Annotated in this window: 49 protein-coding genes (2 of these 49 running past the window's edge); 31 read left to right on the forward strand and 18 right to left on the reverse strand. The window is 63.1% G+C overall.

From position 1 onward, the window contains the following. From F8237_RS32815 to F8237_RS32845, 7 genes are all read left to right on the forward strand, one after another. Positions 1 to 670 carry the 3' end of a tyrosinase family protein gene (locus tag F8237_RS32815; RefSeq protein ID WP_151650212.1) on the forward strand. The gene continues 1,439 nt to the left of window position 1, outside the view, so the window shows 670 of its 2,109 coding nt (coding positions 1,440-2,109); its start codon lies off the left edge, out of view; the stop codon is at positions 668 to 670. A gap of 33 nt (positions 671 to 703) precedes the next feature. Further along, positions 704 to 2,980: a LodA/GoxA family CTQ-dependent oxidase gene (locus F8237_RS32820; protein ID WP_151650213.1), complete on the forward strand. Its 2,277-nt coding sequence runs from the start codon at positions 704 to 706 to the stop codon at positions 2,978 to 2,980. Next, positions 2,977 to 3,393, forward strand: coding sequence for a hypothetical protein (locus F8237_RS32825; protein WP_151650214.1), 417 nt, complete (start codon positions 2,977 to 2,979; stop codon positions 3,391 to 3,393). Before F8237_RS32820 ends, F8237_RS32825 begins: the two co-directional genes overlap by 4 nt. A 2-nt stretch (positions 3,394 to 3,395) precedes the next feature. Next, complete coding sequence (locus tag F8237_RS32830) at positions 3,396 to 4,511, forward strand: NAD(P)/FAD-dependent oxidoreductase (RefSeq protein ID WP_259172382.1); 1,116 nt, start codon at positions 3,396 to 3,398, stop codon at positions 4,509 to 4,511. A 10-nt stretch (positions 4,512 to 4,521) separates the two neighbouring features. Next, complete coding sequence (locus F8237_RS32835; protein ID WP_151650215.1) at positions 4,522 to 6,714, forward strand: multicopper oxidase family protein; 2,193 nt, start codon at positions 4,522 to 4,524, stop codon at positions 6,712 to 6,714. A 32-nt stretch (positions 6,715 to 6,746) separates the two neighbouring features. Next, complete coding sequence (locus F8237_RS32840) at positions 6,747 to 7,394, forward strand: DJ-1/PfpI family protein (RefSeq protein WP_151650216.1); 648 nt, start codon at positions 6,747 to 6,749, stop codon at positions 7,392 to 7,394. Between the two features lie 90 nt (positions 7,395 to 7,484). Beyond that, positions 7,485 to 7,685, forward strand: coding sequence for a hypothetical protein (locus tag F8237_RS32845; protein WP_151650217.1), 201 nt, complete (start codon positions 7,485 to 7,487; stop codon positions 7,683 to 7,685). Positions 7,686 to 7,737: 52 nt separating this feature from the next. On the opposite strand, the gene F8237_RS32850 is transcribed toward F8237_RS32845, so the two are convergent. After that, on the reverse strand, positions 7,738 to 7,965 hold the full coding sequence (locus F8237_RS32850; RefSeq protein WP_151650218.1) for a hypothetical protein: 228 nt from the start codon (positions 7,963 to 7,965) through the stop codon (positions 7,738 to 7,740). Between the two features lie 252 nt (positions 7,966 to 8,217). Here F8237_RS32850 and F8237_RS32855 point away from each other — a divergent pair, with 252 nt between their 5' ends. Further along, positions 8,218 to 8,535, forward strand: coding sequence for a DUF1476 domain-containing protein (locus tag F8237_RS32855; RefSeq protein ID WP_162006315.1), 318 nt, complete (start codon positions 8,218 to 8,220; stop codon positions 8,533 to 8,535). An 18-nt stretch (positions 8,536 to 8,553) separates the two neighbouring features. Here the strand turns inward: F8237_RS32855 and F8237_RS32860 are convergent, their stop codons facing one another. Next, positions 8,554 to 9,024: a GNAT family N-acetyltransferase gene (locus tag F8237_RS32860; protein ID WP_151650220.1), complete on the reverse strand. Its 471-nt coding sequence runs from the start codon at positions 9,022 to 9,024 to the stop codon at positions 8,554 to 8,556. Further along, on the reverse strand, positions 9,014 to 9,604 hold the full coding sequence (locus tag F8237_RS32865) for a TIGR00645 family protein (RefSeq protein ID WP_151650221.1): 591 nt from the start codon (positions 9,602 to 9,604) through the stop codon (positions 9,014 to 9,016). Before F8237_RS32865 ends, F8237_RS32860 begins: the two co-directional genes overlap by 11 nt. A 154-nt stretch (positions 9,605 to 9,758) precedes the next feature. Between F8237_RS32865 and F8237_RS32870 the strand changes: the two genes are divergently transcribed. After that, positions 9,759 to 10,052, forward strand: coding sequence for a hypothetical protein (locus F8237_RS32870; protein WP_151650222.1), 294 nt, complete (start codon positions 9,759 to 9,761; stop codon positions 10,050 to 10,052). Positions 10,053 to 10,085: 33 nt separating this feature from the next. On the opposite strand, the gene F8237_RS37290 is transcribed toward F8237_RS32870, so the two are convergent. Next, positions 10,086 to 10,214, reverse strand: coding sequence for a hypothetical protein (locus F8237_RS37290; protein WP_259172381.1), 129 nt, complete (start codon positions 10,212 to 10,214; stop codon positions 10,086 to 10,088). An 806-nt stretch (positions 10,215 to 11,020) separates the two neighbouring features. On the opposite strand from F8237_RS37290, the gene F8237_RS32880 reads away from it, so the two are divergent. Next, positions 11,021 to 11,947 (forward strand): septal ring lytic transglycosylase RlpA family protein, encoded by a 927-nt coding sequence (locus F8237_RS32880; protein ID WP_151650223.1) that lies wholly within the window; start codon positions 11,021 to 11,023, stop codon positions 11,945 to 11,947. Positions 11,948 to 11,998: 51 nt separating this feature from the next. On the opposite strand, the gene F8237_RS32885 is transcribed toward F8237_RS32880, so the two are convergent. Then, entirely contained in the window at positions 11,999 to 16,480 is a 4,482-nt protein-coding gene (locus F8237_RS32885) for a putative Ig domain-containing protein (protein ID WP_244626035.1), read from the reverse strand. 1,257 nt (positions 16,481 to 17,737) lie between these two features. Between F8237_RS32885 and F8237_RS32890 the strand changes: the two genes are divergently transcribed. The 4 genes from F8237_RS32890 to F8237_RS32905 all read left to right on the forward strand — a co-directional run bounded on the left by F8237_RS32890 (position 17,738) and on the right by F8237_RS32905 (position 20,073). Continuing rightward, complete coding sequence (locus F8237_RS32890) at positions 17,738 to 18,283, forward strand: phage tail protein (protein ID WP_151650225.1); 546 nt, start codon at positions 17,738 to 17,740, stop codon at positions 18,281 to 18,283. Between the two features lie 116 nt (positions 18,284 to 18,399). Next, positions 18,400 to 18,927 carry a phage tail protein gene (locus F8237_RS32895; protein WP_151650226.1) on the forward strand — a complete coding sequence of 176 codons (528 nt, stop codon included), beginning with the start codon at positions 18,400 to 18,402 and terminating at the stop codon, positions 18,925 to 18,927. A 63-nt stretch (positions 18,928 to 18,990) separates the two neighbouring features. Beyond that, a complete protein-coding gene (locus tag F8237_RS32900) occupies positions 18,991 to 19,536 on the forward strand; it encodes a phage tail protein (RefSeq protein WP_151650227.1) in 546 nt (181 codons plus the stop codon). Positions 19,537 to 19,569: 33 nt separating this feature from the next. Continuing rightward, entirely contained in the window at positions 19,570 to 20,073 is a 504-nt protein-coding gene (locus tag F8237_RS32905) for a GNAT family N-acetyltransferase (protein WP_244626036.1), read from the forward strand. Here F8237_RS32905 and F8237_RS32910 read toward each other — a convergent pair. Further along, positions 20,070 to 21,026: an alpha/beta fold hydrolase gene (locus F8237_RS32910; RefSeq protein WP_151650229.1), complete on the reverse strand. Its 957-nt coding sequence runs from the start codon at positions 21,024 to 21,026 to the stop codon at positions 20,070 to 20,072. The two genes, F8237_RS32905 and F8237_RS32910, sit on opposite strands and share 4 nt — an antisense overlap. Before the next feature lie 153 nt (positions 21,027 to 21,179). Here F8237_RS32910 and F8237_RS32915 point away from each other — a divergent pair, with 153 nt between their 5' ends. The 6 genes from F8237_RS32915 to F8237_RS32940 all read left to right on the forward strand — a co-directional run bounded on the left by F8237_RS32915 (position 21,180) and on the right by F8237_RS32940 (position 27,851). Continuing rightward, positions 21,180 to 22,442, forward strand: coding sequence for a D-alanyl-D-alanine carboxypeptidase family protein (locus F8237_RS32915; RefSeq protein WP_151650230.1), 1,263 nt, complete (start codon positions 21,180 to 21,182; stop codon positions 22,440 to 22,442). Between the two features lie 2 nt (positions 22,443 to 22,444). Next, entirely contained in the window at positions 22,445 to 23,131 is a 687-nt protein-coding gene (tmk, locus tag F8237_RS32920) for a dTMP kinase (protein WP_151650231.1), read from the forward strand. After that, a complete protein-coding gene (locus F8237_RS32925; RefSeq protein ID WP_151650232.1) occupies positions 23,128 to 24,174 on the forward strand; it encodes a DNA polymerase III subunit delta' in 1,047 nt (348 codons plus the stop codon). The genes tmk and F8237_RS32925 overlap by 4 nt, the downstream gene beginning before the upstream one ends. 109 nt (positions 24,175 to 24,283) lie before the next feature. Next, entirely contained in the window at positions 24,284 to 26,251 is a 1,968-nt protein-coding gene (metG, locus tag F8237_RS32930) for a methionine--tRNA ligase (protein WP_151650233.1), read from the forward strand. 12 nt (positions 26,252 to 26,263) lie between these two features. Further along, positions 26,264 to 27,040 carry a TatD family hydrolase gene (locus F8237_RS32935; RefSeq protein WP_151650234.1) on the forward strand — a complete coding sequence of 259 codons (777 nt, stop codon included), beginning with the start codon at positions 26,264 to 26,266 and terminating at the stop codon, positions 27,038 to 27,040. A gap of 13 nt (positions 27,041 to 27,053) precedes the next feature. Further along, positions 27,054 to 27,851, forward strand: coding sequence for an MBL fold metallo-hydrolase (locus F8237_RS32940; protein WP_151650235.1), 798 nt, complete (start codon positions 27,054 to 27,056; stop codon positions 27,849 to 27,851). A gap of 6 nt (positions 27,852 to 27,857) precedes the next feature. On the opposite strand, the gene F8237_RS32945 is transcribed toward F8237_RS32940, so the two are convergent. The 6 genes from F8237_RS32945 to F8237_RS32970 all read right to left on the reverse strand — a co-directional run bounded on the left by F8237_RS32945 (position 27,858) and on the right by F8237_RS32970 (position 36,216). Beyond that, positions 27,858 to 28,970: an autotransporter outer membrane beta-barrel domain-containing protein gene (locus F8237_RS32945; RefSeq protein ID WP_162006316.1), complete on the reverse strand. Its 1,113-nt coding sequence runs from the start codon at positions 28,968 to 28,970 to the stop codon at positions 27,858 to 27,860. 488 nt (positions 28,971 to 29,458) lie between these two features. Next, on the reverse strand, positions 29,459 to 31,108 hold the full coding sequence (locus F8237_RS32950) for an acyl-CoA synthetase (protein ID WP_151650237.1): 1,650 nt from the start codon (positions 31,106 to 31,108) through the stop codon (positions 29,459 to 29,461). A 25-nt stretch (positions 31,109 to 31,133) separates the two neighbouring features. After that, positions 31,134 to 33,029 (reverse strand): TRAP transporter large permease, encoded by a 1,896-nt coding sequence (locus tag F8237_RS32955; RefSeq protein ID WP_151650238.1) that lies wholly within the window; start codon positions 33,027 to 33,029, stop codon positions 31,134 to 31,136. Between the two features lie 39 nt (positions 33,030 to 33,068). Next, entirely contained in the window at positions 33,069 to 34,100 is a 1,032-nt protein-coding gene (locus tag F8237_RS32960) for a TRAP transporter substrate-binding protein (RefSeq protein WP_151650239.1), read from the reverse strand. Between the two features lie 698 nt (positions 34,101 to 34,798). Next, positions 34,799 to 35,230 (reverse strand): hypothetical protein, encoded by a 432-nt coding sequence (locus F8237_RS32965; protein WP_028136419.1) that lies wholly within the window; start codon positions 35,228 to 35,230, stop codon positions 34,799 to 34,801. A gap of 482 nt (positions 35,231 to 35,712) precedes the next feature. Continuing rightward, positions 35,713 to 36,216 carry a DUF29 domain-containing protein gene (locus tag F8237_RS32970; protein ID WP_049820108.1) on the reverse strand — a complete coding sequence of 168 codons (504 nt, stop codon included), beginning with the start codon at positions 36,214 to 36,216 and terminating at the stop codon, positions 35,713 to 35,715. Between the two features lie 292 nt (positions 36,217 to 36,508). On the opposite strand from F8237_RS32970, the gene F8237_RS32975 reads away from it, so the two are divergent. The 4 genes from F8237_RS32975 (at position 36,509) to F8237_RS32990 (ending at position 41,016) form a co-directional block, all read left to right on the forward strand. Beyond that, positions 36,509 to 36,811: a helix-turn-helix domain-containing protein gene (locus tag F8237_RS32975; protein ID WP_028136420.1), complete on the forward strand. Its 303-nt coding sequence runs from the start codon at positions 36,509 to 36,511 to the stop codon at positions 36,809 to 36,811. A 133-nt stretch (positions 36,812 to 36,944) separates the two neighbouring features. Further along, the gene (locus F8237_RS32980; RefSeq protein ID WP_049820109.1) at positions 36,945 to 38,228 is read left to right on the forward strand and encodes a type II toxin-antitoxin system HipA family toxin; all 1,284 of its coding nucleotides are present in this window, start codon (positions 36,945 to 36,947) and stop codon (positions 38,226 to 38,228) included. Positions 38,229 to 38,280: 52 nt separating this feature from the next. Then, on the forward strand, positions 38,281 to 39,372 hold the full coding sequence (locus tag F8237_RS32985) for a ComEC/Rec2 family competence protein (protein WP_151650240.1): 1,092 nt from the start codon (positions 38,281 to 38,283) through the stop codon (positions 39,370 to 39,372). A 264-nt stretch (positions 39,373 to 39,636) separates the two neighbouring features. After that, positions 39,637 to 41,016 carry a transposase gene (locus F8237_RS32990; protein WP_151650241.1) on the forward strand — a complete coding sequence of 460 codons (1,380 nt, stop codon included), beginning with the start codon at positions 39,637 to 39,639 and terminating at the stop codon, positions 41,014 to 41,016. Between the two features lie 65 nt (positions 41,017 to 41,081). Here the strand turns inward: F8237_RS32990 and F8237_RS32995 are convergent, their stop codons facing one another. From F8237_RS32995 to F8237_RS33010, 4 genes are all read right to left on the reverse strand, one after another. Further along, positions 41,082 to 42,716, reverse strand: coding sequence for a hypothetical protein (locus F8237_RS32995; RefSeq protein ID WP_151650242.1), 1,635 nt, complete (start codon positions 42,714 to 42,716; stop codon positions 41,082 to 41,084). A gap of 75 nt (positions 42,717 to 42,791) precedes the next feature. Further along, positions 42,792 to 43,685, reverse strand: a complete 894-nt coding sequence (locus F8237_RS33000) for a hypothetical protein (RefSeq protein ID WP_028136423.1) — start codon at positions 43,683 to 43,685, stop codon at positions 42,792 to 42,794. 61 nt (positions 43,686 to 43,746) lie between these two features. Continuing rightward, positions 43,747 to 46,059, reverse strand: a complete 2,313-nt coding sequence (locus F8237_RS33005) for a Mov34/MPN/PAD-1 family protein (protein ID WP_049820115.1) — start codon at positions 46,057 to 46,059, stop codon at positions 43,747 to 43,749. A 6-nt stretch (positions 46,060 to 46,065) separates the two neighbouring features. Then, a complete protein-coding gene (locus F8237_RS33010) occupies positions 46,066 to 47,217 on the reverse strand; it encodes a ComEC/Rec2 family competence protein (RefSeq protein WP_028136425.1) in 1,152 nt (383 codons plus the stop codon). Between the two features lie 284 nt (positions 47,218 to 47,501). On the opposite strand from F8237_RS33010, the gene F8237_RS33015 reads away from it, so the two are divergent. Together F8237_RS33015 and F8237_RS33020 are read left to right on the forward strand one after the other, a co-directional pair. Further along, a complete protein-coding gene (locus F8237_RS33015) occupies positions 47,502 to 49,076 on the forward strand; it encodes a phospholipase effector Tle1 domain-containing protein (RefSeq protein ID WP_028136426.1) in 1,575 nt (524 codons plus the stop codon). Between the two features lie 18 nt (positions 49,077 to 49,094). Then, positions 49,095 to 49,640 carry a hypothetical protein gene (locus tag F8237_RS33020; RefSeq protein WP_028136427.1) on the forward strand — a complete coding sequence of 182 codons (546 nt, stop codon included), beginning with the start codon at positions 49,095 to 49,097 and terminating at the stop codon, positions 49,638 to 49,640. Between the two features lie 622 nt (positions 49,641 to 50,262). Here the strand turns inward: F8237_RS33020 and F8237_RS33025 are convergent. Both F8237_RS33025 and F8237_RS33030 read right to left on the reverse strand, forming a co-directional pair. Beyond that, complete coding sequence (locus F8237_RS33025; RefSeq protein WP_049820117.1) at positions 50,263 to 50,889, reverse strand: DUF6036 family nucleotidyltransferase; 627 nt, start codon at positions 50,887 to 50,889, stop codon at positions 50,263 to 50,265. After that, the gene (locus F8237_RS33030) at positions 50,889 to 51,275 is read right to left on the reverse strand and encodes a hypothetical protein (RefSeq protein ID WP_028136429.1); all 387 of its coding nucleotides are present in this window, start codon (positions 51,273 to 51,275) and stop codon (positions 50,889 to 50,891) included. Before F8237_RS33030 ends, F8237_RS33025 begins: the two co-directional genes overlap by 1 nt. A 395-nt stretch (positions 51,276 to 51,670) precedes the next feature. Between F8237_RS33030 and F8237_RS33035 the strand changes: the two genes are divergently transcribed. The 5 genes from F8237_RS33035 to F8237_RS33055 form a co-directional block, all read left to right on the forward strand. Continuing rightward, positions 51,671 to 53,551, forward strand: coding sequence for a KAP family P-loop NTPase fold protein (locus F8237_RS33035; RefSeq protein ID WP_028136430.1), 1,881 nt, complete (start codon positions 51,671 to 51,673; stop codon positions 53,549 to 53,551). A gap of 217 nt (positions 53,552 to 53,768) precedes the next feature. Further along, positions 53,769 to 54,401, forward strand: coding sequence for a Qat anti-phage system associated protein QatB (qatB, locus tag F8237_RS33040; RefSeq protein WP_244626175.1), 633 nt, complete (start codon positions 53,769 to 53,771; stop codon positions 54,399 to 54,401). Further along, positions 54,398 to 55,672: a Qat anti-phage system QueC-like protein QatC gene (qatC, locus tag F8237_RS33045; protein WP_028136432.1), complete on the forward strand. Its 1,275-nt coding sequence runs from the start codon at positions 54,398 to 54,400 to the stop codon at positions 55,670 to 55,672. The genes qatB and qatC overlap by 4 nt, the downstream gene beginning before the upstream one ends. Then, positions 55,669 to 56,457, forward strand: coding sequence for a Qat anti-phage system TatD family nuclease QatD (gene qatD, locus F8237_RS33050; protein ID WP_049820119.1), 789 nt, complete (start codon positions 55,669 to 55,671; stop codon positions 56,455 to 56,457). The genes qatC and qatD overlap by 4 nt, the downstream gene beginning before the upstream one ends. Positions 56,458 to 57,124: 667 nt before the next feature. Next, positions 57,125 to 57,671 carry the start of a carbohydrate porin gene (locus F8237_RS33055; protein WP_244626037.1) on the forward strand. 1,700 nt of this gene lie beyond the right edge of the window, so only the first 547 of its 2,247 coding nucleotides appear in the window; the start codon lies at positions 57,125 to 57,127; its stop codon lies beyond the right edge, outside the window.

The raw sequence follows: 57,671 nt of genomic DNA on the forward strand, positions 1-57,671 counted from the left end.
CAGCAACCTCACCGCGTCCTACGACCCGGTGTTCTGGCCGATCCACGTCAATATCGATCGCATCTGGTCGGAGTGGCAGAAGCTCAATCCGAACGCGCTGCCGGCCGATCTGGATTCCGTGCTGTCGCCGTGGAACTACACCATCCGCGACACCCTCGACATCGCCCCGTTCGGCTATGAATATGTGCGCAACTCGCATTTCATGCCGGTCGGGCTCGAGGCGCCGGTCAGCCGCTTCGTTTCGCAGCCGATCACCGTGCCGCAGGCCGCGCGCAGCTTCAAGCGCGCGGAAATCCGTCTGCACCAGGTGCCGCAACTGATGCGCTCCTGCTTCGTGCGCGCCTTCCTCAACGAGCCCGGTGCCGACGCGTCGACCCCGATCAGGGGCAACCCGAGCTACGCCGGCTACATCTCGATCTTCGGACACGGCGCCTGCTACGGCGGTCCCGGCCATTGCGATATCCCGCCGGCCCAGCCGCGACATTTCGACCTGCGCGGACGCAGTCACAATGCGCCGCGCAACCACCGGATCGACGTCACGGCCGCCGCGAAGCAGGCGCTCAAGAAGAAAGGCCCCCTGCAGATCACGCTGGTGGTGATCGGCGGCGATTACCAGGAGGAGAGGGAGCTTCTGAAGCTCGAGGGCGTGTCGATCAATTTCCTGGATTGAGCAATTCCGGATTGAGAAGGTGGCGGGGAAGTCATGGCGACGTATCGAATCCATCCGGGCATCGGCATCGCACGCCTGGGCAACAGCGACACCGAATTCTATCTCGCGCCGGAGACGCCCGCGGCGATGCCTCTGGCCTGCGACAGTTTCGGCAATCCGCTGTATGGCGCCGACGGCGTTACGCCGGTCCCGGTCAAGACGTTCAAGGACGCGCAAGGTCGCGTGAAGCGCCAGGCCGCGCGCTTCCAGATCTTCGTCTATGACGACGAGTCTCCCGAGGGCCGCCCGCTTGCGCTCGGCGATGCCGTCGAGGGCGGTGGCAATCACGGCGTTCTGGTCGACATCCAGTGGCGCGCCTATGTCGCCAACAAGAAGTCCTCCTGGTATCCGTTCACCGAGCTGAAGGGCGAGCACGGCTACGCCCCCGGCAGTGCGCGCCGCAATGCCGACATCACCGGCCAGGACCGCGACCTCCTCATCATCGATCCCGGTCCGCGCAGCGTGAACGCAACCACCAACAGGCGCGCGCATTTCGATCGCTCGGGCGGCCCCGGCAGCTATGCGACCACGTTTCCCCCCAAGGGTCTGCAGCCCTTCGATATCGACACGCTGGGCGAGATGATGACCGACAACAAGGGGCGCCTGATCGTGCTCGGCGGTCACGGCAATTCGGGCATGGACGTCAGCGGTAGCTTCGGTCCGAAGATCGAAGACTACGCCAACACCGACGGCTGGTACGACGACATCTCCGACGGTCCGGTGATGGCGCGGCTGATCATGTATTCGAAGCAGGTCGGCCAGACCCGCTACGTCGACGTCGAGTTTCCGGCGTGGGTCGTGGTCGGCTACCCGCGCTTCGTGCCGCAGATCCTCGACATGATCACGATGGACGAGGTGCTGTTCGATCTCTATGTGCGCGAGTTCGCCACCGACACCGAAATCTACGGCACCCTCGGCACCTACGACAATCCGCAGCAGATCCCGTTTCGCGATCAGGCGGCGCTGCGCCACTGGCAGGCCGGTCGCCTCGCGTGGAATCGCAACTACCGGCCGTGGTTCTATCGCGATATCTGGCCGATCCTGTTCCGGCCGGATGAGTTCCGATATCTGAACGACATCCTTCAGCAATCGAACTATCCGCACGACCAGGCGCAGCGCGGCACGTTCGATCCCGACAAGCTCTCGCAGACGCCAAAGCGTACAGCGCGGCCGCTGGAGGCGGAAACGCCGTCCGACGCGCCGCTGCGCGATGCCAGCCAGGGCGAGGCGGTGATGGCCGTGGCGGCGGTTGCCGGTCCGACGCGCCATGCCAAGGCCGATGACCCCTACGGACCGATGCGCCGCTTCCTGTTCGACCTGTTGCGCCGCGCCGGCGAAGCCAATTCCTTCCAGGTGCAGGACCGGGCGTCGTCGCGCGTCCATTCGCTGCCGCTGATGCCGCTGCTCTGCGGCGACAATCCGCTGACCAACGAGACGCCGTCGAAGTTTCTTCATCTTACCGAGTACCAGCTCTTCATCCTGGGCCAATGGGCGCGCGGCTGGTTCATCAACGAGAAGGAGGAGGGCTGGTTGCCCAAGGGCTATTCACCCTTCGAGCCTTACCCGAAGACGCCGCCGAAGACCGGCCGCGAACTCGACCGCGGCGTGCTCAGCAACGTGCTCGGCGGCGCTTTCTGTCCGGGCGGTGAGCTCGGCTGGGTGATGCGCAACCCCTCGATCTACTGGGCGCCTTACCGCATCAACGCCGACCGCAGCGTCTCCGATTTTCTCCAGAGCGCCGCCCAGGCCAACCAGGACCAGGGCAGCGTTATCGCCGACCCGACCTTCAACGTGGAGTCGCCGCTCGCCCAGGACAATGATTTTGAAACCGGTCTTCAGCCGGGCGATCTGACGAAATACATGGGCCTGCCCTGGCAGTCCGACTTCAACGAATGCACCACGCAGCCGATCAACATCACCTACGCCGACTGGAACAATCTCTGGCCAGCCAGCGACAACGACGATCGCTTGCAGCGCGACGAGAAGACCTGGACCACGCTCTGGTGGCCGGCGCATCGGCCCCTGCAGTCGTTCGAAATCGCATCCATCCAAAACGGCCGGCCCGCTTATGTCTGGACCACCTGGAGCCGCGGTGTTCCGCAGACGCCGGTCGGTGACCTCAAGATGGTGACCGAGTGGTGCAAGCTCGGCTTCATCGTGCGCAACCCCTACGAGCCGGCCGTCCAGCCCGCCGACAATTACAGAGCCAAGTACATCAGCGTCGAGCGAACAGCAGGATCGAATCCCGGTCCCAAAAGCGAGGCATCATGAGCGACAATCCGTTCGTCGGACATTGGACCTACCGCAGCCTGCTCAACGATCCCGACGTCAATACGGCCTTCAACAATCTCGAGTTCGGCCGTGGCACGATCGAGATCGTGGAGGGGCCGATGCAGCTGCTGGCCGGCACGATCGGTGGCCCCGGCTGGTCACTCGCACTGAAGGGATCGCGCGCCTACGGCTCGCCGATGCAGGCGCGCTTCCAGGGCACCGGCGTCGTCGGCGGCGAGGAATGGATCTACGATTATTGGGGCTCGCTGGTGCCGGCCTGGCCCAACGGCGTCGACCAGCGTCCTTCCATCGTCGGTTCGGTGATCCGGACCATCCCGCACAGTGGCGGCTCGCCGGGCACGGTGGCGCCGGCCGGTGTGGTCGCGTCGTTTTACGCTGTCCGGGCCGACTGACCTTGGCCGCGTTCGACATCATCATTGCGGGCGCAGGGCCAGCCGGCGCTGCCGCTTCCCGTGCGCTTGCAATGTGCGCGCCGGAGCTTCGGGTGGCCGTGATCGCGCCGGACCAGCGGCGCGGGCGGGGTCAAGGACGAGGCGAGGTGTTGTCGCCGCTGGTTCAGCCGATGCTGCGCCAGCTCGGTCTGTGGTCGTCCTTTCTGGCGCAGGAGTTTGCGCCATCACATCGCACGCTGACGTCATGGGACGAGCCCGGCCTGACATCGAGCGAATTGCTGCTCGAGGCGCGCGGGCCGTCATGGCGCGTTGACCGCGCCGGGTTCGACGATTGGATCGCAACGGAAGGCTGCCGAGCCGCCGTGCGCGTCGATGCGAAGGTCGCTCATCTTGCGCGTGAGGCGGACGGCTGGTCCGTCGCTTGCGACGACGGCGATCGCCATTCGGCCCGGCTGATCGTCGATGCGACCGGCCGCACCCGTGCACTCGCCCATCGCCAGGGTCTGCGGGCGAAAGCGCAGGACCGTCTCATCGCAGCCTACGCCGAGGCGACGATGTCGGGGCAAGGCGCACCGGAATTGCTCGTCGAGGCGTTTGAAGATGGCTGGTGGTACACGCTGGCACTGGACGGGGGCAGGCGCGCGTTCGCCTGCATGACGGACGCCGATCTTGCTCGCGGCCTCAGGCTGAGCACGCCGGACGGCTGGCGCGCGGCGCTCGCCGGGACGCAATTCGTCTCGGCGCTCGCGAGCAAGATCATTCAGCTCGATGAGCCGCGCCTGGTCCCGGCGGGCAGCCGATGTGCGGCAACGGCGGCCGGCTTCCGTTTCCTCTGCGCGGGCGATGCCGCAAGCGCTTTCGATCCGATCTCCGGCCACGGCGTGGTCAAGGCGATGCGCTCCGGCGTGTTCGCCGCCTACGCGGCGTCTGATTGCCTGGTCCGCGGTGATGTCGCTGCCCTCGACCGTTACGGCGCATGGGTCGCGCGCGAAGCCGCAGTCTATGCGACGACGTTGAGTGAGCACTACGGAAGCGTATCGCGCTGGGCCGCGCGGCCGTTTTGGCAGCGCCGGCGCGCATCTTCGAGCAATTCCTTGAACGGTCTTTCGGAACAATAGGGCGGATAAAATGATGAAGAGCTTCGCGCGAATTGGTCTTGTCATTGCCGCGCTCGGATCGAGTATTCCGGCATTTGCGGCACCGGTTCCCCGGGCTTTCGAGCCGCCGCCGACGTTGCCCGGACAGGGCAGCGTGGTGCAACTGGAGGCCGCCGTGGCGCCGGCCGTCGGCGGCTGCCGGCCGCAAGGGTCGATCTCGCGCAGCGGCTCGATCGTCTCGGTGGTGCTCAACTTCGTGCGCGGTCGCTTCTTCATCAACAATCCCGATCCGACGGATCCGCACCCGGACGGTCTCGACCCGGTCGAGCTGCGCTCCTATGGCGGTTGCAAGTCGGGCCCCGCGATCTTCGTCAAGCCGGGCGATACGCTGCGCGTCGACCTGATCAATCAGCTTACGAAGGACGATCCGAGCTGTCTGCCGAATCCTCCGGCCGGGCTGGGCTTGCCGGCGCTGGTCGGCTGCTTCAACACCACCAATCTCCACACGCACGGCCTGCACGTCTCGCCCGCCGGCAACAGCGACAACGTGCTGCTCAACATCGCGCCGCAGTCGAAGTTTCCGTACGAGATCAACATCCCGAACGACCATCCCGCAGGGACGTTCTGGTATCACGCACACCGTCATGGCTCGACGGCGGTGCAGGTGGCCAGCGGTGCGTCAGGCGTCCTCGTCGTCAAGGGCGAGCGCCCCTATACGCCACCGTCGCCGCAGAACCCGCGGCCCATCGCCGATATCGACACGGTGCTGCATGACGACAACGGGACGCCGCTGAAGGAACAGCTGTTCCTGTTCCAGCAGATTGCCTATGCCTGCTTCGCCAACCTGCCGAACCAGGCAGGCGGCCCGTGGCAGCAGATCTACACCACCCAAGGGCTCTACAACGTCAACAGCCCGCCGAATATCGCCAACGCACCATGGACGTGCCCGCTCGCGACATCAGGCAATCCGGTCAGCCCCGGCGTCGTCGAGAACTTCGGCCTGCAACTGGACTCCGCGACGATCTGGGACACCAATGGCCGCTTCACCAGCGTCAACGGCATCGTGCAACCGACGCTCACTGTGCCGGCTGGCGAGATCCAGCGCTGGCGCTTCGTTCATGCCGGCATTCACGACACGGTCAACGTCCAGCTCGTGCGCGCAACAGCTGTCGGCGCAACGAACCTGATCACGACTTCGGCGCTGAGCGGCAACCGCCAGCAGCAGAAGGACGATCTTCTGGCGTCCTGCAACGCATCGCCCTCGACGCTCATCCCGCAGTTCGAGATTGCAACCGACGGTCTGACCCGGGTCAAAATGCGCACCGTGCACGCCTCGCAAGTCGGCGGCGTGCTGGAATCGAACTACATGCAGCCCGGCTATCGCAGCGACGTCCTCGTCGTCTTCCCCTCGGACGGCGACTATTGCCTGCTCAACCAGGCGGCGCCGCCAGCCGAGCGCGTGTCCAACGGCAACGGCGGCGGGCAGGGGCCATCGACGCCGCAATTGCTGGCCTACATCCATGTCCGTGGCGGACAGCCCGTGACCGGCGACCTCCAGGCCTATGTCGGCAAGGCTCTGTACGATGCCAATCCGGCGCTGCCGGACCCCGTCCGCACCGGATTGCGTGACGGCGACCTGCGGCCGTGGGCACCGTTCGAGAACCTTGCTTCGCCCGCGGCCGGCAGCCAGGAGCAGCAGGCTGCTTTCGCGATCAATTTCCCGGCGTTCACGGTCAACAGCAAGTCCTACGATCCCGACGTGGTGAACTTCACGCGCGAGGTCAACACCACGGATGACTGGCTGCTCAGCGCGCAGGGCGAGCCGCACATCTTCCACATCCACGTCAATCCGTTCCAGGTGATCGACGTCGTCACGACCAACGCCAACGGTCAGCAGATCTCGATCTACAATCCCGACGGCAGCTGCAAGGCGGACATCGTGTATGCCGACAAGCAGCAACTGGCCAACCAGTATTGCGGCATGTGGCACACATTCCGCGACACCATCATCGTCGAGAACAACTACCAGATCCGCGTCAGGACGCGGTACGACCGCTACATCGGCGAGTACGTCCTGCATTGCCACATCCTCGACCACGAGGACGCCGGCATGATGGCGAACATCGAGATCGTGCCGGACCTCAACGCGCCGGGCGGCGGCCTCGGGATGGCCGGCATGCGTCACGCCAAGCCGGCCGGGATGCCGGGAGGCCATCGACATTGAGCGCGGCTGCCGGCGAGGGAGGATCGAGCGCGATGAAAATCGGAATTCCCGTCTATGAAGGCGTCGACATGCTCGACGTCGCCGGCCCCTTCGAGATGTTCGACTGGGCCGAATTCGATGTCGAACTGGTCGCGGCCGAGCCGGGATTGAAACGGTTTCGCGGGGGATTTCGATTTGAGGTCACGAAATCCTTCGCGGAATGCACCCAGTACGACGCCGTCTGGGTTCCCGGCGGCGATCCCCCCGCGCTGGCCGGGATCATCAACGATCCGCACCGGGCCTACTTCAATTTTCTGACCAAGCAGGCAGCCGGCGCGAAGTACATGTGCTCGGTCTGCGAAGGAGCGATGTTGCTGGCGGCGTCAGGTCTTCTCGACGGCTACTCTGCGACGACGCACTGGGCCTTCCTTGGATGCTTTGCGTCGATCGCTCCGAAGGTGAAGGTTGCCGAAGGACACCCGCGTTTCGTGCTGGATCGCAACCGTCTGACGGGAGGCGGCATCTCGGCAGGTCTCGACGAGGCGCTGATGCTGATCACGCTGCTCGGCGGCACCGAATTGGCACGTGAGGTTCAGCAGAATACCCAATATTATCCGGACCCACCGGTCCGCAGTCCGATCCCGCCAACGCCAAAGCAATGTCCCATCCCTGGCGTAAAGTCATCGGGGGCGAAACAATAGGGCAGCACCCAGGGCCGGTTCAGCCTCGGAAGGCCCGGTTCCGTCACGACGGCCGGCGGAACTTTTGCCCATGGTCCGCGTTACCTTGCCATGGCTGAAGATATTTCCTTTCGACGCAAACCCCTGACCCCCGAACAGCGACAGGCGCGCGATGCGGTACGCCGCGTCGAGGCTGAAAAGGCCATGCGCGACCATGAGCAGGCGCAAAAGGCATTCTACGCCAACAAGGAACGACTGAGGGAAGAGCGGCTCGCGCGAGAAGCTAGAGAAGCGAACACGCCGAAGACCTGATCGACCGCGGTTGTCGCCGCAATATCTCGTGCGTTCTGTCCTCTGTGCCGGCTTAGTAGCGCCGGTCAGACGCGCGCGCCGCGCCGAGGGCGAGCTTGAGTGCCTGGACGGCGCCTGCGAACGGGCCGCGCGGGGATTGCGCCTCGATTGCTTCGGCTGCAATCCGGCAATCGTCCGCGACCTTGAGCAATCCGCTTCGCGCGAGATCCAAGGTGGATAGGGCTGCCTGCTCCAGGCAGACCCTTTCAAGCCGTCGAAACTCCCGCAACTCTTTGTTCATGCGTCAGCTCTCGATGTCCCGGGCCATGCGGCGCTGAGTCTGTTTAACGATTGGTAAACACCCCTGACTAGCCGACGTGGCTAGCGCGGAGCTGGTGTGTGCCGTGCACGCTCCGGCCCCGCCTGCATCGGCGGGCTTGACGGGGTTTGCCTTCCACCGGAAGCTTCGACTGATCCTGAACTGACATGAACCACGGAGACGTTCGCTCTCACCCAGTCCGATCCGCATCAAGCGAAAGCATTGGAGCTGACCATGACCACGTTCGACAAGCGCGAGCAGGGCTTTGAGGCCAAATTCGCCCACGACGAGGAGCTCGTGTTCAAGGCCACGGCCCGGTCCAACAAGCTGCTCGGCCACTGGGCTGCAGCGCAGCTCGAGCTCAGCGGCGCAGCCGCGGCGAGCTATGTGACCGCGCTGGTGACGGACAATCTGGAGAGCCAGACGATCGACGGCGTCGTGGGCAAGGTGTCAGACGATCTCGCCGGCAAGGGCGTGACGCGTGAGCAGGTCGCGCAAAAGCTTCAGGATTGCCTGCACCAGGCCGTTCAGCAGATCGAGGCAAAAGCCTGAGCGGCGCGCCGTCGGCGCTCACAGTTCCATGTAGACGATCTCGATGGGCTCGCCGCCAAGGCCGTGCGAGAACAGCCCTCTGCCCGTGCTTCTGAAGCCGTATCGTTGGTAGAAGGCTTCGGCGTTAATGGTGGCCTCGAGTCGGATTGGCCCGCTATGGCCTTGGCGTGCCTGGGCGACGCCGATGTCGAGCAGTCGTTGACCGAGCCCGGAGCCGGCCGCCTCGGGCAGGACGAACAATCGGGTGACCTCGCCGGGCTCGGCATCGACGAACCCGACGACCACGCCGTTGCGAAGGCAGACGGTCATCTGCCCTTTGGCGATGAGCTCTTCGTAGAACCGGGGCGACCGCTCGCCCATCCAGTTCTCGATCTGCGCCGGCGAATAGCATCCGTTCGCCAGACCGGCGATCGAAGCTTTGGTGATGTTGAACACCGTTTCCGCGTCGTCCGGATGGGCCGCTCTGAAAGACACCTCGTCATTCGGCATATTTGCGCATTCCGGACTCGCTGAGCTTGTCGACATAGGCGATGCCGAGTGCCGAGACGATGAAGGTGATGTGGATTAGCACCTGCCACATCACGCCGGTCTCGGTGAAGCTGGCGCGGTCCGAGCCGAGATTGCCGGCTTCGATGAAGGTGCGCAAAAGCGCGATCGAGGAGATGCCGATGATGGCCATGGCGAGCTTGATCTTCAGGACGCTCGCATTGACGTGGCCAAGCCATTCAGGCTCGTCGGGATGCCCCTGCAGGTCGAGCCGCGAAACGAACGTTTCGTAGCCGCCGACGATGACCATCACGAGCAGATTGGAGATCATCACGACGTCGATCAGCGCCAGAACGCTCATCATGATCTGCTGTTCGGTGAGGTCGATCGCATGCCAGGAGAGATGCCAGAGCTCCTTGAGGAACAGCACGATGTAGACGCATTGGGCCGCGATCAGCCCGAGATAGAGCGGCAGTTGCAGCCAGCGGGAGCCGAAGATGATCATCGGCAGCACGCCCAGGCGCGGAGAGGCCGGGTGGGGGCCGGTCTCGGGCTTGGTCCTGGGCTCAGGCTCAACCGACATTCAGGCAGCATCCTCGCAGCGAGATGATCTTGGTTTCATCTAACCCGGCAAGATGGCCGGTGGAAGACGCGAAGCGCAGTTGCGGCCTTTCACAGCGCGATGGCGTCTCGTGTTAGCCTGCCAGTCGGCCGTCGCGGGATCGGGAGGTGAGGGAATGTCTTGGACTGGGTTCGGCAAGCGGTCCGGCGCGCTCGCCGTCGCTGTCGCCATCCTCATTGGCGCAGGCGGCGACACAGGGGCCTTGGCAACGCCGCTGACGCCGTTTCGCGACCAGGCGCAGGCGCAGCGCCATTGCCCGCAGGACCAGGTGGTCTGGCTCGACTTCAGGAAAGGCGTCTATTACGGCAAGAGGCAGAAGCGATATGGTAAGGGTTTTGACGGCAGCTTCGTTTGCCTGAGCGAGGCTCGCGACAGCTTCTATCGCCGCTCGCTGTTGGGCCTGCGTTGAGGGGCGCGATCCAAGGCCGAGGAACGGAGGTTTCTATGTCCGGCCCGGCAGCTTCACCGGCACGTGCGGGGAGGTGCTGATCACGCGCGGGCTTCCGTCGGCATAGGTGCGGTCGCCGCGGATCAGCGATTCCAGAACCAGGAAAAATTTCTCAGCAAGCATTTGCGTCACCCTCGTTGGTGATGGCCTCTTGAAATGAGTCGAGGCGCCGAATGCAAAAATTCAATCAACTAAACGGGAGCAGGGCAATAGCGGACCAGGCCGCATGCCGCGTCGCGGTGTAGTTGTGGTTAGAAACAAGGAAAGTTGTGGTGGTGCTCAGCCAAAGGCCAGCGCCACGAGGCTCGAGCAGAGCAGAACCAAACCGCTGGCAGTCAATGCCAGGAAGCCATCGGATACGAGGTCATGGTTGCGCATGGGACACCTGCCGCTCTTGTCTTCGATGCTCGGCCGGATTGCTTAAAATTGTCCGAACGTGCCGTCTTGAAAGAGGTGATGCTTGCCGTCCGCGCGACTGCCGTCAGGCCCTCGTGCGGTAACCTTCAAACGCATGGGCCAGGAAGATCCCCGCGCTTACCAGACCCATCAGTGCCGAAACTGTCTCGATCATCGTTAAATTCCAAATCCCGCCCTTGCACGCGAGAGAACGCGGGCGGCCTTGCACAGTCAAAAGAATTCCAGGGAAGTTCGCGACAATGGGGGTGGAGTGAGGATTTGGCGCAACAGAATGTCCAGGAGTGGCACAGAGCGGGGGGGCCGCGCTCCGTAGATCAACGGGGAGAAGCGAACGCCCCGTTTACCATCCCGGCGTGATGGCTGTGGGCTCCCCATTTCCGCCGTGTTCGGGTTGCGTTATCCTTACTGCTTCCGACGCGGTGGTGGGCCGCCTCGGAGCAAGGGACCGGACAGTGCTTCCCCGTAGCCAAAGCGGGTTGGGTACGTCTTCGGTAAAGTGGTATTTGGGGCACATGGGGATCCGACGGTCAGATTCGGTTTTGCGGGTCGCGCGCGGCGTCGCGGCGGTCGCAACCTGCCTTGCGCTCGCCAATTGCGCCTCCTCCAACAAGTTCGCCGGCCGGGTCGATCCGAAATACGGCGTGTCCTCGAGCCCCCGCGTCGTGGCTCTGGGCGATCCCGTGCCGAAGGGCGGCGGGACCTACCGCGTCGGCAAACCGTATGTGGTGGCGGGCCGGACCTATGTGCCCGAGGAGGACGTGAACTATCGCGCCGAGGGCATGGCATCCTGGTACGGTGATGATTTCCACGGCCGCCTGACCGCCAATGGCGAGGTGTTCGACATGGGCTCGCTGACGGCGGCGCATCCGACCCTGCCGATGCCGTCCTACGCGCGGGTGACCAATGTCTCGAACGGCAAGTCGCTGATCGTCCGCGTCAATGACCGCGGGCCCTATCATGGCAACCGGCTCATCGACGTCTCGAACAAGGCCGCCGAACTGCTTGAATTCAAAGGCAACGGCGTCGCCAAGGTCCGTGTCGAATATGTCGGCCGGGCGCCGCTCGAAGGCTCAGACGACCGCCAGTTGATGGCAACCTTACGCACCGGCGTTCCGGCGCCGACTCCCTCGATGATTCGCGTCGCCTCGGCCAGACCCTTCGTGCCGGAGCTTGCGTCTTCAGGTCGGGGAGCGATCCGCGGCGACGTTCCGATGCCGGAGGGGCGGCCCTACAATCTCGGCAACACGTCCGCCGATGTCGCCTCCATCAATGCGACCTCCGAGATGTCGGCGTCGAGCCGCAGCCGGGGCCGGGCGCTTCAGAATGCCCGCGCCGTGTCCTACGATCAGGACGGCGGCTACGCGAACGAGAGCGTTCCGTCGTCGGTCGATGGTGCTGCCGAGGCCCGCAGCATCCTGAGCGGCCGCGGTCTCTACTGATCAAGCAGACCTACCGACTTGGATCGTCAGTTGGATCCTGCGGCTCCGCTGTCAGAACGGCATCTGCGCGCGCGCCTTGAAGGTCCAGACCTGCGTGTTGGAGCCAATTCCGCCGAGCTCGGCGCCGAGGCCGATCGTGGCGCCGCCGGCAAGCTTTGCGCCGACCCCACCGGTGACGCGCGCCGACCAGCCCTGGAGCAGTGGGGTCGACGCCAGCGGCACGCCGCCCGCGGCTATGATCGCGGCGGCATCGTCTTGGGTGAAGTAGTAGTCGGCATAGACGCCGACATAGGGCGCCAGCAGGACGCTATCGAGCCAGGCGAAGGGGTAGGTCATCTTGTTGCCGGCTGAGGCCCGGCCCGTCGAGAATGTGCGGGCGGACTGCTGAGTGCCGAGCGAGTCGACATAGGCGTCTTCCCGCTCCCATAGCGTGTAGACCTTGGCCGAGGGCTCCAGATAGAGGCCGGCCCATTTATAGGTTCCGGTGAAGCCGGTCGAGAACATCCAGCGGTTGCCGTTGAAATTGCCCTGCGCCGCGCCGGCGGTGCCGTCATAGCCAATGCCGGAATAGGTCAGGGCGGCATCGTAGCGCAGTGTCGGCACGATCTTCCAGCCGAGATAGGCACCGACGGTCCAGCCGTCGCCCTTCAGCTTTCCGTTGACGGTGTCGTCGGTGTAGCTGAAGTTCTCGTAGCCGCCGAGCACGCCGACCAGGAGGTTGGGTCTTGCGCGATAGGTCAGCCCCATCAGCGCGTTCACCTGCTGGCCGCGAAGAGAGGCTTGGTTGACCTGGCCGACACCGAGCGCATTCGACGAGTTCCAGCGATCGACGCCGCTCCCGCGTACGTCGGCCCACAGCAGCCATTCCTTCTCCTGATGCCATTTCGGCACCGCCTTCTTCGGCATTTGCTGGTCGATGGCCGCGAACGCGTCATCGACACGGGAGCCGTTGCGGCGCGCGCGTCCTACGCCGCGCATATTCGCATTGCGTTCCGCATCGTAGGAATTCCGTCCGGCGTTGCCAGTGCCCGTTGCCGCGTCGTCGTCATCGCGCGGATCGGCCGAGAAATTGATCCGCATGCCGGTACTGCCGGGCGTGAGCAGCGTGCCGCCGTCCGGGTTGAACCCATCGGCAATGGCGTCGTCGATAGCCCCCGAGATGACCTGCCCGGAATTTTGGGCCACCACCTTGGTGACGTTGGCTTGAAGGGCGCGCAGTTTGAGACTGTCGGCGGGAACGTTCACGCTCTGGGCCAACGCCGCCGACGTGCTCGGCGTGAACAGCGGGCTGCCCGAATAGCTTGCCATAATGGTGTGGCTGCCGACAGCAAGGGTCGAAATCGTCAAGGTGGCAATGCCACCGCTCAGAGTGCTGGTGCCGATCGCGCTACCACCGTCGTTGAAGGTCACGGTCCCCGCCGGCGTTCCTCCCGCACCGGTGACGGTTGCATTGAACGTCACGGCTTGCCCGAACTGGGTCGGGTTGGCCGACGAGGTGAGCGCGACCGTACTTGCGACCTGACCGACGGACAGGGTGAATGTCGAAGTGGCCGAGGCGTTGTTCGTGTCCGTGACCGAGACCGTATACGTGACGGTCGGCGATGGCGTGGTCGGCGTTCCGCTGATCGATCCCGTGGCGGTGTTGTAGACGAGGCCAGCGGGCAGCGCCGGCGAGATCGCATAGGTTAGCGCGCCGGTGCCGCCCGAACCGGTCACCGGCGTGAACGGCGTCACGATCTGATTGATCGGCAGCGACGTCGACGGGACGGAGGTCGTTGCGACAACGGCGCCATTCACCGTCAGGCTGAACGTGTTCGAGGCGGTCGCATTGTTGGCATCGGTGACCGTGACCGTGAAGGTCGTGGCGCCGATCGTCGCGGTCGGGGTGCCGGAGATGCTGCCAGTCGACGCGCTGTAGGTGAGGCCGGCAGGCAAAGCGGGCGCCACGCTGAAATTGAGAGGCGCGGTGCCACCGCCGCCGGTGACGGGCGTGAAAGCCGTGACGGCGTGGTTGGCGGTGATCACGGTGGAGGCGACAGCCTGGGTCGCGGTCACGCCACCGTTGATGGTCAGGCTGAACGTATTGCTTGCGGTTGCGGCATTGGCGTCCGTCACGGTCACCGTGAAGGTCGTGGCGCCCAGCGCAGCCGTCGGCGTCCCCGAAATCGCGCCGGTCGAGGTGTTCAAGGTCAGGCCGGCGGGCAGGCCCGGTGCGATGCCATAGCCGAGCGGCGAGGTACCGCCGCTGCCGGTGACCGGAGTGAACGGTGTTGCGGCGGTGTTCTGCGTCAAGCTCTTCGAGGCGATCGATTGCGTCGCGGTGACCGCGCCGTTGACGGCGAGGCTGAAGGTGCTGGTAGCGGTGGCATTGTTCGTATCGGTCACCGTGACCGTATAGGTGGTGACTCCGCTAGTTGCCGTCGGCGTCCCTGTGACGGCTCCGGTCGTAGCGTTCATGCTCAATCCGGCCGGCAATGTCGGCGAGACGCCGTAGCTCAGAGAACCGGTTCCACCGGAGCCCGTGACCGGCGTGAACGACGCGGCCGCGATGTTGACCGTCAGCGACTTCGACGGGATGGCCTGGGTCGCCGTGACTGCGGCATTCACGGTCAGGCTGAACGTGTTGCTGGCGGTCGCATTGTTGGCGTCACTGACGGTGACCGTATAGGTGGTCGCGGCGCTGGCTGAGCTCGGCGTGCCGGTGACAGCGCCGGTTGATGAGTTGAGGATCAGCCCCGTGGGAAGGCTTGGCGAGACGATGTAGGACAGCGGAGAGGTTCCGCCACCTCCGGTCACCGGCGTGAAGGCGGTGACGACGTGCCCGGCGGTCAGGGTCGCCGAGGCGACAGACTGGGTCGCGCTCACCGCACTGTTGACGGTCAGGCTGAACGTGGTGCTGGCGGGGGTCGCGTTGGCGTCTGTCACGGTCACGGTGTAGGTCGTGGTCGCGCTGGTCACCGTTGGTGTACCCGTGATCTGCCCAGTGCCTGTGTTGAAGCTCAGTCCGGTGGGCAGCGACGGGGAGATCCCGTAAGATAGGGGAGATGTTCCTCCCGCGCCCGTGACCGGGGTTACCGGTGTTGCGGCGTGGTTTTGCGTGAGCGTGACGGAGGCGACCGCCTGGACCGCGGTCACGGGGCCGTTGACGGCAAGGCTGAACGAGCTGTTTGCGGAGGCGCCGAGCGTGTCCGTCACGGTGACGGTGTAGGAGGCAGTTGTGGTCGTCGCCGTGGGCGTGCCGGTGATCTGGCCGGTTCCGGTATTGAAGCTCAATCCAGCGGGAAGCGAAGGCGAGATGCCGAAGGTCAGGCCGCCGGTGCCGCCGGCTCCGGTCACCGGGGTGAACGCTGTCACCACGTGATTGACGGTGAGGGTGGCCGATGCGATCGACTGGGTCGCGGTGACCGCGGCATTGACGGTGAGGCTGAACGTGCTGCTCGCGGACACACCATTCGCGTCGGTGACCGTGATCGTGAACGAGGACGTCGCATGCGTCACCGTCGGCGTGCCGGTGATGGCGCCGGTCGTGGTGTTCAGCGTCAGGCCGGCCGGGAGTGACGGGGAGAGGCTATAGCCGAGCGGAGCCGTGCCGCCGCTGCCCGTGACCGGCGTCGTCGACGTCATGGCGTTGTTCTGCGTCAGTGTGATCGAGGGCACCGCCTGCACCGCCAGGACGGGGCCGCTGACGGCCAGCGAGAAGGTGCTCGACGCGGTGGCGCTGTTCGTATCAGTGACGGTGACGGTGTAGGTCTGCGCGCCGCTCGCGACCGTCGGCGTCCCCGTGACGGCACCGGTCGAGGTGCTGAAGCTCAACCCCGTCGGCAGCGTCGGCGAAACGCTGTAGGTCAGCGCGCCCTTGCCGCCACTGCCGGTCACGGGGGTGAAGTTGGTCGAGGCCTGGTTCTGCGTGAGCGTCTTCGATGCCACCGATTGCGTCGCAGTCACAGCCGCGTTGACAGCGAGGTTGAAGGTGTTGGTGGCGGTCGCACTGTTGGCGTCGGTGATGGTGACGGTATAGGGCGTATTCAAACTTGTGACAGTCGGTGACCCCGTGATCGCCCCGGTAGAGGAGCTCAAGCTGAGGCCGCTCGGCAGCGTCGGTGAGACGGAGTAGGTCAGTGCGCCGGTGCCGCCCGAACCAGTGACGGGCGTGAAGTTGGTCGAGGGCTGGCCTTGTGTGAGGATCGTCGATGGGACCGACAAGGTCGCCGTCGGTCCGGTGACGGTCAGCGGTGTCGGTGCCGCGGCGGTCCCGCCGGTGGCAGAGCTTGGACCGGTGACTGAAACGGCTCCGCTCGTGTAGGGGTACGTGTTGGCGATCGACGAAGATACGGTCAGCGTCACCGTGCAGCTCGCGCTACCATTGAGCGTCGCGCCGCTCAGGCTGAGGTTGCCGCCGCTACCTCCGGAATAGGAGGCTGTCCCGCTGCTACAGGTCGTCGCTGGGCTGGTACCGCTCAATCCCGCCGGCAGGGCGCCTGCGGCGACGGCGAGTCCGGTGACCGGGAAGCCGTTTGGATTTGTGATGGTCAACGTCAGGGTCGACGTCGATCCGGACGATGTCGCGATCGACGTGGGCGAGAAAGCTGCCGTGATGGACGGGGCGGTGGTTGGCTGAACGATGTTGGACAGCGCAATGATCAGGGTGCTGTCGGTATTGCCGAAGGATGGGACAAAACCGGTAGGTTGACCCCAAATATCGGCTTGCGAATAATAGGTCAGCGAAATCGTGTCGGTCGTCCTCCCAAGCGTCGGCAGGGCCGTCATGGTGAGGGTGTAGTTGTTATAGTAAAAGCCACCGTGTCCCGACGTAGTGGGGCCGACGTCTATCGTGTAAGTTCCTCCGTTTGTCCCGCTTACCACGGCACTGGATGTTGAACCGCTGGCGCCGCCTACCGGAAAATTGTTGTTATTTGTGCCGCACGTCGAATACAGGGCGCTGTTGGCGATGACATTATACGACGTGTAGGACGTTCCGCCGGCGTCGAATACGGGAACGTTGGTGCCGCCCTGACCGCTGGTGCCGTCCGTGTTGAACGCAATCTGGCTGTTTTTCGCAATCGAGGTTGCGACCGTCAGGTTCGATGTAAACGTCGTGCAAGCCGCCCACGCGTCGCTCGCCGAAAGCGAAAACAACGCTGCCAATACACCGCATGCGATAGCGGAGTAACGTCGCAATTGGGCTTTCGACGACCAGCGGTGGGGACGGCTGGTTTCGCGCGTCAGCGCCGTAGCAGAAATTGCGACAACACCGACCCCGCGCCCGATCGACTTGGTCAACCGACCAGCGAATTCCCAAGCAATGCCTGTTTGGGCAAAAACTGCCACTACGCTCCCCTTCGCTGCAACGAAAGGTCGTCCAGCGTTATTCCCAGTTCAAATTCTTCTTGGTGGGCCGTTTCCGAAAATGCGGTTGCATACAGCCAAATCTCGCCCAATAGGCAGGAAAGCGACCGCCGCGACAAGAGGCTCTCGGGCCTTCTGGCAGAATTTGCGCCGCACTATGAAATTTTGTGCGTGCGAGTGATATGAAAGCAACAGCCTTTGGTTGTCGCAATTTGAAATAGTAACCGCCGATGTCGGTTGAGTATGCTACACTTAGCTTGAGGTGTCCAAATAGCACTAGCCATTTGATCAGGCAGGATGATGCTTGACTGTCATTGCGCCTGCAATTAACAATTACAACGCGTACAAAGAATATTTTTCTCGTTTTGATTTTGGATGTTCACGGCCTCTATTCCGTAGCTCGCCTCGTCACGAAGCCGCAATTCGCACTCCGGGGAAAAGCCGATGCCGTTACAGCCCATCCTGGGTCAGATCATGCCCTTCGCCGGCACCACGGTGCCGAGAGGGTGGGCGCTGTGCAACGGCGCCCTGATGGCGATCCAGACCAATCAGGCGCTATTTTCGTTGCTCGGCACTTACTACGGCGGGGACGGCATCAGGACGTTCGGGCTGCCCGATTTGCGCGGCCGCGCCATCATCGGATCCTCTGGCGCCAGTGGTAACTTTCCCGCGGGCATGACCAGCGGCGCAGTTGCAGTGACCTTGAACGCGCAACAGCTTCCCACTCACAATCATATCATTCAGGCGTCGACGACCCAAGGGTCCGGACGAGGAACTGCTGCTCCAGCCAACAACCTGTTCGGCACCAACACAAGTCCGCCGGCCGGTCCAAAGTCTATTTTCCTGACCGCAGGTAGTGGTGAAACGCCACTCGCGCCAGGCACCAACGTCCTGAATGAAGGCGGCAATCAATCCCACAACAATATGCAGCCCTATCTGGTCATCAACTACATGATTGCACTCAACGGCATCTTTCCGTCCCGCGACTGAGACTTAGACTGCCGAATGCTGCTTCCAGAACTTGCCTTTCGGCGAATTCCGCTTCGTGAGAGGCGAGACGTTTCTGATCCTCTTTGTTAGTTCGGTGCTTGAAAGGGACTTCGACCATGTCTGACCCCTTTATCGGCGAAATCCGGTTGTTCGGGTTTCCACGGGTGCCGGATGGCTGGCTGGCCTGCAGTGGACAAAGCCTGCCGATCTCACAATACGATACGCTCTATGCCGTCATCGGCACGACCTATGGCGGTGACGGCGTACAGACCTTCAATGCACCTGATTTGCGCGGCCGGGTGCCGATTGGCCAGGGCCAAGGGCCGGCGCTGCCGCTCTACGTGCTGGGCCAGATCGCAGGCGAGGACGGACATGTCCTGATCGAGAACGAGATGCCCCAGCACAGCCACGCGCTAATGTCGTCCACCACCACGGCGGCGACGCAGACGCCGTCCGCGACGGTTCATCTGGCAACGGCGTCGGCCGGAAATCTCTACGCGCCGGCAGCGAACGCCGCACCGTATGAGACGATGGCGGCCTGCGTCGCCCTTGCAGGCAACAGCTTGCCGCACAACAACATCATGCCGACAGTCGTGGGCAATTATTGCATCTGCTTCGCCGGCGTCTTTCCATCATCGGGCTGATGACGCACTCGCAGGTCAGGTCGATATAGATTTCGCGCTTCAGTGGATTCGAGGAGGGACTTCGTGGCGGACCCGTATATCGGCGAAATCCAGGCATTTCCGTTTACATTTGCGGCCCAGGGCTTCAATCAGGGTTGGCTGCCGTGCTTTGGACAATTGCTTGCCATCCAGCGGTTCACGCCGCTGTTCGCGTTGATCGGAACTGCGTTTGGCGGCAATGGCACGACCAATTTCCAGCTGCCGAATCTGAGCGGCAGCATTACCAACAGCCAGGGTGACGGTCCGGGTCTGCAGCCGCGCGTGATCGGCGAGTCCATCGGCAGCCCGACGGTCGGTCTGATCATCAGCGAGATGGCTGCGCACACCCACGGCCTTCAAATCGGCAGCAAGACCGCCGCAAACGCGGCGCCCGGTCCCGGCACGTCCTCGAACATGGCGGCCATTGACCCTCTCTTCAACGGGTTCGTCCCGCCGCCAAGCACGACCACCCTGGCACCGAACGCCATGACGCTGACGGGGCAGGGCGTTCCTCACGACAACATGCAGCCGACCCAGGCGCTGATCTGGTGCATCGCCTACGCCGGAATTTTCCCGTCGTTCAACTCCTGACGGCCCGGCACGCGCGGCGCGATGGCTGACGGGATGTTCGTCGAGATCAGTCCGGGGCATATTGACTTGCAATTGCGCCCGACAACGCCGTCTGACGAGGCCTTTGTATGGCGCGTGTTCCGCGATGCCAGAGCGGAGCAGTTCGAGGCAGCCGGCCTGTCCGGGCTCTTGCTTGAACAGGTGCTTGCGCAACAGTTCCGCAGCCAGGCGGCTGGTTATTCCGAGCGATTTCCGGCCGCGAGGTCGATGATCATCACGCGGTGCGCAACTGCGATCGGTCGACTCCTGATCCATTGCTCAGATGAGCATTGGCACATCGTCGACATCGCGTTGCTGTCGAAGGAGTGTGGTAGCGGCTTTGGCACAGCGGTGTTCGAAGGGCTCGAAGCGAGCGCGAGAAACCGCGGTGTCGCGGCGCTCACGCTCTCGGTGCTCGCGAGCAATACGCCCGCGCGGCGCTTTTACCTGCGCCGCGGATTTGTCGAAATGGGTGAGGCAAGCATGTCGCACGTCGCGATGCGAAAGGAACTCGGCTAGCCTGACGACACGTTGCGCAGGAATGTCAGCAACGCCGCGTTGACCTCGTCGGGCCGCTCCTGCTGCACCCAATGGCCGGCGCCCTCGATGATCAGCTTTCGCGTCAGATTAGGCAGCACGCGCCCGAGCTCGTTGACGCGCTTGGCGCCGATCAGGCCGGTGATGACGGCGTCCTTTGAGCCGGCGATGAACAGCGAGGGCTGGTGAATCTGCGAATCCTGCCAAGGCGCCGTCAGCTCCCAGTTGCGGTCGAGGTTGCGATACCAGTTCAGCCCGCCGCGGAAGCCGGATTTCCGGAACGTCTCGGTGAAATTGGCGAGCTCAGCCTCGCTGAGCCAGTCCGGAAGCGGCTCCTCGGGATTGCCATGGCCGAGAAAGCCCTTGCCGTCCTCAACGAACATGGCGGCACTGGGATCGGCAAGGCCGCGCCCGCCCAGCACGATGCGCATGGTCCGGGCGACGTCATGCTCCAATTCAGCCTCGGCGACGCCGGGCGTCTGGAAATACTGCCAGTAGAAATTGGTGACGCCGCCCTGGCGCAACAGCTCGAGCGGCTTGCCGCGGCCGCGGAACGGCGGCGGTACGCTCAGCCCCGCGACCGCCGTGAAGATATCGGGACGGAACAGTGCCGCATGCCAGGCCACCGGCGCACCCCAGTCGTGGCCGACCACCATGGCCTTGGTCTCACCGAGTGCCTGCACCAAGCCGACGACGTCGCCGACCGTGTCGAAGATCGAGTAGGCGGCGACGTCCGCCGGCGCAGCGCTTTGGCCGTAGCCGCGCATGTCCGGAGCGACCACGTGGAAACCGGCATCCGCAAGTGCCGGGATCTGGTGGCGCCAGGAGTAAGACAGCTCCGGCCAGCCATGGCACAGCACCACCAGCGGACCCTGGCCGGCTTCGCGGATGAACAGATCAATCCCGTTGGCCTTGATCACGCGGGTGGAAGACATCGCTTTTCCGCCTTGTTTCAGGGGTTTGGTCGAGAAATGTGAGGTGCCACGATAGGGGCGCAGCGAGAATCGTGCAATCTCGGGTTCCGGCAACCAGCCTCGTGTTGTTCGCGAAGGTTCCAACTGTTAGAACGCCGCTCTCAGGGCTAAGCCATGGCATTTCGTCTTTTTCCGCTTCGTCGCAACCGGTTCACGGCCGGAATGCTGGCGCGCGGACTGATTGCTGCGGTTCTCATGGCGGCCATCGGCTCGGGTGGGGCGCTTTATGCTGCCAACCAGAGCGTCCAGGGCGCCAAGAAGGCGGAGGAGTCCGGCTTTGACGGCGACGCGCCCACTGCGATCCTGATCGAGGCCTCCAGCGGCAGCGTGCTGTTCGAGAAGAACGCCGACGAGCTGCGCGCGCCCTCCAGCATGATGAAGCTGATGACGGCGGAGGTCGTCTTCAATGCCGTCAAGAAGGGCGACGTCAAGCTGACCGACGAGTACCGGATCAGTGAGAATGCCTGGCGCAAGGGCGGGGCGCCGTCGGGCGGCTCCACCATGTTCGCGGCCATCAACAGCAAGGTCTCGGTCGACGACCTCCTGCACGGCGCGATCATCCAGAGCGGCAACGACGCCTGCATCGCGCTGGCCGAAGGCATCGCCGGCAACGAGAAGATCTTTGCCGCCGACTTCATGACCAAGCGGGCCCGCGAGCTCGGGATGACGAAGTCGACCTTCGGCAATTCCAACGGTCTGCCCGACCCCGGCAACAAGATGACGGTGCGCGAGCTCGGCATCCTTGCCCGGCACATCATCCTGGACTTCCCCGAATTCTACAAACTGTTCGGCGAGAAGGAGTTCACCTGGAACAAGATCCGCCAGCCCAACCGCAATCCGCTGCTGAATTCGCTGGAAGGTGCTGACGGTCTGAAGACCGGGTTCACCAAGGAAGGCGGCTACGGTATGGTCGGCTCGGCCGTGCAGAACGGCACGCGGCTGATCGTCGTCGTCAACGGTCTGGAAGATCCTGAAGATCGCGCCACGGAAGCCAAGAAGATGCTGGAATGGGGCTTTCGCAATTTCGAGACCCGCGCGCTGATCGCGGCCGACCAGCAGGTCGGCTACGCCAAGGTGTTCGGTGGCGAGAGCCGCTCGGTGAAGCTGGTGGCCAAGACGCCCGTGAAGGTGATGGTGCACAAGAACGGCAGCGACAAGCTGATTGCGCGCGTCGTGTACAGCGGTCCGGTGCGCGCCCCCGTCGAGGCCGGCCAGAAGGTCGGCGTGGTCAGGGTCTGGCGCAGCGGCAACATCGCGGTTGAGACGCCGGTCTACGCGGCCGAGGCGGTCGGCACCGGTTCGACCATGCGCCGCGCGATCGACGGCGCCAGCGAGCTCGTGATCGGCATGTTCCGCGCAGGCGCCGAGAAACTCTGATCATGAGCGAGCGTGTGGTACAGCGGCCGTCCGGACGGGGACGCTTCATCACCTTTGAGGGCGGCGAGGGGACCGGCAAGTCGACCCAGATCAAGAATCTCGCCGACCGCCTCAAGGCGGCGAGGATGCGCACCCTCGTCACGCGTGAGCCGGGCGGCTCGCCGGGCGCCGAGATCATGCGCCATCTGGTGCTGTCGGGCATGGGCAAGCTGCTTGGCCCCGAGGCTGAGACTCTGCTGTTCGCCGCCGCCCGCGACGACCATGTCCGCACCGTGATCGAGCCCGCGCTCAACCAGGGCGCCTGGGTGCTGTGCGACCGCTTTTTTGACTCGACGCGCGCCTATCAGGGTAGCCTTGGCAGCGTTCCGGTCGGCCTCATCAACGCGATGCAGCGGGTCACGATCGGTGACCTCAAGCCGGACCTCACCATCATCCTCGACCTGCCCGTCGAGATCGGCCTGCAGCGCGCCGCGTTACGCCGCGGCAGCGGCACGCCCGACCGGTTCGAAGGCGAGAAGCTCGGCTTCCACCAGGGGCTGCGCGAGGCCTATCGCAAGATCGCCGCGGACGATCCCGACCGCTGCGTGCTGATCGACGCCAATTCCGACCCTGACACGGTCGCCGGGCGCGTCTGGACGGCGCTGCGCGATCGCCTCCTGCCGACGCCCGCTTCGGTGGTGTCCGCATGAGCCCGCGTCAGGCCGAGCGCGAATCCGCCATTCCGCATCCGCGTGAGACGAGCCTTCTGTTCGGCCATCGCGAGGCCGAGGCGGCGCTGCTTGCCGCCTATCGCAGCGGGCGCATCCCGCATGCCTGGCTGATTGGTGGGCCGCAGGGGATCGGCAAGGCAACGCTGGCCTATCGCATGGCACGCTTCGTACTCGCCCGCGGCCAGCCGCTCTCGCCGTCCGTGCAGAGCGCCGAGACCCTTGCGATCGACGCGGACGACGCCGTGGCGCGGCAGGTTGCGGCCAGCTCCCATGGCGGCCTGTTGACGCTGGAGCGCACCACCAACGACCGTGGTGTGATGCGCACCGTGATCACCGTGGACGAGACGCGCGAGACGATCGGCTTCTTCGGCTCGACCGCGGCGGCTGAAGGCTGGCGCGTCTGCATCGTCGACACCGTCGACGAGCTCAATCCGAATGCGGCCAACGCGCTCCTGAAGATTCTCGAGGAACCGCCGCAGCGATCGCTGTTCCTGCTGGTCAGTCACGCGCCCGCACGCGTGCTCGCCACAATTCAATCACGCTGCCGCAAGCTGCGCCTGCGCCCGCTCGCAACCGACGATGTGATTGGCGCCGCCGCAGCAGCCGCCGACCTCGATCCGAACGATCCCGCGCTGCGCGAAGCGGCGGAGGCCTCCGAAGGCAGCGTCGCGCGAGCGCTGACGCTGCTTGGCGGCGACGCCCTGAAGCTTCAGCAGCGTACGGCGGCGCTGCTGGCGAAGCTTCCGCAGGTCGATCCGCGCGAATTGCACACGCTCGGCGATTCGCTCGGGACCAGCGACCGCATCGCGCTGGCGGCCTTCATCGACGGCATCGACCGCTGGATCGCGGAACGCCTGCATGTCGACGAGGCCAATGCCAACCAGAACCTGCCGCGCCTTGCGCGCCTAGCTGAGGTATGGGAAAAGATCGTCCGCGCCGCGCGCGACACCGAAACCTACAATCTGGAGCGAAAGCCCTTGGTTTTTTCGGTGTTTGGCTGGCTGGCGGACGCAACGCGCTAGAGCATGATCCGGAAAAGTGCGCAGCCGTTCTGCAAGAGGATCATGCTCAAACCAATGACCTAACGCAGGTTCGTTTCCAAATTTCGAGAAGCCGGTAAAGGAATTCGTCGTGGCCACGCGAGCTAAGAAAACCGTCAAAGCCAAAAGCAGCAAGAAAAAGGCTGCCAAGAAGGCCGTGAAGAAAGCCGCGAAGAAGGCTGCAAAAACGCGCGCGTCAAAGGCCGCCAAGAAGGTCAAGAAAAGCAAGAAAGCCGCTGCAAAGAAGGGCGTGAAGAAGAGTGCCGCGAAGACGGCAAATAAGACCGGCAAGAAGGCTGCGAAGAAGCAGGTCGTCGCCAAGAAGGTCTCGAAGAAGACAGCCCCCAAAAAGCCGGCCAAGGCCCCCGCGAGCAAGGTCGCTAAAAAGGCGACTGCGCCTGCTGTGGTTGCCGCGCCGCCGCCTGCTGTGAAGCCCAAAGTGTCCAAGCCGAAAGCGCCGCGCGTTCCGAATCCCGTCGCGGCGGCGCAGGCCACCGCGCCCGTTGCCGCCCCCGCGCGCGACAATCTCTTCTACATCACGACGGCGATCGCCTATCCCAACGGCAGCCCGCATATCGGCCACGCCTATGAAGCCATCGCGACCGACGTGCTGGCACGCTTTGCGCGGCTCGACGGCAAGGACGTGTTCTTCCTGACCGGGACCGACGAGCACGGCCTGAAGATGATCCAGACCGCGCAGAACGAGGGCCTCACTCCGTCCGCACTGGCCGCCCGCAACGCGGCCCGATTCAAGGAGATGGACGAGCGTCTGAACGTGTCGTTCGACCGTTTCATCAGGACCACTGAAGAGCAGCACCATCGCTCCAGCCAGGAGATCTGGCGGCGCATGGAGGCGAACGGCGATATCTATGCCGACACCTATTCCGGCTGGTACTCGGTCCGTGACGAGGCCTATTACGCCGAGGAGGAGACCCGCCTGAACGACGACGGTGTACGCCTCGGCCCGCAGGGCACGCCGGTCAACTGGGTCGACGAGAAGAGCTATTTCTTCCGGCTGTCGTCCTATCAGGAGAAGCTGCTGAAGCTCTACGCCGAGCGCCCCGATTTCATCGGGCCGGACTCGCGCAAGAACGAGGTGGTGAGCTTCGTCAAGGGTGGCCTGCGCGATCTCTCTATCTCGCGCACGACCTTCGACTGGGGCGTCAAGGTGCCGGGCGACGAAGAACACGTGATGTATGTCTGGGTCGACGCGCTGACCAATTACATCACCGGCGTCGGCTTCCCCGACGAGAGCGACAAGAACTGGCGCTACTGGCCGGCGGATGTGCACATCATCGGCAAGGACATCATCCGCTTCCATGCGGTGTACTGGCCGGCATTCCTGATGTCGGCCGGGATCCCCGTGCAGAAGCGGGTCTATGCCCATGGCTTCCTGTTCAACAGGGGCGAGAAAATGTCGAAGTCGGTCGGCAACGTCGTCGACCCCTTCAATCTTGCCGAGCAGTACGGCGTCGACCAGATGCGCTATTTCTTCCTGCGCGAGGTGCCGTTCGGCCAGGACGGCAACTACAACCACGAAGCCATCGTCGCACGCATCAATGCCGATCTCGCCAACGATCTCGGCAACCTCGCACAGCGCTCGCTGTCGATGGTCGCAAAGCAATTGGGGGGCGTGCTGCCTGAGCCCGGCGAGTTCAGCGACAACGACAAGGCGATCCTGGCGATGGCCGACGGCATGATCGCGGCGAGCCGCGAAGCGATGGCGACGCAGCAGATCCATCACTGGCTCAACGCCGTATGGGCCGTGGTCGCGGAAGCCAACCGCTATTTCGCGGGCGAGGCGCCGTGGGCGCTGGCCAAGACCGATCCGGCGCGACAGAAGACGGTGCTCTATGTCACCGCCGAAGTCGTGCGCCAGATCGCGATCCTGGCCCAGCCGGCGATGCCGACCGCCTCTGGATTGCTGCTCGACAGCCTCGGCATCCCCGCGGGCGAGCGCGACTTCTCCATGCTCGGCGGCACCCGGCGCATTGCGCCCGGCTCGACGCTGCCGGCGCCGACGCCCGCGTTCCCGCGTTACATCGAGCCAGCGGCGTAAGGCGCTCGCACGATGTTGGTCGACAGTCACTGCCACCTGGATTTTCCGGATTTTGCGGAGGATCTCGACGGAATCGTGTCACGCGCGCGCGCGGCCGGCATTGGCCGCATGGTCACGATCTCGACGCGGGTGCGAAAGCTGCACCAGCTTGTGGCGATCGCCGAGCGCTACGACGACGTCTACTGCTCGGTCGGCACCCATCCGCACAATGCGGATGAGGAGGACGGCATTTCGCCGGACGAACTGATCGCGCTGACGGAGCATCCCAGGGTCGTCGCACTCGGTGAGGCCGGCCTCGACTATTTCTACGACAATGGCTCGCCGGAGGCGCAGGCGAGGGGCTTTCGTGCCCACATCGCGGCCGCTCGCGCGACCGGTCTGCCGCTGGTGATCCACACCCGCCAAGCGGACGAAGACTGCGCCCGTATCCTGGAAGAGGAGACGGCGAAGGGATCGTTTCGCGCGGTGCTGCATTGTTACACGGGTGGGCGCGAACTGGCGCTGAAGGCGGTGTCGCTCGGTCTCTACATCGGCTTCACGGGTATCCTGACCTTCAAGAAGTCGGAAGCCCTGCGCGCGCTGGCGGCCGAACTGCCGTCTGACCGTATTCTGGTTGAAACAGACTCGCCCTATCTTGCGCCTGGCAAGTTTCGGGGCAAACGCAACGAGCCGGCCTATGTGGTCGAGGTCGCAAAGGTGCTCGCCGAGACGCGCGGCGTGTCGTTTGAGGAGATCTCACGCCAGACCACCGAAAACTTCTTCCGCCTGTTCTCCAAGGTGAAAGCTTGAGATTGGGAGCCGCATGACGCTGACGCTGACGATCCTGGGCTGCGGCTCCTCCGCCGGCGTACCGCGCCCGGCACTCGGCTGGGGTGCCTGCGATCCCAAAAACCCCAGGAACCGCCGCCGACGCTGCTCGCTGCTGGTCGAGCGGAAGTCCGAGCACGGCACCACACGGATCGTGATCGATACCTCGCCGGATTTGCGCGAGCAGCTCATCGACACCGATGTCGACCACATCGACGCGGTGTTCCTGACCCACGAGCACGCCGACCAGACCCACGGCATGGACGATCTGCGCTCGGTCGTCATGCACATGCGCAAGCGCATCCCGACCTATTTCAACCAGTCCACCGCCAAGGACATCCTGTCGAGGTTCTCCTACTGCTTCATTTCGCCGGAAGGCAGCGACTATCCGCCGATCCTGACGCGGCATTCGATCGAGGCGGGCGAAGAGCAGACCATTCTGGGGAAGGGCGGGGCCGTGACCATGACGGCCTTCCTGGTGCAGCACGGCCAGATCCCGGCGCTCGGCTATCGCATTGGGAATGCCGCCTACACGCCCGACCTCAACGACATTCCGCGCGAGAGCTGGGGCGCTCTGGAAGATCTCGACCTCTGGATCGTCGACGGTCTGCGCTACACCCAACATTCAAGCCATTTCAGCATCAACGACGCGCTGTCCTGGATCGAGCGCTTCAAGCCGAAGCGCGCCGTCATCACCAACATGACCGCCGACGTCGATTACGAGGTGATCCGGCAATCGCTGCCCGCGGGCGTGGTGCCGGCTTATGACGGGCTGCGTCTGGAGACGCAATAAGCGGGTCTACCAGGCGTAGCGGAGCACGGCCTTGCCCGTATAGGAGCGAACCAGGCTCGACACTTCGCTGTCGAGGTTCGCCGAGGCCGACCAGCCGCGCAAGTCCCGCAGCTCCAGCGCAACGCCGGTCAATGCGGCGTTCGGTGCCAGTGCCGTGCCGCCGACGAGAAAGCCCCGGCCGGGTAGCGACTGGAACGCCGCCGGGATCGGCTGCCCGGCGCTGAAATCATGTGCCCAGGCCAATCGTCCGCGCAGGTTCATCACGCTACCGGGCAACGCAAAGGATGCGCTCGTGCGCAGGCCGAGTTCGGTGCGGCTGTCGGTGAAACTGTCACTGCCGGGCGCGGCCGGCGACGCATCGACGGTGTAGGCCGGCTGCGCCGCATCGGAGGGAAGACGGAAAGTTGTGATCTGGGCGGCTGCATAGGGCGTGACGCCGAGCCAGCGCGTGGCAATACGATAGCCGCCTTCGAGCCGGCCGGAATAGGCGTTGGCGTTGATGGCCTCGTTGAGCTGGCCGGTGCCTGCCGGCGTCACCTGGTAATCGCCGGTGATGGCCTGCCACCCGTAAGCGAGCGCGGTTGTGACATAGGCCAATCCAATCGAATGCCTGGCGAAGGCGCCAGCCTGAAACAAATCGGAGCGGCCGCTCGAAAAATTGTTGGCAAAGCCGGTGCCGCCGCCCGCGAGCGCGAAGCCCATCCGCGTCTGCGGCGAGAGTGCATAGTCGGCACCGACCACGGTGCCAAAGCTCCGGCTGGCGCCGCCGCTGCCGCCGGTCGACACCTGCGATCCGGCGAAGCCGGAAGCCCAGACGCTCCATTGCGCCGTCGCAAGTGAGGGCTTGCCGTAGAGCGCGGCATAGGCCTCGCGGCCGATGCCGCCATGCGTGGGATCATTCCCCATCGCGGCGTAGGTGGAGAGTTCGGCGTCGAATTCAGCGGGCCCGATGCCGCGGCCGTCGATAGTGGGATCGAGCAGGGCCTGCGTGAATTGCGTCATCGCCAGAAACGTGGCCTGCGTCGTCTCGGTCCGCGAGGCACGGTCGGTTCCGCCGCCAAAAGACTGCCGCAGGCCGCCGAACCGCGCATCGACGGCAAGACCCTGCGTTCCAGCCATAGCCCGGCTGCACGCCGCCGCCATTGCCGAACCAGACGCCCGGAAAACTCTGTGCCTGCGGAGCGCCATATCCAGCGCCCGAAAAACTGCTGAAGCCATAGGGCGGCACATTCGGGCTCGGCGATCCGAGGCCTTGCGCACCCGAAAACGCGCCGAACTCGTGCATGACTTGCGCATCAGCCGCGCGCGGCAGCAGCAGACCGGCCGTCAACAGCAGCAGCGGCAGACGCGCCCGCACGTCCGCGCTCACGACACCAACCGCATGAAGCGCCCCAACAGCGCCGGTCGCCGGCCGCGCAGCCCGCGCGGCGAATCATGTTGAAGCAGCGAATCCGACGAAGCTGAATCGTAAATGCGTCTCTAACGTTTTCCAATCTTTTCCTGTCGCGTCGCGATGTCGTCAAACCCACGCGATCGGTTGCGGGACGACGCACATTCACCGCGCAGACGAAGTTTTGTTTCCGAATGTGTCTGAGGTCAGTGCAAGCTCAGGCGGTAATCGCCTTCGCCGAGCCAACCTCGTTGCGCAGCAGGAATTTCTGGATCTTGCCCGTGGACGTCTTCGGGATTGGTCCGAACACGATCGCCTTCGGCGTCTTGAAGCCGCTCATATGCGTACGGCAGAAGGCGATGATGTCGGCCTCGGTCGCACTCGCGCCGTCCTTCAGCTCGACGAAGGCGCAAGGCACCTCGCCCCATTTCGGGTCGGGCTTTGCGACCACGGCCGCGAACAGCACGGCCGGATGCTTGTAGAGGATGTCCTCGACCTCGACGGACGAGATGTTCTCGCCGCCGGAGATGATGATGTCCTTGGAGCGATCCTTGATGGTGACGTAGCCGTGCTCGTCGAGCACGCCGAGATCGCCGGTGTGAAACCAGCCGCCCTCGAACGCTTCCTTCGTCGCCTTCTCGTTCTTGAGGTAGCCCTTCATCACGATATTGCCGCGGAACATGACCTCGCCGATGGTCTCGCCGTCGCGCGGCACCTGCTGCATGGTCTGCGGATTGATGACGGTGACGCCTTCCTCGAGCGGATAGGGCACGCCCTGCCGCCGCTTCATCCGCGCGCGCTCGGCGGGCGGAAGCTCGTCCCAGCCGGGCTGCTCGGCGCAGACGGAGGCAGGGCCGTAGACCTCGGTCAGGCCATAGACGTGGGTGAGCTTGATGCCGATGTTTTCGGCGCCTTCAAGCACGGCGACAGGCGGTGCGGCGCCGGCGATCAAGCCGACGACGCGGCGGACCGCGCTGCCGTTCGGTGCGTCAGGCGCATTGATCAGCACGTTGTAGACGATCGGCGCGCCGCACATGTGGGTGACGCCGTGCGTCTTGATCAGCTCGAAGATCTTGGTCGGCTCGACCTTGCGCAGGCAGACGTTGATGCCGGCGGCTGCCGCCATGGTCCAGGGAAAGCACCAGCCGTTGCAATGGAACATCGGCAGCGTCCAGAGATAGACCGGATGCTGACCGAGATTGCCCGCGAGGATGTTGCTGACGGCGTTGAGATAGGCGCCGCGATGATGGGTGACGACGCCCTTGGGATTGCCTGTCGTGCCCGACGTGTAGCTCAGTGCGATCGCGTCCCATTCGTCGCGCGGCGGGATCGCGACGAAGTCCGGATCGCCTTGCGCGATGGCGGCCTCATACTCGATCTCGCCGATGCGCTTGCCGCCTTTGAAGGACGCATCGTCGACATCGACAACGAATGGCTTCGGCCCCTTCATCTGCGCCAGCGCATCGGTGATGACGCCGGAAAATTCAGGGTCGACCAGAATGATTTTCGCACCGCCATGGTCGAGCTGAAAGGCGATCGAGGGCGCATCGAGGCGAATGTTGAGCGCGTTCAGCACGCCACCCGTCATCGGCACCGCGAAATGCGCCTCGTTCATCGCCGGAATGTTCGGCAGCATCGCCGCGACGGTGTCGCCGACGCCGATGCCCTTGCCGGCAAGCCAGGACGCAAAGCGCTTGCAGCGCTCATGCGTCTGGCGCCACGTGAAGCTGCGGCCCTCATAGACCGTGCTGACATGATCGGGATAGACGGCGGCGCTGCGCGCGAGGAAGCTCAGCGGGCTCAGCGGCACGTAGTTGGCGGGAGTCTTGTCCAGGCCGATGTTGTACTGGTTCTGCCGCTCGCTCATCGACCCCCTCCTTGAACGCCGCGCTTTACAGGAATCCGATCGAGATCCAGGGGAAGATCGCGACGATGATCAATCCCACCAGCAGCGCCAGCAGATAGCCCCAGATCGGCCTGATGCCTTCGGCCGGATCGACCTTTCCGATGGCGCAGGCGGCATAATAGCCGACGCCGAACGGCGGGGCGAATAGCCCGATACCCATCGCCAGAATGATGATCATGGCGTAGTGCACCTCGTGCACCCCGACCAGGCGTGCGATCGGAAACAGCAGCGGCCCGAACAGCACGATGGCCGGTATGCCTTCCAGCACGCTGCCGAGGATCACGAAGGCCAGGATCGAGACCGCGATGAAGGTCGCGGAGCCGCCGGGCAGGCCGGTCATGGAGGCAGCAAGCGCCCGCGAGAAGCCGGATTGGGTCAGGCCCCAGGCCATTCCGGTCGCGGTGCCGATGATCAGCAGGATCGCGCCGGACAGGCAGGCGGTCTCGATCAGCATCGGCAACAGCCGCCGCCAGTCGAACTGCCGGTAGATCAGCAGCCCGATGACCAGCGCATAGACGATGCCGATGGTCGATACTTCGGTCGCGGTGGCGATGCCTTCGACCACGGCGTAACGGATCACGAAGGGCAGGGCCAGGGCGGGGATGGAGATGACGAACGCACGGGCGATCTCGCCCGACGTGGCGCGCCGAACATGGCTGAGATCCTCGCCGCGGTAGCGCCACCAAACCAGCCCCGACAGCGTCAGCGCCAGCACGACGCCCGGCAACAAGCCGCCGGTGAACAGCGCCGAGATCGAGACGCCCGTGACCGAGCCGATGGTGATCAGCACCAGGCTCGGCGGAATGGTTTCGGTCTGGGCACCGGTGGCGGCGAGCAGGGCAACGAGATCGCCGGGGCGGGCGCCGCGCTGCTTCATCTCCGGAAACAGAACCGGCGCAACCGCGGCCATGTCGGCCGCCTTGGCGCCGGAAATGCCGGAGACCAGGTACATGGCTCCGACCAGCACGTAATGAAGGCCGCCTCGGACATGGCCGAGCAGGCTCGCGAGGAACGCCACCATGGCCCGCGCCATGCCGGTCATCTCGATCAGGAGTCCCAGGAATACGAACAGCGGCACCGAGAGCAGGATGAGGTGGCTCATGCCTTCGTCCATCCGTCCGACCAGCACCATCAACGGGGTCCGCGTGGTCAGCGCCAGATAGCCGAAGATCGCAAGTCCAAAGGCGAACGCGATCGGCACGCCGGCGAACACGCAGAAGCCGACCACGCCGACGAAGAAAATGACGAGGTTGATGTTGCCGAGCGGCTTGAGCAGCGGCTGCGCGAACCAGAACAGGGCGATCAACACCACGACCGTTGCCACGGCGGCCAGCAACGTCTTGAGATCGCCGACGCGGGCGAGCCGCAGCAGCGCGAACAGCACCATCAGGCAGATGCCTACAGGCAGCGCGGCGGCGCGCCAGGTGTTGGAGATCTGGAGTGCCGGCGTGGTGATGAAACTCTCTTCATAGGCATATTCATAGGATGGGTGCACGATCAGCAGCAGGAACGCCAGCGCCGCACAGGTCGCGACCACGTCGAGATAAGCCCAGAGCCTCGGACCGGCGCTTCCGACCAGCGCCGTCATCCGCATGTGCTCGCTGCGGCGGAATGCGACCGCCGAGCCCAGCATGGCCAGCCACAGGAACAGCATCGAGGCCAGCTCGTCCGACCACACCAGCGGCGCATGCAGCACGTAGCGCGAGACCACGCCGGCAAACAGGATCACGATCTCGGCGACGACCAGGATTGCCGCCGGGATCTCGACCAGCCATTTCAGTGCAAGCTCGATCGAACCGAGCAGGGACCGGCGGCGAGGGGGCTCGGCCACCTCGCCGGCCAAGGTGCGCGTCACCGCTGGCGTCATCTCGACATGAGCCATGTAGGCTAAACTCCTGGCAAGGCCCCTATTACTGACGCGTTACGACAGTTTGCCGACGGACTTTTCGAGCAGCTCCCAGGCCTTCTCGCCGTACTTGCCCTTCCACTCATTGTAGAAGCCGGCCGAGCGCAGCTTGTCGCGGAACGGCCCGACCTCGGGCTGGTTGAACAGCAGGCCCTTGCCGGTCAGCTCCTGCCTGACGCTGATATTGAGCTTCTCGGTGTCCTCGCGCTCCTTCACGGCGGCGGCGTTGACGTTCTTGGCGACGATCGTCTTGATGTCGTCCGGAAGCGCAGCCCAGGCGCGGCGGTTCATCAGGAACCAGAAGCCGTCCCACATGTGGTTGGTCATCGAGCAGTATTTCTGGACCTCGTACAGCTTTGCCGTCGAGATCAGCGCCAACGGGTTCTCCTGGCCCTCGACGATCTTGGTCTGGAGCGCCGAATAGACCTCGGCGAAATTGATCGAGGCGGGCGAGGCGTCGAACGCCTTGAACATCGAGGTCCACAGCGGCGACACCGGAACGCGGATCTTGAAGCCCTTGAAGTCATCAGGACCGTTGATCGGCTTGGTCGAGGAAGTGGTCTGGCGGAAGCCGTTGTCCCAGATCTTGTCCATGACCTCGAGGCCGGCCTTGTTGATCTCGCCGCGCACATAGGCGCCGAGGTCGCCGTCCATGGCCTTCCAGACCGTGGGGTAATCCGGGAACGCAAAGCCGATGCCGTTGATCGAGGCCGCCGGCACCAGGGTCGCCAGGATCAGGCCGGACAGCGTGAAGAACTCGACGCCACCGGAGCGCACCTGGCTCAGCATGTCGGTGTCGGAGCCGAGCTGGCTGTTCGGGAACACCTGCATGTCGAACCGGCCATTGGTCTCGGTCTTGATGGCCGCCGCCATCTCACGGGCGCGCGCCACGAACGGATGCGATTCCGGCAGGTTGTTGGCGAACTTGTAGGTGAACTCGGCGGCCTGGGCACGGGCCACATAAGGCGCGCTGACGCCGCCAAAGACGGCGGTCGCGGCGGAGGCCTTGAGAAGCGTGCGTCGGGAAAAGCGGGTTGAAAAGACCATGGGTCTGCTTCCTCGGAAGTTTGTTCTTGTTGTGAGATGCAAACCTATACGGACGTCGGGCCAGAAGGTCATCTGCGATCTCGCGAAGCTCGCTTATTGCAGCCGGACAACGTCGCGGCAATATCGGCTTTCGGCAGATACGCCGGACAAGAAACGCGAAAACAACCCCATGCACAGTAGCCGTCAAGGGTTGAGGCGTCGGTTGAGGTTGAAGCCGGAAACGGCCGCAGGGCGAAGGCAGCGTGCCAGGAGTTTTATCTAAGTATCTGATAGAATTGTATATAAAGATATTCCATAATATACCTTATGCGAATAATGGATGTGGGCGGCGTCAGCCGCAGGCTCGCCTTGTCCTTTGTCGTTCGCGTTTGAATTTGTCACTGGGGCCTCTGGTTGATTTTGTCACTCGCCTACTGATGCCATTGGTCTTTCTGGCCGGCGGCGTCTTCACGCTTGTCGCGGCTCGATCAGCCCCTGGTTCTGGAAGACTCAATTCTGTCACTGGCGGTGTTGGCGCTTCGAGATTCAATTTTGGCACTGAGCGATAGCTCGGCCTATCGCAGGGTAACTTACACTGCGATAGGCCGAGCCACGCTGCGCTTGTTGACGTGATCTACCGGCCGGTCATCGGGGCCGGGTGTGGGCTGTTGCTGGCGCACCCTGAGCCTGTACGGGCTGCGGCGCTTGATAGGATCGGCCTAGGGGCAAGCGCTCGGACGAGCGGTCATCCTCATCGGATGCTTGTCGTATCCGAGCCAGAGTGTCTTGGCTGGCGGACCGAAGCGCACGTCTCGTCGAAGTACCCTAACGCTTGCGACGGGCTCGGCGGGCGTGTTCGTCGCGTCGCTCCCGACAATCACGCAGCGGCCACCAAACACGCAACCGTCCTTTTTCCAGCGCCAGCCGTCCTCTTGGGCCTTCCCGTAGACGATGTCGCCGCCGGGAGCATTCAGCAACGGCACTGGTGCTCCTCCCAGAACGTGATCAATCCCGGCGGCAGTCCGTCCCATCTCGGCGCGATCAATCAATCCAATTTCGGGATCCACAACGATCACCGAGACGGTCTCTCCCGATTGCGCAGGTTCCGGAACCGAGATTGGGCTGACCCAGCGGATCAGGCCTTCAAGCATTTCGAGACTCGACCGCGCTGCCGTACGGTCTCCGAAGGAATTCCGTCGTCCAAGGACGATCGCAGAGCTGCGAATAGCCTTCGACCCTCCTAACGAAAACCCGGCATCGGCGCCCTCTCCTTCCGCGGCCAGGATTACATCCCCATTGGGAAGGGTCGCGAGAACGTGCCTGGGAGACCCGCACAATCGCCTGAGCTCAGCGGGTGTGGGGTCTACCTCCTCGACGACAATCCGTCGCTCGAACGGGTCTATTGCAACAGCCTTCACGCTACTTATCCGATCTGCGCGTCTTTGCAGAATCATCGGTCGACGCACGGCGGAGGTCAACCCGATCGGCAAGGCTTGCGCCGGAGAGTTGTGAATTCCTGGTTACCGTTGGGCTTTCTAAACCCAAGTTTGCGCTCTCGTTCGGCCGGACAGGTAAAATGTGGTCAGCGCCACCAGCGTTGATCATGGCGCGTACTGCCCTGTGGGCCTGATGCTCAGATGCCGTGCTTGGCCACTGATTGGATGGCGGCAGATAGCACTTGTGTCGCTGCGCCGGGGTCGAACTCGGGGTCAAGAAGATCATGGAGCGAGAGCGGACAGGTCGACGGCAATTGAGGTCCGACTACCCCACGATTTTCCAAGGTGCGGGTAGCTGCGTTGCAGGCGACACGCCAGATTTTCTCAAGATCGAGTCGCCGCTTCAGTCCTGGCGAAAAGGCCAGGACGGCATCGCCTTGGAATGTGACGATTTCCTCAAACCAACGCGTTAGAGTCTGACTTTCAGGTTCGAGGGCTGATTTCAGCAAGTGAATTAGGGTTTGTCGAAGTAGACTAGATATCGCCAGGACTTCGGCACGTCCCATGCCTTCGATCTCTTCAGCCAGATTGTCGATGTCAAGGCGCGTGTCTGCAGGCGAAGTTGCCCCAAGGATGCCGGCTTGCTCCTGGGTCCACCCGTAGAAATCTGTGTCGTGTTTACTGGCTTGTTTCGTCAGCATGAAACCTCCGAGCACCTAGAGATAAAGGCGGGCCGGAGCATAATCAAAGGGAGAAGCCGGCGACCAAGCCACCCCTCCGTTCACTGTTCGGCCGGGTTAAGCCTCTCGGAGGCGCAAAAGCCGCTCGGGACGCATTAGCGCTTTTGTTACGGCCTCTCATGCGCTGCTGGGTAAAGGCCGACGCGGACGGTTCTGCGGTTTAGCCGAGGGCCAAAGGCACGGCGCAATCCTGATCTTGACTTATACGAGATATTATAATATCTATTATTGCCAGATAATGGGAACAGAGGCTATGGATATATCCCTTAATTTAAGCTCACCCCAAGACATTGCTTCCGATATAGCGAACCGCGCAAAGCAGCGGCGATTAGAGGCCAACTTAACCCAGTCGGGGCTTGCCGCCCGCGCTCAGGTCAGCTTGGGCACGCTGAAGCAATTTGAGCGCACAGGCAAATCTTCCTTAGAGTTCCTCATAGCCATCGCGTTCGCTCTCGGCGCCGAAAAGGAATTCGAGGGGCTGTTTCCTCCGAAGCCGCACAGGTCGATCGAGGACGTGATTTCCAAGCCTGTCAGAATTCGGGGACGCAGAAAGTGAAGAAGCCGAAGGTCCCAGACGGAAAACCGCCCCAAGGCATCCAAAAGCTGGGGGTGTCGCTCGATTTCTACGGCGAAAAGATCGAGGTAGGAACATTGGCATCCAAGCCTGTCAGAATTCGGGGACGCAGAAAGTGAAGAAGCCGAAGGTCCCAGACGGAAAACCGCCCCAAGGCATCCAAAAGCTGGGGGTGTCGCTCGATTTCTACGGCGAAAAGATCGAGGTAGGAACATTGGCATGGAGCAAAGAGGAACGCCGGGCGTATTTCGAGTACCACCCCGATTTCGCCGCGAGGCGCCTCAACGTATCTCCGTTCAAGCTTCCTGTCGGCGAGGGAGCAAAGCCGGCGCCGAATTCGCCGTTCGCCGGGCTGCACGGCATGTTCAACGATAGCCTCCCCGACGGTTGGGGCCGCATGCTTCTTGATCGTCATCTGCAGAACCTCGGATACGACTTCAGGCTCCTCACGCCTCTTGACCGCCTGGCATACGTCGGCCAGACCGGCATGGGAGCGTTGCGCTACATTCCCGATAATTCCCTTAGCAAAGCCGCCGGCGACGCCGTCGACCTCGATTGGCTTGCTGCGCAAGCTGAGGCGGTCCAAGGCGAGGTCGACGAAGCCGACGTGGATCGTCTGCTCGAAATCCAAGGTGGCTCCGCCGGCGTCCGCCCCAAGATTATGATCGGCTTGAATGGCAAGACCGGTAAGATCGTAGCCGATACCGGCACCGATCTTCCGGAAGGCTTCGAAGCTTGGCTGGTAAAGTTCAAATCGAACGTCGATCACTCCGAAATAGGAAAAGAAGAGTACGCCTACTCTCTTATGGCGAAGGCAGCAGGCGTCGATATGCCCGCCACTAAGCTCATCAAAACCAAGAAGGGCAGCTATTTCGCCGTCCAAAGGTTCGACAGAACCGAGGGTGGGAGCGCGCATGTACAGACGGTGAGCGGGCTGTTGGAGGCCGATCATCGGGCTCCGTCCATCGACTACGATACGCTGTTGAAAGTCACGCGACTTCTGACGCGCGACGAGCGTCACGTACGCCAGATGTTCGTCCGGATGATCTTCAACGTCCTCGCACACAACCGGGACGATCACGCTAAAAATCACGCTTTCCTGCTCGCAAAGGATGGAGTTTGGCATCCGACGCCGGCGTACGACCTCACGCTCTCGGAGGGCCCCGGGGGCGAGCACAATCTAGCTGTGGACGGTGAAGGGAAGAACCCGACCAAAAAGCACATTCTAAAGGTTGCGCAAAATGCGTCGATTCCGCAGGAGGAAGCCGAGCAGTTCTTCGAACAAGTTCAGAGTGCCATAGATCGCTGGCCTGAATATGCAAAAGAAGCCGGATTGACGGAGAAACGTCTCCAGGAAATCGACCGGCTGCTGAACAAGCGTGGATCCGGTGCCGCTTAGGGCGGCGACATTTCTCCCTACATAGCCAACATTGATTCTGGACACCACCCAAATGGCCTATGAAATAGAGTTTCATCCTGTCGGGTCGGGAGCCAACAGCGGCGACGCGATAACAATGCGCTACTGGACGGGCGCGGAGTGGCGCGTGATCGTCATCGACGCTGGATTCCAGGAAACCGGCGAAGCAATCGTCGAGCACGTGCGGTCGGTGTACGGCACGAACACGGTTGAGCACGTCGTCAGCACGCATCCGGACAACGATCACATCAGCGGTCTTCGCGCAGTCATCTCGCAACTTAATGTGCAGAACCTCTGGATGCACGTTCCCGAATACCACGCGAAAAACATGATGGATTACTTCCACGATCCTCGATGGACGCTGGAGGGCCTCACCGCGGACTTGCGGCGCGCCTACCCGATCGTCAGCGAAATCCGAGACTTGGCCCTGAAGCGGGGCACTTCGCTTCACCCTCCGTTTCTAGGCGCAAAGATCGGGCCCTTCACGGTGCTTTCGCCGACGCAGGCCATGTACGAGGGCCTCCTCCCCCAATTCCGCGACACCCCAAAGCCCGCGCAACAACTCCTCGTCCTCTTGGGGCATTGGCTCACAGGGATCGGGCGACGCGTGGCGACGGAGATCCGGCGCATCATCGCGGAGGACCTGTTCACCGAGACGCTCCGTGAAGGCGGCATCACGGCGGCGGAAAACGAATCCAGCGTGGTCTTGTACGGTCAGATCGACGGTCGAAACATCTTCCTGACGGCGGACGCCGGCTTGAGAGCTCTTGGCGCTGCCGTGTCGTACGGTATTGCCATCGGTCTTCAGTTCGGCACCGCTTTGAACATATTCCAGGTCCCGCATCACGGCAGCCGCAACAACATCTCCCCTGCACTGCTCAATCGGATCGTCGGAAATGTCTCGGGGTTCGGATCCAGAAGATCGATTGGTTGCGTCATCTCCGCCGGGCCCGAGGATGAAACTCATCCGCGCCAAGTCGTGGTGAACGCGCTCTTGCGTCGTGGCGTTGAACCCCAGGACACGAAGAAGGGCATGCTTTTGTTCAATCACGGCGTTCCGGATCGGGCGGGCTTCAGTCCCGCACCCACCCTGGAGTTTGCCACGAGGGTGGAAGCCTATGACTGAGACGGTGTCGACGTATTCCCCGGCCAAGATCCGACAGGTGACTTGCGGGGGTCGTTTCATTCCCCGACGGTTACATTGCGACTAAGTGCTGCTCGAGTTGCTTGGCGATGGGAACTCGCAACTTCTTTGAACCTGCGTTGCCTCGTTGGCATCGGAGGCATACTTGGGTGTAATCGGCCTGCCCGCTCTCTTTCGGCGTGAAAAGAGCGCGGCGCGCCCTTGGTTATCGATCAGAAACCCGAGCAACTGCGCGTTCTTTAACTCATGAAAAGCAAGCGTCGAGACGCCTTCGCCCCAAAGGAATTTCCGGCAACACTCTTTCGACCTCCAGACAAACGGGGCGATGACTGGCCGGATGAGCCGGATGTCCGGCGGGCTGTGACCTACTTTCGCGACTTTATTGGCCAGGACGAGTGGAAGAAGCGGCGCAATGCTGCGGCCAATCGCCTGTACGCGGCGTCGCTGGGTCGTGTCGACGAGACCGACCGCGGCAGATATTTCGACGAGTCCGACGTATTCGGCTGGTATCTCTTCCTGGCCGAGGCTTTTATCGATCATGTCTGGAATTTCGAGCCGACGTTCGGATCGCGGGTAGTGCCGGTGTTCAAGGCGATCGGGCGCGGTCTCGATCTGCTTCTTTCGGTCGACGGCGTCGAAGAACGGGCACGTCGCCTGGTCAGCAGTGAACGGCGTCAACCAAATGGCGGGCTCTTCGAGCTGCTCGTCGCATCCGCCTATCGCTCGTCGGGCGCGCGGGTAAAGTTCGTACCCGAGCGACGCGGGCTGAGCCGGACATACGATATGGATGTTGAAATCGGCTCGCGCTCCTTCGCAGTCGAGTGCAAGCGCTTGGAAACGAGCCAATACGGTGAACGGGAACGAGCAGCGATGCGCGAGCTATGGCGCCCCAGCGCGACAGGGTTTTCCCAGAATGAGCAGAGCGCATTTTGCGATGTCCATTTCCGCATCCCCATTGATCGGGTGCCACCCGCCTATCTGACCGAGAAGTCGCTCGAGTGGCTCCGGTCCGACATGCCTTCGCTGCTTTGGAGCGACGATATGTCGTATGGCGCGATGGGCGAGCTCGATCTCGATCCGTTGCGCGAGGTTCTCGACGATCACCATGTGCTCGCGTCGAGTTCGCGTATGCTGGAGCTGCTCTCGGGCCGCTACGTGAGGCACGCCAATTACATTCAGTTGAGCCGCTTAAAGCTCGCGGAAAACCCGAGATATGTGCACGAGTGCGATCTTGCCGTGCTGCTCCGTTGGGAATCGGCCTCTCCCGAAGCCATCGATGCGAAGGCCCGCGACATTACGACGAAGCTATCGGAAGCCAGCGACCAACTTCCTGCGGGTCGCCCCGGTATCGTTCACATCGGCTTCGAGGCCGTTGAAGGAGACGATGTAGAGCGCGCCCGACATCGGAAGATCATCGAGCGAGCGCAGGCTTTCGATCCACGGGGAAAACCTCTGGAGTACGTGTATTGCCATTACTTCGTACCCGAAAGCCCGCCTGACCAGGCGTGGGCGTTCGACGAGACGCTCCAGTGGGTGGGCATCGCGCCGACCGGTCCTCATCCCCTCGGAGAAACAATGCTGATCCTTCCGGCCGAGGGCGTTCGCGAAGGACCTCACTGGCGTTGAAAATCAAGGACCAGGGTGGTGCAGGCAGCGTGCCTCCAGCCAGTATCTTAGCATCAGGACAATCATTACCTGCGCAGCCGGGCCGCGAAGCGCTGAAGCGCAACCCGATCGCCATCGGTCATCAGAAAGCCGCGTGATGGATAGTCTTCCGTGCCTCCATGAAGGACCCGTCTATCGTCGATCTGCGACACCAGGTGGGCGAAAGGTGGATTGAAGCGTCGAAGCGGCCAGCCGGAGGCCGCATGCAATTCTTCCGCATCGACGGTCCCGGTCCCAGATTTGCCGAGAGCAAGATCGACGAGCGCAACCACGTCCGTTTCGGGGGTGCTTTGCCCGGTATGGGGATCGAACGTGATAAAAAGCTCTGCGGTGGTGAACATCCGCGGAAGCCGCGTGGAAATCATCGAGTTCGTTCTCAGATAGCCATCGCTTTCGAGCTCGGCCACGGCAAACGCCAAATCGTCGATGTTGGATTCCGGAAACGCCTCGATGAGGTCTTGCTCGGGAATGAAGCAGTCGAAGCCCTTTTGGGATTGTTCCGATACCCACAATCCTATCCGGATCGCCAATGGCCCGAGTTCGCCGATCTTCAACTCGGACTTCTTCTTTGCTGGCGGCGCGATCAGCGGAATGCTCAGCCTGTCTTTAGCCGGCGGCGGAGCTCCGCCTGCAGCGAGCCATCCGTCGAGACCGTCGATCACCAACTGACCAATCGCGGCGAACTGCAGGATGTCGTCGCCGACCAGGGGCACCGTTTCGCCCAGTCGGGCCTCTGCGGCATGTTCGGCGAACTTCGCGTCGGCCACGCCGAGATTGTGTCCGATGACATGCCGCTTCTGGATGTTCAGCGTCAGGACGGCAAGAGCGTCGGCCGTCAGAGTTCCGAACGGATCGATGTCGAACTCGGCGAAGCGCTTGCGGCCGCGCTCGATGTTCTGAAAGTCGTTGGCGATCGGCTTCGTCGCCGCGACGTCGGGTGGTCGAGTGGTCGCCTTGTATAGGTATACCGTCTTTAAGGTCGCTTCGAAGGCCGTCAGTACGTCTTCATGCGCATTGCCCATCATCCTGTATGCGAGTTCATGCCTTCCCGAGCCGAGTTGGCCCGCGAGCTCCACCTGCTCCCGGACGAGCGCGATTTCCCGCGCAAAGTGCAAGTGAATGTTCGGCGCTCCGCAATCCGGACAGAACAAGGAAATGGCGTAAACGCCGTAGTCCCGGCCGCACTCGTCGCATACCAACTCGCGGAGAAGATCGTTTCGAGCGAACCGCGGTGCGGGTTTGGGCGACGGCCGTGTACCAGTCGTCACCTTGAAAAATTTGTTGCCAGCGTTCTTCCGGGCGAGGTCATCGAACATGCCATGGATTGCCGCCGCGGCGTCGGCGTGAAAGGCATGAGCGACGATTTCCTTGGCAGCCGCGAGGTCGTCCGGATGCGTAAAGTTCTCGTCGTCGTCCAGAACGCCGCTATACGGACAGACTGTGCCTGGCGTACCGGGCGCGTGCGTCATGCGAGACGTCAAGGCCTCGGGTAGAGTGAAATCCGATACTCGGTCGCCCAGAAGAAAGAGGCGCGGATGTGCGTCTTCGTTGGGTGAATACCGGTACACCCGGCCATCCGGCGTCTTCGGTAGCGGAATGCCAAGCGTCAAGTTGTTGCCAGAACCACCCGTCTTGTACTTCTCCAAATTCCGCAAGCGCATGAGTCCACCTCGGATAGTTGATCGTTGAGCCGATGGATCGACGCGAGGAGATGCATCTCCTCCTCGCGTCGGAGATCATGATTCCTCACCTTCCGAGCGAGCCCGCCGGGACCTGGTTTCGCCGGTCGCGGTCGATGCCCGCCGCGTACGTTTTGCGGATGAGGCCGCCGCGGGCTGGGCGGCAGCCGGCACCTCAAGCGTGTCGCAGCACGCCAGCAGGGCCCGCGCGAACTGATCGCCGGCGTCCCGAACCCAATCGTCGCGTACGACGGTAAACCAGGCCGTCAATGCGACCAGATCGACGCAGATCGCTCCGATCGCTGCGGGCTTAATGGCCGCCAACGCCGTGGGAAGTGACGACATCGAGAAACTGGACACGGCTGGGATGATGTTGTCGTAGCGCCAGACGACGGTGAGAACTGAAATCAGAAGAGCCGCCAAGCAGGCAGCGACCCCGATCGGTTTCAATCCGCGCAGGTTCCGGCGAAAGCCATATTCGGCATTCTCCTTCTCGACGAGCGGATAGGCTTTCCCACGGCAACGTTCCTGAAGCCACTTCACCCCCGATGCGTACATGGCGTCCGCGGCCTTCGGATCCGCCCTCTCCTGCTCCGGGCTTGGCGTAACGAACAACGGCACGTTCTTCGCGAAGAACGCGTGGTATCGGGCCAACACCGGCGGCGGAAGATGTTCTTCCCTATGGCGCAGCCAGATCGTCGATGGCCAACCTCCCCATTCAGCCAGGAGACGCTTCTCCACCTTCTTGCCGCGCGATCTGCTCAGGACGCTCAAGCCATACAGGAGCCCGCAGGACGTCGCGATGGTCACCAGCGTGGCGCCCCAGCTCGAGGTGACCAGCCGGGGAAACCACGCGATCGCAGTGAGGATGATCGGAAACAGCGTGAGTAAGCCCGGAAACAGGCGAGCCTGTCGTGAATAGGGATCGAAGAGCTTCGAAATATCGATCATCGGATCGCCTCTGTGCAGTCATGGGCGCTGGCCGGCGACGGGTCTGGAGATCTCGGATTCTTCATCTTGCCACCTTGACCACGGCGCTGTGTGAGCTGCCGGCTCCGGATAAGGCTTCAGCGGTGAAATGGACATATCCAGCCGGCGTGTGGATCAGCATCAGCAACGGAAAATACTGGCGTATCGAAAGCAGAGCGGCGGTCTTCACGTCCTTCCTGGACGGGCCACTGGGGACGAGATGATTGTGCCAGGTCCCGAGCGCGTAGAGCGCGCCGCCAGATCCTTCGATCAGATCTTCCAGCATGGGCCTCAGTCCCTCGGTACCGAGCACGAACTCGTCGCGCGAGAATTTGCTGTCGGGCGGCGCGGGCATCGTGCCGACGACGTGGAAGACGTTGGCGACGTCCGAATATCGGCCGACGATGATGCCGCCCGTCTCCGAGCCACGGCGCGCAGCGACCTCTCGCCGGATCGTGTCGTCGACCTCGGGACTAAGGCGCACGACGCTGTCCGTGCCGTCGCCTACGACGATGCGCGGCCGGATATCCTTGCGATGCCATATCTGGTTCAGCCCATCGGCCGCCAAACTGCCGACCAGCACCTCGCCGGTCTCGGGAAGACCGTCGCGTTGGAGCCGGCGAATATGCTCGGACATCGGCGCCGCGAACGAGGACAAGCGACCGTCCGACAGCGGCATCGTGATGGCCGCGCAGCCCTGACCGATCGCGATCGCTTCGGCCTTCGTGTTGAAGACCTCGTTCCTGAGGGTGGGATCCGAATGGATCAGGCGATAGGCCTCGCAGATCAGATCGGTCGCCGACGGGTTGGCCGCCGGTCCCTCCACCGACATCAGGCCGACGCTTCCGATGCCCAGCATGCATGCCTCGACCACCCGGGGCCGGTCGATCGTGACTCCAGGCAAGACCAGCGCCTCGCGCACGCTTGCGGAGCCGGTCGTATTGACGACGGCAAAGCTGTCTCGGGCGACCAAAGGGGCGATCGATTGATCATCGAATGCGCGCGCGACGACGTCCACTACGTGCGGCACCGTCGGCTGCTTGAGGGTCGCGAGTGCCTCGGCCAGGTAGTGCGCCTTTGGAATGGACCAGAAGCTTTCGACTTTCGTGTCGGAGGGAAGCGTGGCGTAGCGCGCGAAATTGTGAGGTTGCAGGATGCCGTCGTCGATGAGGGCCGCGGGTCCCCGTCCGGACCTGGCGAGATGAACTGCGAGTTTGGATCCGATGCTTCCGCAGCCGAGGAGCGTCCACGGACGCAGCGCCTGCCCGTCGTCGCCCGCAGCGCGTCGCAGCAATTCGGGTGATATCTCATCTCGGTGCGTGGCGGTCCTGACCAGCTTGCCGCTGCCTGACGAGAGCGCCTCGCCGCCGCGCAATTCCACGACGTAGGGGCATATCTCGATCGGCGAAGTCGTGCCGATCACCTCGAACGGGCGTCGCGCCAACAGAATGACGGCTATCGGCTGCTTCTCCTTCAATTTCGATTGCGAAACCCGCTCCTGCAGGATTCCGAGCTTCGGCTCCAGGAATTCGCGGCAGCCTAGTTCGGCCGCCCGCTTCAAGAGCTCGTCAATCGTCGTGACCGTTTCCGGAAGATAGCGATCCGCCACGAACGGCCGACCGGTCGGGAGTTTACCGGACCACGCGATCAGTGCGTGAGCGTTGCCGGTTTGCCCGTCATCGCCGACAGGCGCATATCGCCATTCGCCGGCGAACCGCGGCCCCAGCGGTACCGGAGCGGCGCGCGGGATGCCGATCCGGTAGGTAGACAAAGTTGCTTCGCGGTAAGCGTAGTACCACGCCGGGAAGACCGAGCAGCCGCCCTCTCTGGTGGGCAGACCCGTCAACCAGGTCGGATCCGCGACGATCACGTCGTCGATCCCGTCACGCCGCACCGGCTCCCAGCCGTGCTCCGGATCGATCAGCTGCGCCATCGCAGCCTTGTCCAGCCAGTCGACCAGTTGCTCGAAAAGGCCACCTATTCCGCGAACGCGCAGAACCTCACGCGGCGAACCGGCGACGAGACACGGTTCAGGTGGACCGCCATTCCTCGAGGGCTGAATGTGCGGATGACTGCGATTGAAGTCCGTGCGGAGGCGGATAAGCGGCGCCCTCAAGGGATATCCTGCCGTGAAGATGAACGTCACGGGCTCGACCGCGCGGACGCCCGACGGGCTCTCGCCCGCAGCCCTCCATGCGTTCGGGAGTTCGGTCCGGATCTCCACGATGGCCCGGATGGCGTCGTTTCCTTCGATCCGTTCGGCGGTCACCCGTTCGACGGACGGGTGAGCCTCGATCAGGCGCAGCGCCCGTCGGACGGGTATGGGAATGTCGTCTGCCGCGGAGATCGCCGCCATATCGGCTCATCCGTGGGCGAGCGGCTGGCTTCCGATACCGGTGCCGGCGGCGACGCTGACGGCGACCGCAGCGCGCTTGACGCGCGGTCCGGCCGAAGTGACCTCGATCGCCAGCGGATCGTCGCCCGGACTGTCGGCGACGCACTTGAATTCGCCCTTCACGGGATCGAGGATATCGATGTATTCGCGCTTCGCACGGATGCACGGCGGATCGTTCTTGTCGTCCTTGATGGTCTTGCTGCTGGCCACGATCAGCGCGCCATCCAGCGGTTGCCCGAGGGCGCTCCGGGCGGGCTCGGACACCTTGGCTTTCTCGCCCTTTTCGGACCAGCTATCGTAGGAAAGGCTGTGCCACGAACAGTGGTGCGGAGCGATCAGAACGTCGTACTGCAGACGCTCGGGCCACTTCTTGTTGCGCTCCCAGATGCGGTCCCAGATCGCGACCTCGGCGTCGCCGCCGAGAAGGAAGCGCCCGCGGGTGACCTTGGACACCTTCAGGTCCAGACGCATGATGACGCTGGAGTTGTTCTTCGTCAGAACCTCCTCCTCCGCTTCGTCGTCGGCAGGCATCGGCGCCAGCAGCCGCGCCTCGAAGGAAGTGTCCTGAACGCCGCAGATCTTCGAGAACACCTCGTCGACCTTCACCAGGATTTCCGTCAGGTCATCGGTCTTGCCGTCGACGTCCTCGCCCAGGATCAGGATGCGGTTGCCGTCCTCGGCGGTCCGTTCCTTTTTGAACCTGTTGGCGCGGCGGCGGGCCTCGTCGCGCCAAGCCTCGGCGTCGGCGCAAAGGACGTGATCCTCATCCTTCGCCTTCGCCCGGCGGAACACGATCGGCGAGGACCACATTTCACGGATGATGATCTTGTCGTCGGCCTTCACCCAGGTCGACGGGTCGCCGAGATGGAAGTGCTTGACCAGGCCCCGGATGTGATCGGCGTCCGGATGGGTGTTCAGGAAGCCATCGACGAACAGCCTCCCCTTATCGTCCCGATCGAGCTTGTTCCGGATCTGTTTCCCGACGTTGGGGGTGTCGTCGTCCTCGTCGTCGGCCGCCTCCCGGATGTTGATGTCGGTCAGGATCCGACGACCGGACTCGGTCTCGAACAACACCATGTCGCCGTTGTCGACTTTGAAAAGTGATGCTTTAACTACCATTCCCATCCCCCTGATTCAACGATCGAAAGATCGGTCGCGGCTCCTTGACCGATTGCAGATCGGACGGGCGCACTTAAGAAGATATGATGGCAATTTGGCCACGCAAGATGTGCTACCAGATTAATTTTATCACGCTATATATATGATATTGTTCAAGTTTTAATCATCTGGAACCAGCTTTGTTCACTCGGTGTTCTTGGTTTTTCAGCCGACAAGCGGCATGATCGGGGAACTAGGATTGCTCCGGGTGGAGATCGTCCTCGCAGCGGATGGACAGGTTCAGGATGAGCAAGAATATCGTCGTCTACTCCGACGGAACCGGCCAAGACGGCGGGGCGCGTCCGGAGCAGCGCATCAGCAATATCTTCAAAATGTACCGTGTGAGCCGCGACCATGCGGACACGGCCATTGATCCGTCCAAGCAAGTGGTCTTCTACGACGCCGGCCTTGGGACGGATATCGGCGCGACCGCCCTCACCGCTCCGGTACGCTTTGTCCAGAAGATGCTCGGGTCCATCGCGGGCGACGGCATCAAGCGCAACATCGCCGACTGCTACGAATTCGTCGTCAACCACTACGAAGACGGTGACCGGATATTCCTCTTCGGGTTCAGCCGGGGCGCCTACACCGTCCGAAGCCTGGCGAACCTGCTGATGCTTTGCGGCGTCCCCACAAAGACGCCGGCCGGCCCATTGATGCGCTACCGCAAGGCCGTGAAGGACATCGCTTGGGAGGCCGTGGATACCGTGCTGGAACACGGCGCTGGCCACCCGCGGGAGCAGTTCGAGGCGGAGAGGCTCGAACTGGCGCGGCGATTTCAGACCAAGTACGGCTCCGGCGACGGCTCGGATGCCAACGCCGCGGCATATTTCGTCGGCGTGTTCGATACGGTCGCAGCCCTCGGCGCCAGCGGTCCGCGACGCCGGATGATCCAGGCCGGCCTAACTCTCGGCGTCGCTGCCCTCGCCTTCTTCGCTTCGCTCGTTCCGGCCGCGATCCTCGGTGCGCTGACGGCCATCGTCTCGGAGGCCGGCCTGCTATGGGGCTTCATCGTGCCGGCGTGGCTGGTCACGCATCTGGCGATGCTGATTGCCGTCATCTGGTTCTGGAAACGGCAGCGGACGGTCAATCTCAAGACCATCTACGACTTCCCGAACAAGGGCGATCCGCCGCGCTCTCATACCGCCGAGTGGACAGGCAAGAACTTCGATCGCCTTCTCAGCAAACATGTACGTTTTGCGCGCTCGGCGAACGCAATCGACGAGACGCGCAAGGATTTCGCCCGGGTCGGCTGGGGCGGCACCGAGCCGTCTGTGCACCCCGCGACTCCGGGTGTTCCGCGTCTCATCCAGCTCTGGTTCGCAGGCAACCACTCGGATATCGGCGGATCCTATCCCGAACCGGAATCGCGTTTGTCGGATATCGCCCTCGCCTGGATGTGCGAGCAGGCTACGTCCATCCCGGACGGCTTGATGACCGGGCCGATCTACGTGGACGGGATCAGGATGCCGAAGACTGGTGACAACGGACCGGCACTGAACGTCTTCCCCGGCGCGAACGGCGTTCAGCATTGCGAGATCGCGGGCATGCGCGACACGCTCGACGCCTACGCCGCCAGTCTGCCGAAATGGCGATGGCTGCAAAACCTCGTCGGCACCAGGAACTGGGAAGTCGAAGTCCGCGAGATCAACCACCAGGCGCCGGTACATCCGACCGTACGGACGCGCTTCGACCTGCCGGAAGTCAGGCAATGTGCTGGCGTCGGCGCATATCGCCCAAGCGCACTGGCGAGCCATGACGACTTCAAACGCTACTATCCGCAGGTGGAGTCGACAGCACAATCGACCGGGCCCGCCTGAACGCTTGAGGAGACGCTCTTGGTCGCGCTTGCCGACATCAAAGCTGACCTGCCGGATTGGCCGGACGACGTGGTGGATCAATGGCTATTGAACTTAGCGACCCAGGAGGGCATGGGCTGGCCCCCACCGGTCCCCTTCAACGGCCATCGGTGGCAGTACATCATCGTGAAGCCGGTATCGTGGTGGAAGAAGGTCACGTGGACGAAGGTGTCGCACGACTGTAGCTTCGACGAGCTGTCGCTTAATTCCCGCAAGATCATGAATTCCATGTTCGAGGCGTTGGTCCTTGGAATCGAGAATGGATATGGCGGCGACAACAGCAAGAAGCGCTTTGAATCTTGCGTGAGCTACCTGGCGGTGAAAGGACAGTTCCCCCGCGTGCCTGTCACCATGCCGATAGAAACGGGCCTAAGTATCCTGGACGGGAATCATCGAGTCTACTCGCTCACTTTCCTGCAAAGCGTTCCTGAGCCGGAATTGAAGAAGCAAGGCATCAATCGCCCTTCCGTCATCCAAGATGTTTGGGTAGCGAAGCACGCGGATGGGGAGGTTTTGGATAGCTGACGTCGATCGAGCGAGTGGTCGCGCGCAGTACACCCGACAGCGCCGCAATGGCGGGGCCCTGCCGAGAAATTGTTTCGGGCCGCTAGTTCGACAACCGAGAGACCTCGGCGAACCTTAGAGGCTCGCAGGAAACCTGAAACTCGCCATCACCGTCGAAGCTCTTTCCCATTAAGTGAAGAAGCGCGCGCCCATGCACAACAGGCACAGGGTGCGCTGTCATTATTTCGGGATCTTCCGGAAAGCACGGCCCGACGATGTCGCGAACGTTCGGGACGCTCAAGGACGTGCTCGCACCCTCAAAGAGAAGCTCGTCGGTCTCCGGATGCCAGACGCAAACTACGATCGCGAGCATGAAGATGTTCCTTGGGGCCACCGGTCCGGCCGCTCCGACAAAACGCCGGTGTCGGCTGCCTCGACTGCTTCCGTTTCGCCCAGTTAGATCATCTCGATTGCGATGGGGAGCGGCGCAAAAGATCGTTGGAGGTATCGAAAGATACATTGACGGCCCCTGCCATCGAGCCAGGCACTCCGTTGCTATTGCCATCGGCTGCCGCCGTGACGCTAAAGATCGGGAAGATGTAGGGCACTTGATCCCTTCGCCCTCCCCTTGAACCGCGATGACCTATGGCAACTTTGCTGCTTCCGGCTTTTTCTCGGGCCTCAAACTTCTGATATAGGCAATCGCTCGTTGCTGGAGTGCCGGATCCAGATTTGTCTCATGGATCCGCCGTTCGACGAGGTCAAGGTCAAGCGGGCGTTGCGCATGAATCGCCTCGACGAATTGCTTGTCCCTGTCATCCAGTCGCGCAAGTTTGGAGGCGATCAAATCCTCCGGAGCCGGCGCTATGCCGTACACGCTTCGTCCTGCGACTTCGGTCCTTACTTTGATCGCGCGAACCTGCCAGCCCGCCGGCAGTTTGGCCGTCGTCTCGTCGACGCCGTCGATGTAGAAGCCGTGAGTACGGTGGAATTGGCTGCTCACACCGAACAAGCCGTCGATGTGCTCCGACGCAACGTTCGGATCACCGCCCGGCGACTTGGCATTCTCTTCCAGCTCCCAGATCTTAGCGTTCTCCGGGAAAGCGTCGATCTCCGGCGATGCCCTTGCCGGCTCAGGCGCATCGGGCATCGATGCCAGAATGGCTTGGCTGCCGACGACGAAGACGTTGTCCGTGTTGAATTCGAAGGCCAAGGCTCGGACGACCCGGAGAAGGTCATCCAAAGTCCGTATGCCGCGATCTTCGGCCATCAAGGACCTCCCGGAACAAGGAAGTCAGGCTGCGCAGACAGGCTGCGTTTGACGATCCGTCTCGCCGCCTTCCTCAAGCGGACACGGGCATGGTAGTCGCCAAAATCGACTCCCTCGGCGAGCCAGAACGGCGAGGTATTACGCAGCCGCACCATCTCGCGGTCGCGGCTGATGAGTTTAGAGGCTAGTTCCTTGGGCGGTAGCGCAAGCAGTTCCTGCCACTCGCGCACGAAGGGCCAGCCGGCGAACTGACTGGCTTGGCGCTCATGAGCCAACTTCGCCTTCTCGACCAATGACGGGTCGCGGCGAAGCATCCGCACGATCAGCCGATGCATCATCAGCTTCGCGGTGTCGCCAACTATGCCTTCATTTAGCCCATCGCCCATCGCGTGGAGCGCCTCTCCGCCCGCTTTTCCGACCGTCGTGTGGACCTCAGAATATAAACAAGCAGTGGGCAACAAAAAAGGGCGCAAACCGAAGCGGATCGGAGATGGTTACCACTTCGGCGGCGATTGCCTAGGAGTTTCGTCGCAGTGGTCCCGGCGGGGCCGTCGGCCGCATCCCCGCCTCTTTGCAGCGTCCTGCAGGTCACTTTCGCGATAATGGCCGAAGCGATGGAGACTTGAAGCGCGTGTGCAGAGCAGCAACCATAGGACGTAAGAAGAAGGTCTGGGTTGCACTTTCGGAGAACGGAACGTAACAACGCAGCGCTCGGTGCCTTTCCTCTGCTCGCGCAACAGATATTTCGATTCCAAAAGCTTTTTCAGGCGAGAGATTGCCGATGTGGCCCGATAACGAGACCGAGCGGGACTTCCTGAACTTCTCCGGCGTCGCCGAAACCGTGGCCGAGATCATTGTGCAGGCCAAGGGACGCCCGATCTCGATCGGCGTGTCTGGCGCCTGGGGCATCGGCAAATCCTCGATGATCAAGCTCACCCGCTCGGCGATCGCCGCCAGGAAGGACGAGAGCGGGAAGAAGGCCGCCGACAAGTACGTCTTCGTCGAGTTCAATGCCTGGCTCTACCAGGGCTATGACGACGCGCGTGCTGCGTTGATGGATGTGATCGCTGACAAGCTCGCGAAGGAAGCGGAGAGCCGACAGACGGCACTCGATAAGGTCGCGTCCCTTGCCAAGCGCGTGAAATGGCTCCGGGCCGCGAAACTCGCAGCGACCTCGGCCGCCTCGATCTATTTCGGGGTGCCCCCGGTCGGCGCGGTCGGCGAGATCTTCGAGCTCGCCAAGAAGGTCTGGTCCGAAGGGGTCGGGAAGGAAACCGGCGAAGCCGCCAAGAAAGCTGCGGCGGACGCGGCGCAGGAAGGTGGCGAACTGCTGAACCCGAAGGAGGAAACGTCACCGCCGAAGGAGATTCAGGCGCTGCGCGACGCGTTCGAACAAGCGCTCGAGGAGCTCGGGATAACTTTGGTCGTCCTGATCGACGATCTCGACCGATGCTTGCCGGAGACCACGATCTCGACCCTGGAGGCGATCCGCCTCTTTCTGTTCCTCAAGAACACCGCCTTCGTGATCGCGGCCGACAACGACATGATCAAGCACGCCGTCCGGAAGCACTTCGTCGGGGTCAGCGACGACCTGCTGGTCACCAACTACTTCGACAAGCTCATCCAAGTTCCCATTCGGGTGCCGCAGCTCGGGACCCAGGAGGTCCGCGCCTACATGATGCTCCTGTTCGTGGACAACAGCGAGTTGTCCGACGACGACAAGGAGAAGATCCGCGCTGGCATGATTGGCCAGCTCAAGCGGACGTGGCAGGGAAAGAAGGTCGACCGGGCCTTCGTCCAATCGCTTGGCGTGAAGTTGCCCGAGCATCTTGTCGGTCAATTCGACACGGCCGAGAGGCTCGCCTCGCTCATGACGACGGCGTCGGGGATTCTGGGAAATCCGCGGCTGATCAAGCGCTTCCTGAACGCGCTCTCGATCCGGATGACGATCTCGAAAGCGCAGGGCGTTGGCGTCGACGAAGCGGTGCTCGCTAAGCTGTTGCTTTTCGAGCGCATCGGCGACACCGCAGCGTATGCCGAACTGGTCAAGAACGTCAGCGCCTCGGGTGAGGGAAAGCCTACGTTCCTCCAAGAATGGGAAGACGCGGCGACAGCGGGGCGCGATCTCGATCTGAAGGCGCCGTGGAACGCTCCCTTCGTGAAGGAATGGTTGGCGCTCTCGCCGCCCCTTCACGACCACGACCTGCGCGGCGCGCTCTACGTCGGCCGCGAGCAGGCGCCGCTTATCACGCCCGAAGACCGCCTGTCGTCGGAGGCGGCCGAGTTGCTCACGGCCCTGCTCGAGCACCCCGACATGGCCCACCAGCTCAAGGACAGGCTGACCCGGGTCTCGCGTATCGAAGTCACGGTGATGATGGATCGCCTGCTCGAGCGCGCCAGAAAGGAGCAGGACTGGGGTGTCCCGCCTATCCTCAACGCCTGCATCGCTCTCGCAGATGCCGACCCACCACAAGGAGCCCGTCTCGCTGCATTCCTCGCGGACCGCCCTTCGCAACAGATCCAACCGAACATCGTGCCGAAGGTCGGCGACCGTCCATGGTCGAGAAGTGTCCTCGATGCATGGAATTCGTCTCCTGACGTTTCGCGCCCGGTGAAGACGGCGATCAGAAAGACGAGAGAGCATGGGAACGTCGCAATCTAGTGACGGTCCCGGCCCAGGCGTGCCGTTGGTCCCTCCCTGGACGCCGGCCGCCCCACAGGATCCCGTCCCACCCGTACCCCAGCCCGGATCTCCGGACGTTCCGCCGGACGCTCCTCCGGCCGATGGCGCCCTGCCCCCGCCTCCCGCTGCGCCACCGCCAAGCCTGCAGCCGGCGCCGTTGGCACCCGAACGACGGTTCGGCGGCGTTCGCTCGAGCTTGGGCAATTTCGCGCGATCCGGGGACGGCCGCGACCTTAGACGCGGGCTCGGACACTACGTCCGCAATGGCTACGGGGGATCGAATTTCGCGACGCAGCGGTTCGGCGGCACCGCTCAAACGGCGGGATCGCTCGGCCATGCCCTCTATTCCACGGCGCAGGGGGATGCAAACGCTCCCGTCGATGCGGCCGCGCTCGCTGGCCGGTCGACCGAAGAGATCGCGAGCGCGATCATCGAGGCCGTCAGACCGATCGACGGGACTCAGGATGCGGAAGCCGAACGTGCGTCCATCCACGACGCGATGTCCGAATTGCTGACGGAATACCCGGACGCCGATCTCCTCGATCTGTCCGATCCTGAACGCGAGTTCGTCATCGAGAAATTCACGGCCATCGACGTGGCACGACGCTTCGAGCTGGATGTCGGCAAGACGTTGCTGGAGAGAGCGCCCACCGCGACCGTCGCGCTGGCTCGACTGAAACAGATGCGGTCGTATATCGCCGAGACTGTGGCCGCCTCCTTCCGCAAACTCAAGGAACAGGGACGCAGGCTCACCGCCGGACGCGTCGCGCGCGTCGTCCAGGCTGCGTTGCGCGAGACGTTCGAGGTCTTCGAGGGGTACGAAGAGTGAAGTTGCTTTGCGCGCCGGCCGAGGTGCGTCGGCTAAAGGAGAAAGGCACGCTCAGGGTCGTCCTCTACGGCCAGCCTGGGGCTGATGATCGCGGCAGCGCCGGTGCGGCCGTGCGCAACGAAATTCGCAGAGCGCGTCTGGCTCCGAACCGCAGGGCGTGGGATCTGCTGTCCATCGCGATGTCCGTCATGGCGGCTGATGCAGCGGGACGACGTAGCCTAAGTCCGGACGGCTGGACACGCGAGTTCGAGATGGAAGTCGCGGTCGCCGAACCGGCATTCTGGAACAAGTCCGCGGACCTCCTCGCCGACGCGTTGACGTTTCTCACGACCGACCGATGGCAATTCCGTTTCATCGCCGGCGGTGCAGCGCCGCAGCCGCCGGCGGAAGTTTTCCGACCGCCCGAAGGCAGCGTCGTGCTCCTGTCGGGTGGGCTAGACAGCTTGAGCGGCGCCATCGACCTTGCGGCGTCCGGACAGCGACCCGTCGCCATCAGCAAGACAGTCCGGGGCGATGGAGAAAAACAGATCAGGTTCGCGTCGTTGATCGGCGGCGGTCTGCGCCACTTCCAGTTGAACGACAACGCGGCCGTTCCGGGCACCGAAGATACCTCCCAGCGGGCGCGCTCGATCATCTTCCTTGCCTTCGGGGTTCTCGTCGCCACGGCGCTCAAGCCATATCGTCCCGGCGGCTGCTTGCCGCTCTACGTCTGCGAAAACGGCTTCATCGCCATCAACCCGCCGCTGACGGGAAGCCGCATCGGAAGTTTGAGCACCCGTACGGCCCACCCTTACTTCCTCTCAAGGTTCCAGGACGTTCTCGACGCCGCGAACCTGGGCGTGAGTATCCACACTCCTTATGGATACACGACCAAGGGCGAGATGCTGAAGACGTGCGCGGACCAGGACTTGCTGCGCACGCTGGCGGCGAACTCGACGAGTTGCGGCCGCTTTCAGCGCTACAACTACCGCCATTGCGGGCGGTGCGTGCCGTGTCAGGTCCGCAGAGCGGCCTTCCTCGCTTGGGGCGAAGACGATCCGACCGACTACGTCTACGAACATCTCGGTCGGGACGATCCGGATCACGCCGGCTTCGACGACGTCCGCTCGGTCGGCATGGCGCTGGCGGCCTCAAAGGGCGCGGGGTTCGACGATTGGCTTGGCGGAGCCCTTTCGTGGCAGGGGATCGAGGAGCGCGACGCGCTGAAGGATATGCTACGACGGGGACTTGCCGAACTCGGCGCCTTGCACGTGAAATACGGTGTCAAGTGATCGACCTTCATGCCCATCTAGATCTTTATCCGGATCCGGTCGCGACAACGAAGGAGTGCATCGAGCGCGACCTTTTCGTCCTGTCGGTGACGACGACGCCCTCGGCCTGGTCGGGAACAGCCGCCTTGGCGAAGGATGCGGCGCGCATCCGTACCGCGATCGGATTGCATCCTCAGATCGCGCAGGAACGCCGGGGCGAACTCGGGCTCTTCGAGGAGTTGCTCCCGCGATCACGGTATGTCGGCGAGATCGGTCTGGATGGCGGCCCAGAACTGAAGGCGACCTGGGAAACGCAGCGCCACGTCTTTGACGAAATCCTTCGGATGTGCGGGGCGGTCGGAGGCCGCATCATGACGATACACAGCAGGCGGGCCGCCGGGCCCGTTCTCGATGCGCTCGCGTCGCGGTCCGATGCAGGCGTCGCCGTTCTGCATTGGTTTTCCGGGACGCGCCGCGAGCTCAAACGCGCGGTCGATCAGGGTTGCTGGTTCAGCGTCGGCCCGGCGATGCTCGCCGGCGAGAGAGGACGCGGCCTGGTTGCCGAAATGCCCCGCGACAGGATACTGACCGAGACGGACGGTCCCTTCGCACAGGTCGAGGGGCGCTCCCTGTTTCCTTGGGACGTCGCCAAGGCCGAGCCGATTCTCGCCGATCTATGGGCCGTGGACGAAGGCGAGGTCCGGGGCCAATTGCTTGCGAACCTCAAGCGACTCACGACGCGGATCGCTCCGGAGCGCGGCAGCGCCCCCGGGCGGGGCTCTTCGGGCGTTGGCTGCGCCAGCTAATTCAGCACTCGCATCGAGTCGGGCGTGAGATCGTTCTCCGCTTTTCGACACGGCGGCCAAGCGACCCAGCCGACAGAAAGTCAAGGACCGCCATCCCCGTCGCCGCTCAGCGGTCGTGATGGCGCTTGTGCCAGACAATTCCCCCTAACGGTCTCGTCGACCGCCCCGGCGGGATTCGGGCCCGTTTGGTGGTGTCCGGAGGTATGTGAAGCTAAGGCGTCTTGCTTTCCAATTCGGCCACCGAGAACGGGTCACCATGTCCGGCCGCGGGGCGGTCTGGAATACTCGATGGTGAAGCCACCACCCATCTCCTTGTCGACCCCTGCTGAGACCCCCGTTTCTGCCGACGAGAGAGGCATCGGACGGCGCGCGAGGCAACTCCCCCGCGCCACGCCCCGGACCTCCGCCGGAGAAGACCGGTAACCCGGCAGAGCGATTCGATCTCCAGAAGAACTTAGAGGCCCACGCAGGCGCCGAAACACGATCCGGAGGTCGGCACCGATATCCACCTCGATCGCGCTCACCGCGGGCACTGGGCGCAGCGCCTCCAACAACTGTTGCAATTCCATCACGTCGACAGTGTTAAACGATTACCTGTCCAATAGCACTTCTTGCAACTAAGAACTATTCGCAATAAGGCTGGATGGGTTCACTGGGTCATCTCCAGATGCGTGTCGTCCACCATCGCGCTCCATCACCTGCCCTCGCGGCGTCGAGCGTTCGAGGTCGCTTGCGACTGGGCGGGGTCCTAAACGGGTATGCACAACCGCGGGTGCTGCAGGGTCGCTGTGAAACATTTCGCGGCGAATGCACGCCTGGTCAATTCAGCGACAGGATTGGCGGCGTGCAGGCTAGATTCAAATTGTTGCCAAGCGGCCGCCGCCGTATCGAAAGCGGTATGAAGAGGCGGACGCTCGACGCGATGAAGAAGGTCATCATCGGCATGATCCTGGCGGCCGTTCCGGCCGCCAAGGGACTTTCAGCCGAACTCGGCGAAGTCCGGCCCGGCCAGGCCGTCGACTGGAGCGGCCCCTTCGTCGGCGGCCATTTCGCCTATGGCGTCGGGTCCTCGCAGTACGCTTTCGGCGCCCCGGGACTGGCTCCGTCGTCCGGATCGATCGACCTGACGAACTCCCTCAACGCGTTCAAAGGAACCGGCTCCTACGCTCTCGGACTGGGCGCCGGCTATAACTACGTGCTGCCGTCCCACGTGC

This window comes from Bradyrhizobium betae (assembly GCF_008932115.1).
GTDB lineage: Bacteria > Pseudomonadota > Alphaproteobacteria > Rhizobiales > Xanthobacteraceae > Bradyrhizobium > Bradyrhizobium betae.

Bases quoted from the DNA above. Each gene is read 5' to 3' on its own strand.
- F8237_RS32960 (WP_151650239.1), bottom strand. From the start codon at position 34,100: ATGGTCTTTTCAACCCGCTTTTCCCGACGCACGCTTCTCAAGGCCTCC.
- F8237_RS33015 (WP_028136426.1), top strand. From the start codon at position 47,502: ATGAGCAAGAATATCGTCGTCTACTCCGACGGAACCGGCCAAGACGGC.
- tmk (WP_151650231.1), top strand. From the start codon at position 22,445: ATGAGCGAGCGTGTGGTACAGCGGCCGTCCGGACGGGGACGCTTCATC.
- F8237_RS32965 (WP_028136419.1), bottom strand. From the start codon at position 35,230: ATGCTTGAAGGCCTGATCCGCTGGGTCAGCCCAATCTCGGTTCCGGAA.
- F8237_RS32850 (WP_151650218.1), bottom strand. From the start codon at position 7,965: ATGAACAAAGAGTTGCGGGAGTTTCGACGGCTTGAAAGGGTCTGCCTG.
- F8237_RS32975 (WP_028136420.1), top strand. From the start codon at position 36,509: ATGGATATATCCCTTAATTTAAGCTCACCCCAAGACATTGCTTCCGAT.
- F8237_RS32915 (WP_151650230.1), top strand. From the start codon at position 21,180: ATGGCATTTCGTCTTTTTCCGCTTCGTCGCAACCGGTTCACGGCCGGA.
- F8237_RS32820 (WP_151650213.1), top strand. From the start codon at position 704: ATGGCGACGTATCGAATCCATCCGGGCATCGGCATCGCACGCCTGGGC.
- F8237_RS32880 (WP_151650223.1), top strand. From the start codon at position 11,021: ATGGGGATCCGACGGTCAGATTCGGTTTTGCGGGTCGCGCGCGGCGTC.
- F8237_RS32990 (WP_151650241.1), top strand. From the start codon at position 39,637: ATGAAAAGCAAGCGTCGAGACGCCTTCGCCCCAAAGGAATTTCCGGCA.
- F8237_RS32840 (WP_151650216.1), top strand. From the start codon at position 6,747: ATGAAAATCGGAATTCCCGTCTATGAAGGCGTCGACATGCTCGACGTC.
- F8237_RS32905 (WP_244626036.1), top strand. From the start codon at position 19,570: ATGTTCGTCGAGATCAGTCCGGGGCATATTGACTTGCAATTGCGCCCG.
- F8237_RS32890 (WP_151650225.1), top strand. From the start codon at position 17,738: ATGCCGTTACAGCCCATCCTGGGTCAGATCATGCCCTTCGCCGGCACC.
- F8237_RS37290 (WP_259172381.1), bottom strand. From the start codon at position 10,214: ATGCTTGCTGAGAAATTTTTCCTGGTTCTGGAATCGCTGATCCGCGGC.
- F8237_RS33005 (WP_049820115.1), bottom strand. From the start codon at position 46,059: ATGGCGGCGATCTCCGCGGCAGACGACATTCCCATACCCGTCCGACGG.
- F8237_RS32910 (WP_151650229.1), bottom strand. From the start codon at position 21,026: ATGTCTTCCACCCGCGTGATCAAGGCCAACGGGATTGATCTGTTCATC.
- F8237_RS33030 (WP_028136429.1), bottom strand. From the start codon at position 51,275: ATGGGCGATGGGCTAAATGAAGGCATAGTTGGCGACACCGCGAAGCTG.
- F8237_RS33010 (WP_028136425.1), bottom strand. From the start codon at position 47,217: ATGGTAGTTAAAGCATCACTTTTCAAAGTCGACAACGGCGACATGGTG.
- F8237_RS32865 (WP_151650221.1), bottom strand. From the start codon at position 9,604: ATGTCGGTTGAGCCTGAGCCCAGGACCAAGCCCGAGACCGGCCCCCAC.
- F8237_RS32845 (WP_151650217.1), top strand. From the start codon at position 7,485: ATGGCTGAAGATATTTCCTTTCGACGCAAACCCCTGACCCCCGAACAG.
- F8237_RS32945 (WP_162006316.1), bottom strand. From the start codon at position 28,970: ATGGCTGGAACGCAGGGTCTTGCCGTCGATGCGCGGTTCGGCGGCCTG.
- F8237_RS32895 (WP_151650226.1), top strand. From the start codon at position 18,400: ATGTCTGACCCCTTTATCGGCGAAATCCGGTTGTTCGGGTTTCCACGG.
- F8237_RS33000 (WP_028136423.1), bottom strand. From the start codon at position 43,685: ATGATCGATATTTCGAAGCTCTTCGATCCCTATTCACGACAGGCTCGC.
- F8237_RS32970 (WP_049820108.1), bottom strand. From the start codon at position 36,216: ATGCTGACGAAACAAGCCAGTAAACACGACACAGATTTCTACGGGTGG.
- F8237_RS33025 (WP_049820117.1), bottom strand. From the start codon at position 50,889: ATGGCCGAAGATCGCGGCATACGGACTTTGGATGACCTTCTCCGGGTC.
- F8237_RS32925 (WP_151650232.1), top strand. From the start codon at position 23,128: ATGAGCCCGCGTCAGGCCGAGCGCGAATCCGCCATTCCGCATCCGCGT.
- F8237_RS32855 (WP_162006315.1), top strand. From the start codon at position 8,218: ATGACCACGTTCGACAAGCGCGAGCAGGGCTTTGAGGCCAAATTCGCC.
- F8237_RS32995 (WP_151650242.1), bottom strand. From the start codon at position 42,716: ATGCGCTTGCGGAATTTGGAGAAGTACAAGACGGGTGGTTCTGGCAAC.
- F8237_RS32825 (WP_151650214.1), top strand. From the start codon at position 2,977: ATGAGCGACAATCCGTTCGTCGGACATTGGACCTACCGCAGCCTGCTC.
- F8237_RS32950 (WP_151650237.1), bottom strand. From the start codon at position 31,108: ATGAGCGAGCGGCAGAACCAGTACAACATCGGCCTGGACAAGACTCCC.
- F8237_RS32985 (WP_151650240.1), top strand. From the start codon at position 38,281: ATGGCCTATGAAATAGAGTTTCATCCTGTCGGGTCGGGAGCCAACAGC.
- F8237_RS32940 (WP_151650235.1), top strand. From the start codon at position 27,054: ATGACGCTGACGCTGACGATCCTGGGCTGCGGCTCCTCCGCCGGCGTA.
- F8237_RS32935 (WP_151650234.1), top strand. From the start codon at position 26,264: ATGTTGGTCGACAGTCACTGCCACCTGGATTTTCCGGATTTTGCGGAG.
- F8237_RS32860 (WP_151650220.1), bottom strand. From the start codon at position 9,024: ATGCCGAATGACGAGGTGTCTTTCAGAGCGGCCCATCCGGACGACGCG.
- F8237_RS32870 (WP_151650222.1), top strand. From the start codon at position 9,759: ATGTCTTGGACTGGGTTCGGCAAGCGGTCCGGCGCGCTCGCCGTCGCT.
- F8237_RS32835 (WP_151650215.1), top strand. From the start codon at position 4,522: ATGATGAAGAGCTTCGCGCGAATTGGTCTTGTCATTGCCGCGCTCGGA.
- F8237_RS33035 (WP_028136430.1), top strand. From the start codon at position 51,671: ATGTGGCCCGATAACGAGACCGAGCGGGACTTCCTGAACTTCTCCGGC.
- F8237_RS32955 (WP_151650238.1), bottom strand. From the start codon at position 33,029: ATGGCTCATGTCGAGATGACGCCAGCGGTGACGCGCACCTTGGCCGGC.